Here is a 57,671-nt window from a genome sequence, read left to right as displayed (position 1 = left end):
AAATGATCTTCCGACACATTCAGCACCGTGGCAGCGATAGGCGCTAATGAAAACGTCGTTTCCAATTGAAAACTAGATAATTCCAACACCCAAAAATCAGGCCACTCACCACGCGCTTCCCATTCGATCAGAGCCGCCAACACCGGCACGCCGATATTGCCCGCCATCACCGTGGTTTTACCCGCCGCTTCGCACATTTGCGCGACCATCGTTGTGACGGTGGATTTGCCATTTGAGCCGGTAATCGCAATCACTTTGCTAGGCTTGCCGACTAAAACTTGCGCCAACAATTCCACATCGCCAATCACGTTGATGCCATGCGCAATCGCAGCGGCAATTTCTGGCGTAGCCAAAGGAACACCCGGACTCGTAATCAGCAAATCGGCATCAGCAAAAGTATCGACATTGAATGCGCCTAAACGCAGCGTGACTTGCGGTAACTCGGCCTGCAAACTTTCCAAATTCGGTGGTGTGCTGCGGCTATCGGCCACTGTCACGCACGCGCCCTTGCTCACCAACCAGCGTGCCGTCGCCAAGCCGGTTTCACCCAAGCCAACGACGATGCAATGTTTTGCTTTGAGTTCCATCTGCGCTTACCGTAATTTCAAGGTGGCTAAGCCCACCAAGACCAAAAGCATCGTAATAATCCAGAAGCGAACCACAACTTGTGTTTCTTTCCAGCCTTTCAATTCGTAATGATGGTGCAGCGGAGCCATCCGAAACACGCGCTTGCCGGTCATTTTAAAGCTGGCGACCTGAATCATCACCGACAGCGCCTCAACCACAAACACGCCGCCCATAATCAGCAAAACGATTTCTTGGCGCACAATCACAGCGACCATGCCCAAGCCAGCGCCCAGCGCCAACGCGCCCACGTCGCCCATAAACACTTCAGCGGGATAAGCGTTAAACCATAAAAAGCCTAAACCAGCGCCAACCATTGCGGCACAAAATACAATCAATTCGCCCGCACCCGGCACATGCGGCACACCCAAATACACCGCAAATTTCGCATTACCTGCAACGTAGGCAAAAATACAAAAAGCGCCCGCAACCAGAACCACCGGCATAATCGCCAAGCCATCCAAACCATCGGTGAGATTGACTGCATTGCTGGTGCCAACGATCACGAAATAGGTCAGGATACAAAAACCGATTGCGCCAAAGGGATAGAGAATTTCTTTGTAAAACGGAATAATAAAACCGGTCGTCGATGCATCACTGCCCACATTCACCAAAAACAAGCCAGCGCCAATCGCAATCGCTGATTGCCAAAACATTTTGGCTTTGGCTGATAAACCTTTTGGGTTTTTCAGCGCGACTTTTTTGTAATCATCAACAAAACCAATCACGCCCGTTGCCAGCGTCACCACCAACACCAGCCAGATATATTGATTACGTAAATCGCCCCAGAGCAAGGTGGTCAGGCCAATCGACAACAAAATCAACGTGCCACCCATCGTTGGCGTACCGGCTTTAATCAAATGTGTTTGCGGACCATCGTCACGCACCGATTGACCGACTTTTAGCTCGGCCAGCTTGCGAATCACCCACGGACCCAAAGTCCAAGAAATCGTCAATGCGGTAATCGTCGCTAACACGGCGCGCAAAGTTAAATAATTAAATACATTAAAGGCGCGAACTGATTCGCCGAGCCATTGCAACAACATCAGCAACATGGCTGCACTCCTTCTAAAGCATTAACAATTTCTTCCATCCGCATAAATCGCGAACCTTTCACCAACACATGCGATTGCGGCGTGAGCACGGCATTGAGCGCTGCCAATAAATCAGCTTTATTCGCAAAATGCTGGCCTTGTGCGCCAAATGCTGCGACGGCGTGTGCCATCTGCTCGCCCACCGTCAACAAAACCGTAATACCTTGTTGCTGCGCGTACGCGCCAATTTCTGCGTGACGCTCTGGCGCATCGTTACCCACTTCGCCCATATCACCCAGAACCAAAATTGTTGGCACTTTGCTGCTTTGACCTATTGCGGCCAATACATCAACCGCAGCGCGCATTGAATCGGGATTGGCGTTATAGGTGTCATCCAAGACGCTCGCACCATTGGCGGCGCGTTTGGCCTGCAAACGCCCTTTGACACCGCTCCAAGCCGATAAACCGGCGGCGATTTGCGCCAAAGGAATTTGCAAAGCAATCGCCGTCGCCGCAGCAGCCAGCGCATTGCGTACATTGTGTAGGCCGGGAACGGCCAGCGTTACAAGCGCTGAGCCCAAAGGCGTCGCTAATTTAAAGCGACTGCCATCCGCATTTAGCTCAATATCTTCTGCTGTGATTTCAGCGTCTTGCAGACCAAACGAGATCGTCGCTTGTTCACCCGCTAATTCACGCCACACGCCAGCAAATTCATCATCGGCGTTAATAATCGCCACGCCGTTGGCTACTAAACCAGCGAAAATCTCACCTTTGGCTTTTGCTACACCCGAGACGGAGCCTAGGGCTTCTAAGTGCGCTGCGCCCGCGTTATTCACCAGCGCCACATCAGGTCGCGCGATTTTGGTTAGATAATCAATCTCACCAAAATGGTTCATGCCCATTTCTGCGACCACAAAACGATGCTCGGCACGAATGCCCAACAAGGTCAGCGGCAAGCCGATATGGTTATTTAAATTACCTTTGGTCGCGTGTACAAAGTCTGGATTGCCCGCATGTACAGCCAAGATACTCGACAACATTTCTTTCACGCTGGTTTTGCCATTACTGCCAGTAATAGCCGCTAGCGGTTTTGCAGCATGCTTTGCACGCCAATACCCCGCCAACTGACCAAGCGCTTGCAATGTATCGCCAACAATAATCCGATTGCCTTCACCCGCTTGTTCAACCACGGCGGCCACAGCGCCTTGCGCGAATGCTTGCGCGACGAAATCATGCGCATCAAAACGCTCACCTTTGAGCGCAACAAACAAATCACCGGCACGAATATCGCGACTATCGGTGGTGACGCGCGTGAACACCAGCTCAGGATTTCCCTGTAGCGTGGCATTAAGCGCTTGCGCAGTTTCCTGCAAATTCAACATCATTACTTCCTTATTACTTTTTTTGCCAATGCAGTACTGGCGATCTCAACATCATCAAAATGCTGCCGAACGCCTTGAATTTCTTGGTAGGTTTCGTGCCCCTTACCGGCAATCAAAATCACATCCGTGCTCGCTGCCATATCAATGGTGTCGCTAATCGCATGCAAGCGATCTGATTCAATCGCGTAATTGGCATTGCCCGTACCGGGAACGCCTTCAACGCCAGCAATAATTTGCTCAATAATGTCGCGCGGTTTTTCACTACGCGGATTGTCGCTGGTGATGACGACCGAATCAGCGAGGCGACACGCAATTTCACCCATCAGCGGACGTTTTCCGGTATCGCGATCACCGCCGCAGCCAAACACACAGTACAAACGTGAATTCATCGGCATCGCTTCGCGCAAAGTAAGCAACGCTTTTTCCAGTGCATCAGGCGTGTGCGCGTAATCGACGATGACTAGCGGTTTGCCAAACCCGCCCAAACATTGCATCCGACCTGGCGCAGAACGAATCTGACCCAGCACACGGCAAGCGTCTTCCAGCGCTACACCATCAGCGAGTAAAACGCCCAAGCAGGCCAATAAATTGCTGACATTAAACCGCCCCAAGAGCGGCGAATTAATTGCGGCTTCACCCAGCGGCGTATCGACCACCAAGGAAATACCATCCAGCGATGATTCAAAATGCTTGACGCGCAAATTGCCTTGGCTAAAACCATAGGAATACACTTTTGGCGCAGTGGTGAATTCTAATAACTCACGACCAAACGCGTCATCGGCATTAATCACCGCCGTTTGCAGCCCTTCCCACTCAAACAACTTGGCTTTGGCTGCGGCATACGCCGCCATCGTGCCGTGATAATCCAAATGATCGCGCGTTAAATTAGTAAATACCGCCGTTTTAAATGGCACACCGTGCGCGCGCGCTTGCTCTAAACCATGCGATGACACTTCCATCACTGCATGCGTTGCGCCTTCGGCGCGAAATTTCGCCAGCCAAGTCTGTACGCCAATAGGGTCGAGCGTCGTATGGCTGGAGCTTTCTAGGCTACTCAAAAAGCCATTACCTAATGTACCCAAAACGCCAGTTTTATTGCCCAAGCTATCAAAAGCTTGTGCCAGCCAATTGGCAATCGAGGTTTTACCATTGGTTCCAGTAATACCCACTACGGGCATTAGCCCAGAATCGTTATTTAATAAAGCACAGGCAATAATACCCACCTGATAGCGCAGTGCGGGCACCGCCAACTGAGGCACTTGCCAAGCCCGATTCCACGTAAAATCGTCTTCTTCCCACAGCACTGCAACTGCGCCATTGGCAATTGCATCGACAATATACAAGCGGCCATCTGCATATTCGCCCTGAAAAGCAAAGAACACGTCACCTGCTTTTACCTTGCGGCTATCGATGACAAAAGGCCTGCCACCGACAAAATTAATCACCGCAGACAAATCAAGGGCAGGCAATTCCCAGCTCGCAGGCTTCATGTCTCTTCCTTCACTTCGAGTTCTTGGCTCGGTAAGAAAATATTGGTCGTTGGTGCATCAGGCGGCACGCCCAACATCCGCAAACTGCCCGCCACAACGCTGCTAAAAATCGGCGCAGCCACTAAGCCACCATAACGCAATGCAAATGCAGGCTCGTCGATCATGATTGCCACAATCAAACGCGGATTTGAAATCGGTGCCAAACCCACAAATGAAGCCACCCGCGCCGTATCGGAATACGCGCCATTGACTAATTTTTTCGCCGTACCCGTTTTACCGCCAACGCGATAACCCACCACTTGCGCACGTGTTGCCGTACCGCCAGGCAAAGTCACCATCTCCAGCATTTTGCGAACTTGCTCAGCCGTTTGCGCTGAAACCACTTGTTTACCTGGCGCAGGGGCGACCAGCTTGGTAAACGTCACCGGATGAATTTCGCCATTACCCGCAAACAATTGATACGAGCGCGCCATTTGCATCAAGCTCACTGACATGCCGTAACCAAAGCCCATGGTCGCCTGTTCAATCGGCCGCCAGTTCTTCCAAGGACGCAAGCGACCTGCAGCTTCACCTGGAAAACCCGTGTGTGGCACTTCGCCAAAACCCACGTCTTTATAAAACTGCCACATCGCTTCTCTATCCATCATCAGCGCCATTTTGGCTGCGCCCACATTCGATGATTTTTGAATAATGCGTTCTACCGTTGCTGCACCCACCGCGTGATCGTCTTTCACCATATTCGGGCCAATGGCCATCGTGCCACCACCGGTTTGAATCACCGTTTGCGGCGTCACTTTGCCCGCATTCAAGGCCATCGCGACCGTAACAGCCTTCATCGTCGAGCCTGGCTCATACAAATCAGTCAGTGCACGATTACGCTTGTGTGCCGGATCAATCTTTGCGCGGCTATTTGGGTTGTACGATGGTGCATTCGCCAAAGCCAGCACTTCGCCCGTTCGGGCATCCAACACCACAATCGCCCCGCCCACAGCACCAGCGGCGTCAACCGCATTTTTCAGCTCTCGATACGCCAAGTATTGAATTCGGCGATCAATCGATAACTGCAAGGTTTGTCCTTCTTGCGGCGGCACGATGGTTGAAACGTCTTCAACAATGTAACCACGCCGATCACGAATCACCGTTCGCGAACCAGGCTTACCCGCCAACATTTTTTCCCGCGTTAGCTCAAATCCTTCTTGGCCTTTACCATCGATATCGGTAAAACCCACGATATGCGCCATCACTTCGCCTGCGGGGTAATAGCGTCGATACTCCGTTTGCGAAAACACGCCAGGAATTTTCATCGCCATCAACGATTTAGCATCGGCAGGCGAAATATGCCGCTTCACCCACAGAAAATCGGACTTCACTTCTTTGCCTTGCGAGTTTTTTCGCGAAGCCTTTAATTTTGCCAATAACTCACCTGGCTTTAATTGCAGATGAGTTTCTAATTTTTTTACTTCTTCCAACGACAAAGGCACGGGCTCATCATCATTGGCTGGCTTCCAGTCTTCAGCACGTTTTTGCCCTGCAGGCAAAATCAACATACTGCGCGGGCTCATCCAAATCGATTGCACCGGTGTTGAAATCGCCAGCGGCTCGCCATTACGGTCGGTAATCATCCCGCGATTGGCTTCTAACTTTAAAGTCCGGCGATAGCGCGCATCGCCTTGATCTTGCAAAAAGCCTTCATTCCAAACTTGCAGATACAGGCCTCGGCCGAGCAGACCGACAAACAGCAGCATCAAACCACCGAGCACCGTCCATACACGCCAGCGCTCTAACTTTGGTTTCAGTGGATTGCTAAAACGAGCCCCACGACTGCCCACAGTTTTACTCGCCAAAGCCATTACAGATCTTTCACCTCAGGTTTTTGCACGCTCTCACCATGCTCTAAAATCACCTGAGTTCGATTAGCTGGGGCCACTTGCATACCTAAATTTTGCCCCGCCTCTTTCTCAATCCGCGAGTGCATTGCCCACGTACTTTGCTCTAGCTGCAACTGCCCCCACTCCACATCGAGTTTTTTGGTCAGCACATCTTCTTTTTGCAATTCAATAAATAGTTTTCGAGCTTTATGTCGACTGGTAATCACCGCCAAAGCGCAGATCACTAATACCGCCAGCAAAAACATATTCAAACGAGTCACAATGGCCCCGCTGTGCGCTCAGCAATCCGCAAAATCGCACTGCGTGCGCGCGGATTAAGCTTCAATTCGTCTTGGCCTGCACGAATCGGTTTGCCGATTACTTTTAACGGTGCATCGGCGATTTCACTAGCACGCACCGGCAAGCGAGACGGCAAATGATCGCCCTTCGCCGCATCTTGAATGAAGCGCTTTACAATTCGGTCTTCTAAGGAATGAAATGCAATCACCGACAAGCGTCCGCCAAATTTCAGCAAACCCAGCGCTTGTGGCAGAACTAACGAAAGCTCTTCAAGCTCGCGATTGATGAAAATCCGTACAGCCTGGAAGGTACGCGTCGCCGGGTTCTGGCCCGGCTCACGGGTGCGGACTGCCGTTGCCACGACCTCGGCAAGTTGGCCTGTTGTAGTAAAAGGTTCGCTTGCCCTACGCGTAACAATCGCTGCTGCAACATGCCGAGCAAACCGTTCTTCGCCATAATCTTTTACCACCTCTGCAATTTCTTTTTCTTCGGCAGAATTGAGCCACTCTGCCGCCGTCATTCCCCGCGTCGTATCCATACGCATATCCAGCGGAGCATCAAATCTAAAACTAAATCCACGCGAAGCATCATCCAATTGCGGTGACGAGACGCCCAAATCCATCAAAACACCATCGAGCTGAGTAATACCCAATTTGGCCAAAGAGTCCGCCAGTGTGACAAAACCTTCGTGAACAATCGTAAAACGTGGATCAGTAATCGTTGCCGCTTCGGCAATCGCATGCAGATCTTTATCAAACGCAATCAAACGGCCATTCGGGCCGAGTTTGGATAAAATCAAACGCGAGTGACCACCACGACCAAAAGTACAATCGACATAAATCCCATCAGGCTGGATTGCTAATGCATCCACCGCCTCATTCAGCAATACCGTGCAATGCACAAAGCTTGTTGTCACGACTTCACTCAAAGCACGATCCCTTGCATATTATTTTCCAGTTCATGGGGATCCATTGCCATCACAGCATCCGTTGTCGCATTCCACTTCGCGTCATCCCACAATTCAAATTTATTGCCCATACCCACCAAAGCAACGGCTTTATCGAGCTGAGCGCGTTGACGCAAGCTAGGCGGAACTAAAATCCGCCCTGACGCATCCATTTCAACTTCTTCTGCCTGACCGACGATAAAACGCCGAATCGGCATTTGTGCACCCGACAAAGTATTAAGTTTATCGCGTACCGGAATCCATTCGGGTTCAGGGTAAACCAGCAAGCAACCCGCAGGATCAGCAGTCACGATGAGTCGCCCCTGTGCACGGACGAGCAAAGCGTCGCGGTGCTTGGCTGGAATCGCCAAACGCCCTTTGCTATCCAGTAACAGAGATGAAACACCACCAAACATAGTTGTTTAGTTCCTTGGCTGATTCGCCATTAAGTAGTGCACTTGCGTCAAATTCGTTGGCGCTGCGATTTTAGCGAAAATCGCGCTATAAAAATACACTTTTACCCACTTTTCCCCACTGAAGCCCACTATAGAGCAAAAAAAAAACCGGCACAAGTTGCGCCGGAATTTTTGTGTTTTGATACAATGATTTAGCGGTGAAAATAAATATTAGATAAAAGTGTTAATAATAAACATTTAACTCATAACACTTAATGTAAAACCTTAAGTAATTTCGTAAAACTTACAAATTCATCGTTTAAAATACCGACAGCCGGACACTCACGCAGAACGCGCCCACTATGAGCAGCAAAATTTTCTATTTTTTCGTCTTTATGCTGTTCTGCTATTTCGGCTGGCGACTTATTCTGCCCGCTCAGCGTCAAGAACTGCATCGGATTAGCCAAATTAGCGCAGCCACTTTACTCAGTGCCAGCCTCATCGCTTTAATTTGGCATTTTTGGCGCTAGACTCGACAAGAAAATCCGCGCATTTGCAGTTCATCGGTTTCGCGGCGGCATTCGCGGCGACGTTCAAATCCAGCGCGCGTATCCAGCATCGCCGATTGCCGCTCATTGCGACGATCGTTTTCTCGACGGTCTGCGTCTAAACGGCGCTCTGTGCCATCCCACAATGGAAGATATTTTACAGAAGCGTCATCACCCTGAGCACGAAGATAGGGATTAGATCGTTGCGGAGCAGCATCTAGCTCGGGTACCGACTGAATTACGTAGTCAGCAAATTGCCGAGCCTGCTGTAAAAACTTAACTGATTTCATGAAATTATCTATACGTTTCAAGGGTTTACCCTATTATCGTCTAAAAATCCCATTTCTTGAATCAAAAAAAAGAGCGCCGAAGCGCCCTTGTATTGAATTGCTGTGTTTAAAGCCCTACTGGCAAACCCTTATAGTCAAACTTTAAACGGTTGCAGGCAGCAAGACCTGTTTCATTTTTTGCAAGGCTTTCGTTTCAATCTGGCGAATCCGCTCAGCCGAAACTTTAAATTCTGCCGCCAAATCATGCAAAGTCAGCGACTCGCCATCATCAGTCAACCAGCGCGCTTCGATAATACGGCGGCTACGCTCATCCAAGCCATCCAAAGCCGCTGAAATCCCAGTTGATTGCAAACGATCCGTCGCTGCGCGCGCAATGGCAGCAGTCGGTTCGTTGTGACTATCAGCCAGCCAATCAATCGGCGCATAACCGTCATCGTCACCATCATCAGCGACCAGCGCGATGTCTTGGCCGGTCATCCGCGTTTCCATTTCGAGCACTTCTTCGGGCTTCACACCCAAATCGTCGGCGATTTCTTTCGCTTGTGTGTGCGTCAAAGCCGCAAAGCTAGTTTTCATCGAACGTAGATTAAAGAACAATTTACGCTGTGCTTTAGTCGTTGCGATGCGCACCAAGCGCCAGTTGCGCAAGATGTATTCATGAATTTCAGCTTTAATCCAATGCACGGCAAACGAATACAAGCGCACGCCACGCGTTGCTTCGAAACGTTTTACCGCTTTCATCAAGCCAATATTGCCTTCTTGAATTAAATCGGCCTGCGGCAAGCCATAACCACTGTACCCACGCGCAATCGACACAACGACGCGCAAATGGGACATCACCAACTGACGCGCGGCCTCAACATCACCATTATCTTGGTGGCGCGTTGCCAAATCGTGTTCTTCTTGCGGCGAGAGCATAGGAACGGCGTTAACACGCTGAATATAGCGCTCAATACTATCGCCTACCGATAGTGTTGAAAGTGTCATCGCATTGCTCATTGCTTCAATCTCCTGTCATAAAACTTGGACCAAACCCTGCACCCAAAATATTAGCACTCAAACCATTCGAGTGCTAATTGTGTTTTAAGTTCCCTATTCAAACACATGCAAGTAGCATTGTGCACGGTAATTATTACTATCCAAGTCATAGAAGCATTCAATCTGCCGAGCGGCATTTCCCTACTTTCTAAGCCTCGACGTGCGGCGAACTCACTGGGCGACAGCTTATTCGATTCAAGCACACAGCAAATACGAATCAACTTTTCAATTTATTTAAGGGTATTGCCATCTAAGCCAAATAGAGCAATTCATAGATAGCAATACCTATATGCTCAACAAACTGTAATCGCGTTACTGTCGAATCAAATAATCAAACACCGATAACGAGGCCTTTGCGCCATCGCCCATCGCGATAATGATTTGCTTGAATGGCGTCGTCGTCACATCACCTGCAGCAAACACACCGGGCAACGAAGTTTGGCCGCGATCATCAACCACAATCTCGCCATGCCGACTCAACTCAACCGTGCCTTTCAGCCAATCGGTATTGGGCAACAAGCCAATTTGCACAAAAATCCCTGCCAGTTCGATCTGATTTTCACTGCCATCGGCGCGATTGATATAGCTTAAGCCCGTTACTTTCTCACCATCGCCCAGCACTTCCGTCGTTTGCGCCTGTGTGATGACCGTCACGTTTGGCAAACTGCGTAGCTTGGCTTGCAACACGGCATCCGCGCGCAGTTGTTCGCCAAATTCCAGCAAAGTCACATGACTGACAATCCCCGCCAAATCAATCGCTGCTTCAACGCCAGAATTGCCACCGCCCACCACGGCAACGCGTTTACCTTTAAATAAAGGCCCATCGCAATGCGGGCAATACGCGACGCCGCGACCACGATATTCCGCCTCGCCCGGCACATTCATTTCGCGCCAACGCGCGCCGGTCGCCAAAATCACGCTACGGCTTTGCAGCGTTGCGCCGTTTTCCAACTCGATTTCAAGCAAATCGCCCGTACGTAGCGCTTTAGCGCGCTGCAAATTGATAATATCCACCTCGTATTCACGCACATGGTTTTCCAGAGCCGCCGCCAATTTCGGACCTTCGGTCGCTTGCACCGAAATAAAATTCTCAATCCCCAAAGTATCAAGTACCTGACCACCAAAACGCTCAGAAACAACGCCAGTGCGAATCCCTTTACGCGCCGCATACACCGCCGCCGCCGCACCTGCTGGCCCACCGCCGACAATCAATACATCAAACGGCGCTTTGTCATTAATCTGCTGCGCTGCCTTCTCGCCACTATTTTGATCGAGCTTGGCGACGATTTCTTCGATGCTCATCCGGCCTTGGCCAAACGTTTGCCCGTTCAACAGCACCGTTGGCACCGCCATGATTTTTTGCTCGTTCACATAGTCCTGGAACAAAGCGCCATCGACCATCGTGTGGCGAATATTCGGATTCAATACCGCCAGCAAATTCAAGGCTTGCACCACGTCAGGGCAATTGTGGCAGGATAAAGAAATAAAGGTCACAAACTCCATAGGCGCAGACAGCGATTGAATCTGCGCAATCGTTGCGTCGTCAATGCGCGGTGGATGGCCGCCGACTTGCAAGAGCGCCAGCACCAGCGAGGTAAATTCATGGCCGAGCGGAATGCCGGCAAAATGCACACGCGGCGCGACGCCTTGCTCAGCAATCGCAAATGAAGGCCGCAAAGTGGCGTCGCCATTGTCACGCAAGCTGATTTTATTATTTAAGCTGGCAATCTCTTCCAGCAAAGTGCGCATTTCAGTCGCCGCAGCGCTGTCGTCCAAACTGGCAATCAGTTCAATCGGGCGCTGTAATTTTTCTAAATAAGCCTGTAATTGGGCGCGAATATTAGCGTCAAGCATAAGGAATCTCCGGTTGAGTTTTACTGATTAGCCAACGGGTATATGAATGTAGATATTTATTTAATTTATCTACATAGCTATACCTATGTAAATCATTGAGATTGGCTGATCACTAAAATCCATGCCAGCGACGTGGCACGGATGTGGGAACGGTTTTTTCCGCTCCCACAAGCACTTATTTCAGTTAGATTTTGCCAACCAAATCGAGCGACGGTTTCAGCGTCACATCGCCTGGCGTCCATTTCGCAGGGCAAACTTCACCTGGATGGCTGGCGATGTATTGCGCGGCTTGTACTTTGCGCAGTAATTCTTTTGCGTCGCGGCCAATGCCTAGATCGTGGATCTCGGCGACTTTGATTTCGCCTTCTGGGTTAATCACAAACGTGCCGCGTAATGCCAGACCTTCTTCCTCGATCATCACGTCAAAATTGCGTGTAATCGTGCCCGTTGGATCGCCGATCATTGGGTATTGAATCTTGGCGATAGTGTCTGATGCGTCGTGCCATGCTTTGTGCGTGAAGTGCGTGTCGGTCGATACCGAGTAGATTTCCACGCCAAGCTTTTGGAATTCTGGGTACAAATCAGCCAAATCACCCAGTTCAGTCGGGCAAACAAAAGTGAAGTCAGCTGGGTAGAAGAACACCACCGACCATTTGCCTTTCAGCGTTTCATCGCTAACTGGGACAAATTTACCTTCGTGGAAAGCGGTGGCTTTAAAAGGTTTAATCTTTGTATTGATGATTGCCATGATGTTGATTCCTTGTGTCGTTGAATAATGAGAACAGGGAGAATATTAAACATCATGGATCGATAGGTAAAATTGAATATTTACATTAAATCGTTAGTTAAAATATATTAAAATGGCTTGCCAGTGCTTTTTAACGACGCTCTTTTCCAGTTCAGCAGCGCAAAAAAAAATCGCCGCCCGACTTGCAATGAAGTCGAAGCAGCGATAATTTAATCAAAAACGATTACGGCCAAGTGGCAATAAACCCTAAGGTATCGCCTTGCAGCCCAATCAATCAGCGGTACTGATACAAATACCTAGCAATCGCAAAGCCCGCACCCAGCACACAAAGCAGCGCGCTGGCCGCGCACACCACCAAGGTAGTTAATAAATCAGGCGGCAATAGGCTAACCGTCTGCCCATAGGAATGCGCTAACTCCATCACCGCTGGATTCACATAGCTCACCAAAGCCCACACGATCAACACCGCCACGCCACCACCTAACACGCCTTGCACCACGGCGGCGTGCATAAATGGTCGGCGGATAAACGAATCCGTGGCGCCGATCAGCTTAGCAACTTCAATCTCATCGCGGCGCGTGAGGATCTGCATCCGAATCGCATTACCGGTAATCAGCAGCAAGCCCAGCGCCATCAAGCCTGCGACCACTTCAAATATCGCGCGCCCCAATGCAGTAATCCGCGCCAAACGCCGCGCCCAATCTGAATCGAGCTGCACTTCTTCAACAATAGTAATCGACGCCAATTCTTTTTTCAGACCGTCCAGCACGGCAGGATCATTGTCTTTTGCCAATAGCACAAACGCATCGGGCAGCGGATTTTCTGGCAAACCAGCAGTTAAATCGCTAGTGCCTAAATTCGCTTGCAGGTTTTTGAGCGCCTGATCTTTGGGTACAAATTCGACTTTCGCCCAGCGCGCATCGGCTTTCAGCGTCGCTTTCAAGGCATTCACTTCATCTACACTAGCGCTAGTGCGCATAAAAATCGATAACTGCGGATCAACAGAAACTTGCGCTGTGATATTCGACAAACTCGTAATCAACACCCACAAAGCCAGCGGCAATGCGGCGGTAATGCCGATCACCAATAAATTAAGCAGGCTGCCTATTGGGTGGCGAACCAAACTACCCAGAGTGCGCGTAAATGCTAAAAAGTGCAGACGAAACCAATGCTTCATTATTCTTTTCCCTTTTGCGCCAATGATTATTGCGCTTAAGCGGTAAATTGCCCATGCTTCAAACGCAAAATGCGCCGACCATAGTCAGCCATCAAAGATTCATCGTGCGCTGAAATCAAAATCGTAACGCCGACTTGATGGAATGATTTAAATAATTCCAAAATATCATGCGCGTAATCGCTATCCAGATTGGCCGTTGGCTCGTCGGCCAGCAAAATCGACGGTCGATGCACCACCGCGCGTGCGATGCATAGGCGCTGTTGCTCCCCACCCGACAAGGAAACTGGGTTCAACTTTTCTTTACCCGCCAAACCGACTTTATCCAGCGCCGCCAGTACGCGGCGGCGGCCTTCTGCATGATCGAAACCAATAATATCCAGCGGCAAACGCACGTTATCGAACACATTGCGATCGTACAAAATCTTATGATCTTGGAAAATCAGCCCAATATGTCGGCGCACAAACGGTAAAGAAGCACGGCTCATGCGCGCTAGATTTTGCCCATTGAGCAACACCGCACCGCTACTGGGCTTTTCGATGCCCGCCATCAACTTCAGTAAAGTCGATTTACCCGCGCCCGAATGCCCAGCCAGAAACACCAATTCGCCATCCGGCACTTCAAAGCTCAGATTGCGAATCGCGTCAAAACCACCGGGATAGCTTTTGCTCACTTGTTGAAACTGAATCATTCAAATCCTTCGCGCTCGTCGAGCGCTGCCTAAGCTGGGCGATAAAGATACTTCACTAATTCAACTTGGCCTTCATTGCGCCAATTTACTGTTTCACGCTCAGACTCGATAAATCCAAGCTTCGCCAATACGCGGCCACTCGCCAGATTGCTAAGTAAATGCGATGAGGTCATTTGCGTCATCGTCGGCAGCGACAAAATATACGGCACGAACACTTGCGCGGCCTCAGTCGCAAAGCCTTGCCCCCAATACGCTAGCCCAAACCAATAGCCCAGCTCAGCCGAATCAGCATCAAAACTCGCGCCCACACAACCCATCAGTGCGCCATCAGCTTGTCGGCAGACGGCAAAAATCACTTCACGCTCGCTGTGCTGTGCGCGAATAAAATCCAAGGCCATCTCTAATTCATAAGGATACGGAATTCGCCCCGTTTTACTCGCCACCTGCCATTCACCCGCCAATTGCACCACCATGCCCGCATCGTCCTCAGTCAAAGGACGCAAAACTAAGCGGAGCGTGTGTAATGGAGCGTGCATTTTATCTCTAGGGTATAGAATTGCAGAGCATATTAGACATTGCCTAGAAGTAAATACCCAGACTACTCAAACAAAGCATCAATATAATCTTTCGCCACAAACGGGCGTAGATCGTCAATGGTTTCACCGATGCCAATAAAGCGCAGCGGTACGGGGCGGTTTTTGGCAATCGCCGCAATAATGCCGCCTTTGGCCGTACCGTCGAGCTTGGTCAATACCAAACCCGTTAAACCCAGCGCGTCATCAAATGACTTCACCTGCGCCAAGGCGTTTTGCCCGGTGTTGGCGTCCAGCACCAGCAAAATTTCGTGCGGGCCTGTTGGATCGGCTTTTTGCACGACGCGTTTTACTTTTTTTATTTCTTCCATCAAATGCAATTGCGTTGGCAAACGCCCTGCCGTATCGACAATCACGACGTCGATGCCACGCGCTTTGGCAGCGTTCACCGCGTCAAACGCCACCGCCGCCGCATCACCCGACGCTTGCGCAATCACTTGCACACCGTTGCGCTCACCCCAAACCACCAACTGCTCACGTGCTGCGGCGCGGAAAGTGTCACCCGCAGCCAGCAGCACCGATAGGTTTTGCGATTGGAAATATTTAGCCAACTTGCCGATGCTGGTGGTTTTACCGGCACCGTTTACGCCTGCAACCATCAGAATAAATGGCTTGTGGCCCGATACATCGAGTGGAATTTCCAGCGGACGAATCAAATCGGTCAAACTGCTTTTCAGCGCATCTTTCAATTCACCCGAATCTTTCAAGCCTTTGAGCGACACGCGTTCGCGTACATCTTTCAACAAGTGCTGCGTCGCATCAACGCCCATATCGGCGGTGAGCAACACCGTTTCGAGTTCTTCGTACAGATCTTCATCAATCTGGCCGCCACCAAATACGCTCGCCAAGCTTTTACCGAGCTTATCGCGGGTTTTGGCCAAGCCCATTTTCAGGCGTTCAGTCCACGACAATTTGGGCCGCTCTTGCGGCTGCGCCAAATCGCTCGGTGGAATAAACGCATCAACGCGCACTTCGCTTGGCGGAGCAGTTGCAACTTGAGATTCAACGCGAACTGATTCAGGATCGGCGACAGATGCTGGCACTGCAATCGGCTCAACCACCACGGCAGGAGTCGCGGCAAGAACCTCATCGACAAACGGCGCAGACACTTCGGCTGGCGCGATGACTTGCGGCTCGACTTGAGGAGCCGCTTCCGGCGTGATGACCACTTCGGGGGCGATTTCGACTTCTGGCGGCTTCTTTTTCTTAAAAAAACTAAACATAGCGTTAACAAGTATCCTGCGGGAAAATAGCTGATTAATTAGATTTTAACGCGGAGCAGTGATGTCAGCACAGCATAAAAATCAGGTTCGTATTATTGGCGGGCAATACAGACGCCGTATTTTAAAATTTCCAGACTCTTTAGCGCTACGCCCAACCCCTGATCGCGTGCGTGAAACGCTGTTTAATTGGCTGGGTCAAGATTGCACCGGCATGAGCTGCTTGGATTTATTTGCCGGCAGCGGCGCGCTCGGTTTTGAAGCTGCTTCGCGCTCGGCCAAAAAAGTCGTGATGGTTGAAGCCGCTAAACCGGTTTTCAACGCCATTAAAAGTAATAAAGAACTGCTTGATGCCAGCAATATCGAACTTTATTGCGGCACAGCGGAGCGTTTTCTAAGCACCAGCGTTGAGCAATTTGATTTAGTGCTGCTCGATCCGCCGTTTGCCACTGAGCTACTCAGCCAAATCCTGCCGCAAATCGCTAGCCATTTAGCCACTGACGGCCATGTTTATATTGAGTGCGAGCAGTGGCCAGATCTCAATGATTGGCAAATCTTGCGCGAAGGCAAAGCAGGTACCGTCAAATATGCTTTATTGTGCCGTGCATCGGCTGATTAAGATACTTTTTCAAACCCTATTCAGAGTAAGGTTGTGACTTACGCTCGAAAGTGGGAAAATCCCCAACATATTGAATACTCGACTATTTTACTAAGGAATTGTCAACCATGGCACTGCTTATTACCGACGAATGCATTAACTGCGATGTTTGCGAACCAGAATGCCCAAATAGCGCAATTTCGCAAGGCGAAGAAATCTATGTGATCGACCCTAACCTGTGCACCGAGTGCGTGGGTCATTATGACGAGCCACAATGCCAGCAAGTTTGCCCAGTTGACTGTATTCCGCTTGACCCAGAGCACGAAGAAACTAAAGAAGAATTACAAGAAAAATACCTGATTATTTCCGGCCAAGCTTAAGTTCTATCAGTCAATTTCGACCAGCGGGCATTTGCCCGCTTTTTTGTTTGCTATACCATCAGTAATTGTTAATATAGTTAGTAGCATTCCCGCATGACTCGATACGTAATACAGCTTTGTATTCATGGGTTTAACGCCGCAGGAGAACATCATGGGTATTTACGACTTACGCGCCGAGATTGAGCAAAACCTCAAAATTGCCAACTCCTTTATTCATACCGATCCTGCTGAAGCCATGCGTTTGGCGCAATTTGTCATGCAGCGCGCAGAAACGATCGAAGATTCGCCATCGCAAGCCTTGGCAGCACTCGTGATCGCATTGGCGTTTCGCGCGACGCCCAGCGCTGAAAATAGCGAACGCGAATCAGCCGCCGCGAATGCCTGCCTTTTAGCGCAGCAAAACGGCCTTGATGACACGTGGATCGATGCGATTGATTGCTATGCCGATGTCAGCTACGACTCGGGCAATTACGCCGAAGCGATGGATTTATGGTTACAGCTTTTGGAAGTGGCGCTAGAACGCCACTGGCCGACCGCAATGGCGCGTGCCTATATTGGTATCGGTAAATTATTTTTCATTTATGAAGATCCGCACAGCAGCCTTGATACGCATTTAAAAGTCGCGCCACTTTTGAGCCAAATCGAGAATAAAAACATTCACGTTTGTCATTACTTAAATGTCGCTGCCGCGCAATTGCATTTACGCAATGATTTGGCCTCAAATCAGGCACTGGATTTAGCCGAAGACATTTTGCAAGATTTAGCCTTTTGCGAGTATGAACCCGAACTGTATTACTACCGTGCGCATTTATTACGCAATATTGGGCAACGTAGTGCCGCAAAAAAACAGCTCGAACGCGCCTTGGCGCTCAGCGCGCGCAGCAGTAATTACTGGGGCAAAGTCGTCAATATGATTGCGATTGGCGAATTGCATTTAGAGCAAAACGAAACGCATTCCAGTCAATATTTTATGCAACAAGCGATGGAAACAGCGGCAAGTATTCCAGCAAAATATCTATTGATGCTGGCGCATGCGGGCTTGGCGCAAACCTATGCTGCCAAAGGGCAAACCGACCTCGAATTTACGCATTGGCAGCAGCATTTTGAAATGGCAGATGAAATTAAGAGCAGTAGCACCAGCCAGCGCTTAGCCACTTTCAAACGTCATTCCTTGCTACAACGTGTTCACGAATTAGAGCAAAGTATTAACTAGGTATTGCCATGTAGGCTTTGCTAATTAATCTCTAGATAGCAATACCCATAAAAAAGCCCCGAACTCATCGGGGCTTTTTGCATTACGAGCAGATTAATAAGGCATCAATAACGGTAGTGCGCTGGCTTGTATGGGCCTTCTTTTGGCACATTGATGTAAGCCGCTTGCTCATCGGTCAACACGGTCAATTTCGCACCGATTTTTTTCAAATGCAGGCGAGCAACCATTTCGTCCAAATGTTTTGGCAACACGTAAACGCCAACTGGGTATTGATCCAATTTCGTGAACAATTCGATTTGCGCCAATACTTGGTTGGCAAACGAATTTGACATCACGAATGATGGATGACCCGTACCGCAACCCAAGTTCACCAAACGGCCTTCGGCCAACAAGATGATGCGCTTACCGTCAGGGAACACAATGTGATCGACTTGCGGCTTGATATTGTCCCACTCGTATTGGCGCAAGCTTGAAACTTGGATTTCAGAATCGAAGTGACCGATATTGCACACGATCGCATTGTTGCGCATACGCAGCAAATGTTCATGCGCGATCACGCTGACGTTACCGGTCGTCGTTACGAAGATGTCAACTTGGTCAGCCACATCATCCAAAGTCACGACGCGATAGCCTTCCATCGCCGCTTGCAGTGCGCAAATCGGGTCGATTTCAGTAATCATTACCGTCGCACCGAGGCCACGCAATGATTGTGCGCAGCCTTTACCCACGTCGCCGTAGCCCAAGACCAGCGCCACTTTACCAGCGATCATCACGTCGGTTGCGCGTTTGATTGAATCAACCAAAGACTCGCGGCAGCCGTACAAATTATCGAACTTCGATTTAGTTACCGAATCGTTGACGTTAATGGCAGGGAAAGCCAATTTGCCTTGCTCGAACATTTGGTACAGACGATGCACGCCAGTCGTAGTTTCTTCAGTCACGCCTTGGATCGCAGCCAAACGAGTTGAATACCATTTTGGATCTTTGGCGATTTGCGCTTTGATCGCCGCAAATAACACGGTTTCTTCTTCGTTCGTCGGATTGCCAACAACACTCAAATCGCTTTCAGCGCGCGTACCCAAATGCAACATCAACGTTGCATCGCCGCCGTCGTCCAAAATCATATTGGCTTGTTGGCCATCTTTCCATTCGAAAATTTGGTGCGTGAATTGCCAATATTCTTCGAGCGACTCGCCTTTAAACGCGAAAACTGGCGTGCCTTGACCGTTGTGGCCGTTCAACGCAATAGCTGCCGCAGCGTGATCTTGCGTCGAGAAAATATTGCATGAAGCCCAACGCACTTCAGCGCCGAGCGCTTGCAAAGCTTCAATCAACACACCGGTTTGAATCGTCATGTGCAACGAGCCTGCGATGCGCGCGCCTTTGAGCGGTTGCGCAGCTGCGTATTCGTCACGCACTGACATCAAGCCTGGCATTTCGGTTTCGGCAATGTTCAGCTCTTTACGGCCCCAAGCGGCCAATGAAGTATCTGCAACTTTGAAATCAGTAAACTGAGTCATGTGTTTCCCTTTAAAGAATAGAAATTACTTATGGGTATATTGATACAGCCATTACTATAAAATGACTAGACGGCAATACCCTAAGCATTCGTTAAATGGCGCAGTTAATCATTTAACCACCGAGCCTAGCTTGGGTGAGAACATATGTGTTCCACCAAGTTGCAGCGCCTCTCGGAAAATATCTAATACAATCCTTGCGCGATTTTAAACCGCGGCCTTGTGCAATATTTGTAGTGCCAAACCGGCGTTTTCGCGAGCAACTTTAAGTTCAAGCAAGAACTCGGGAACAGCGGCCATCGGATCATTAAAACCCGCTTCAGCCAATAGCGCCACGTCCACCGCCTGCGCAAAAGCCCAGCAGCCTTGATGCGCAATCCAGCGCGTCGCATCTTGCATCAACAGCGCTGGCGCAGCGGCATCATCCGCTTGCAAACCGTGCAAAATCAATTCGCCACGCTCATGGCTGAGGCGCGCTAAGCCAACATAAGTACCATCACTTTCTGCGACCACCAACAAATCAGCCAGAGTCGGCTCGCCCAAACGGGCGGTATCACAATAGGCTTTCACTGCTGCCAACTCGGCGGGACGAACTAAACGCGCTATGACTGTCATCACAAACTCCAAATAAAAAAAGAGGAATCGCACTGCCACGACCTCAGCCGCAGCAATGCGTATTCCTCTGTTTTATCACTTTAAGCCAGCAGCGGCTTTGAGCTGTTCGACCTTATCGGTGCGTTCCCACGTAAAATCGGGCTCTTCGCGGCCAAAATGGCCATACGCTGCAGTGCGGCTGTAAATCGGGCGTAGCAGGTCGAGCATTTTGATAATGCCTTTTGGGCGCAGATCGAAATGCTCTTTAATGATGTCAACGATTTGATCGTTCGGAATCACACCGGTGTCCCAAGTATCAACCATGATAGACACCGGTTGCGCCACGCCAATCGCGTATGACACTTGCACCAAGCATTGCTTCGCAATACCAGCAGCAACGATGTTTTTCGCCACATAACGCATTGCGTACGCTGCCGAGCGATCCACTTTACTTGGGTCTTTACCCGAGAAAGCGCCACCACCGTGCGGCGCAGCACCGCCGTAGGTATCCACAATAATTTTACGCCCGGTCAAACCGCAATCGCCCATTGGGCCGCCAATGACAAAACGACCAGTTGGATTCACGAGGAATTTAGTGTTTTCAGTAATCCACTCTGGCGGCAAAACGGGCTTGATGATTTGCTCGATCACGGCTTCAGACAATTGCACGTGCGATACATCAGGATGATGCTGAGTCGACAATACCACCGTATCAACTTCTTTCACTTTGCCAGTCGCGCCGTCGTAACGCAGCGTCACTTGGGATTTCGCATCGGGGCGCAGCCATGGCAAGCGGCCATCTTTACGCAACTCGGCTTGGCGTTGCATCAAACGATGCGAATAATAAATCGGTGCTGGCATCAGTTGCGGCGTTTCGTCGCACGCATAACCGAACATCAAACCTTGGTCGCCAGCGCCCATGTCCAAATCAATGCCTTCACCTTCGTTCACACCTTGGGCGATGTCGGGCGATTGCTTGTCGTACGCCACCAAAACGGCGCAGGTTTTGTAATCAAAACCAATGTCAGAATGATCGTAACCAATCCGTTTGATCGTATCGCGAGCGATCTGGATGTAATCGATATTGGCATTGGTGGTGATTTCACCGGCCAAAACGACCAAACCGGTATTCACCAAGGTTTCAGCCGCCACGCGAGCATATTTATCTTGGGTGAAAATTGCATCTAAAATTGCATCAGAAATTTGATCGGCAACTTTATCTGGATGGCCTTCGGAAACGGATTCAGAAGTAAATAGAAAATCTTTCATTGGGAGGATTACCTTCGGTTACATGACCACGGCGGGCCAATCGCAGCTACAATCTAGCTCTTATATTTACAGGTCAAAATATGCTGCTGACTTTCTGCAAATTATTCGCCAAATTGCCACTGCCCTTGTTGCAAGCACTGGGTTGGGTGATGGGCTGGCTCGTCTGGTGGGGCAGTGCCCACCATCGCAAAGTCCTGACTACCAATCTCAAACAAAGCGCGATTGCGAAAAATGAGCTCGATTATACCCGATTACTTCGCTCAAGTATTCCCGCTCACGGCGTTGCAGCATTAGAGTTATTGGCGCACTGGATGAGACCGATTCCTGATCTGATGGACTTGGTGCACGAGAAACGCGGCTGGGAACATGTCGAAGCGGCCATCGCCAGTGATCGAGCGATTATTTTTGTTTCACCGCATTTGGGCGCTTTAGAAATGGTTGGGGTATGCATTGCTGGGCTAATACCTAAAAAGCTTGCACCCTTATACCGTCCTCCAAAACAGGATTATCTTGAACCGTTGATGATTTATTCGCGCTCGCGTGGCGGCGCAGAGCCTGCGCCAGCGAATGCATCTGGCGTACGTGTTTTGCTCAAAACCCTCAAGCAAGGCGGCGTGGCTTATCTATTGCCAGATCAAGCGCCCGGCGGCGGCGAAGGCGTTTGGGTGCCATTTTTTGGCAAGCCCGCGTACACGATGACTTTGCTGTCCAAATTAGTGAAATCCAGCAATGCGATTGTGCTGCCCTGCTATGTAGAGCGTCTCGGCATCGGTAAAGGCTATCGCTTTCATGTGCAGCCCTTTGTCGGCGAACTCAATGGCGACGTTGAACATGATGCAACGATACTCAATCAAAATATCGAAAACCTGATTCAACAAATCCCAGAGCAGTATTTTTGGAGCTATAGCCGCTACAAACACCCTGCTGGCGCGCCATTGCCACCAGAAGAGCTACCGGAAGATAAAACGGCATGAAGCTCAAACTCGCCTCGGCGCTGATGTGGCTATTACATCTACTACCATTTCGCGTAATGCAATGGATCGCTATTCCGCTGGGATCGTTGCTGTTTTTCGTCGTCAAGAGCCGCCGCAAAGTCGGCCTGACTAATCTGCGCCTCTGCTTTCCTGAATGGACTGAAGCACAACGCCGCCGCGTCTTGTGCCAGCATTTTATCGACATGAGCAGCACGATACTGGGCTACAGTATCTTGCTGTATGGCAGCAAAAATCGGCTACGCAAGCTGATACGTATCGAAGGCTTTGAGCATTATCTAGCGAAGGAAGATCAACCCGTGATCATGTTAGTGCCGCATTTTCTAGGGTTGGATTTCGGCGGAATTGGCTTTAGTTTGGATCGGTGTGGCAGCACCATGTATGCCGAGCAGCGCGGAGTGTTTCACGAAATCAGCTTAAAAATCCGTTCGCGCTTTAATGAGCCCATTCTCATTAAACGCACCGATGGCATCCGCCCCATTGTGCGTGCGCTTAAATCCAAGCTGCCGTTTTACTATTTGCCAGACCAAGACATGGGGCCGCAGCAATCAATTTTTTCGCCGTTTTTTGGCATCCCCACAGCCACATTGCCAATGCTGGGCAAGCTCGCCGAAATGACCCACGCCGCCGTCGTGCCTGTCATCAGCACCATCGCCAAAGGGCATATTGTTTCCCGCTACTACCCCGCATGGGAAAACTTCCCCAGCGGCGATCTACTCGCCGATACCACTCGAATGAATCAATTCATCGAAGACATCGCCCGCGAACATCCTAGCCAATATTACTGGCTGCACCGACGATTTAAAACTCGGCCTGAGGGTGAAGCGAGCGTTTATTAAAATTGATCCGTTCAAAAACCTCTGAGTACCCTAACAAAAAACCCTACCAATTACAGCAGGGTTTTTTGTTAGGCTAAAAAGCGAGCAATTGCTTAAGACAATTAGAGCGGATTAATCATCGCGTCGATGTTTGTTGCCATGTCCATGCCCGTGACCTCGGCCTCTATCATGATCATTACGATAGTAGCGATCGCGGTAGGTATCGCGATACCAACTGTCTTTGACGAAATACACTGGGCGACCGCAGGCACCGTAGGCTGAGCAATGACGCTTCCAGCTCTTAGCGTGACCAGGAGGGACGCGCAAATACATAGGTGGATAGACGTAAGACGACTGCCGCACAATGATAGGGCGCTCATAAATCACTTGCGGCTGATAGCGCTGGCCCATCTCGATATGACCATAGAAATTCGGATCGCCAATATTAATCGATACGCCGACATCTGCAGCTGTCGCACTCAAAGCGGCGAAACCCAAAACCAGCGCGGCAATGCATTTACTGTAAATGGTTTTCATGATGTTCTCCTTGAATCACCAGTTAATAAGCACAGTATCAAGCAGTCGAGCTGAATCAATCATGAACCAGATTTACTATTGCAGCACCCAATAAAAAACCCCGCAGCAACGCGGGGTTTGTGTGAAGCCAGAGCGGCTTAAGCCAATTGGCCGTGGCAATGCTTGTATTTTTTACCTGAACCACAAGGGCAAGCATCATTACGCGCTACGCCTGTGAATTGGACTTTTACGCCGCTGTTTTCTTGCATGGCGGCCATCAAAGCTTCGCGGATTTTATCTTCATCACCGCTGGCTAAGATTTCTTCCAAATCATCATGCTTAAATTGCATCGCAGATTCTGGCACTTCGTGTTGCAGCACTTCTGGCACATCTTCAGGGCCGCGAATTTGCACGGTCATGATGATTTTCAACACATTGCGCTTGATGTTATCGAGCAAGCTTGAGAACAATTCAAACGCTTCACGCTTGTATTCTTGCTTCGGATTTTTCTGCGCATAGCCACGCAAATGAATCCCTTGACGCAAATGATCGAGTGCTGCCAAATGATCGCGCCAATGTTGATCGACATGCTGCAACAGCACTGAACGTTCAAAGTTACGGAAGTTCGGTTCGCCAGCTTGCTCCACTTTAGCATCGTAAGCGGCTTTCGCGGCTGCCAAGACGCGTGTTTTCATTTCTTCGATCGTCAATGTGGTTTCGTTTTTCACCCAATCAACGATATTCACACCGATATGCATTTCAGCCAATTCAGCTTCTAGGCCTTCTGCATTCCACAACTCATCCATCGAATTAGGTGGAATGTATTGGTCAAACAAATCGCCAATCGTGCCATCGCGCATTGCATTGATCGTGCCTGAAACTTCTTCGCTTTCCAAAATCTCATTGCGTTGACCATAAATGGCTTTGCGCTGCTCGTTGGATACATCATCGTATTCCAACAATTGTTTACGCATATCGAAGTTACGCCCTTCGACTTTGCGCTGCGCTGATTCAATCGCACGCGATACCATGCCCGCTTCGATTGGCTCGCCTTCTGGCATTTTGAGCTTGTCCATCACGTAGGCAACGCGATCACCGGCGAAAATACGCAGTAATGTATCTTCAAGCGACAAGTAGAAACGGCTAGAACCCGGATCACCCTGACGACCAGAACGACCACGCAATTGATTGTCGATACGACGTGAATCATGGCGCTCGGTACCGATAATATGCAAACCACCCGCAGCGAGAACGGCATCGTGCTTGATTTGCCACTCGGCTTTTAGCTCAGCGATTTGAGCTGCACGTGCAGCATCATCCAAGCTTTCATCATGTTCGATTTCTTTAATTTCGCGCTCGATACTACCGCCGAGCACAATATCCGTACCGCGACCGGCCATATTGGTCGCAATCGTCACTTGAGCCAGAGCGCCCGCTTGCGCGACGATTTGCGCTTCTTTAGCGTGGTGTTTCGCGTTCAATACATTGTGCGCAATGCCATCAGTCGTCAAAATACCGGATAGCAATTCAGACTGTTCAATCGACGTCGTACCGACCAAAGTCGGTTGACCGCGCTCTACGCAGCCTTTGATGTCGGTGATAATCGCTTTGTATTTTTCATTCGCGGTTTTGAACACTTGATCTTGACGGTCATCACGCAGCATTGGTTTATTGGTCGGGATAATCACCGTTTCTAAACCGTAAATTTGCTGGAATTCGTAAGCCTCGGTATCTGCAGTACCGGTCATGCCCGCTAGTTTTTCGTACATGCGGAAATAGTTTTGCAGCGTGATCGTCGCGAGCGTTTGATTTTCTTGCTGGATTTCAACGCCTTCTTTGGCTTCAACGGCTTGATGCAAGCCTTCTGACCAACGACGTCCCGACATCAAACGACCAGTATGCTCGTCAACGATAATAACCTCGTCATCCATCACCACATAATGCTGATCTTTATTAAACAACGAGTGCGCACGCAGTGCCGCGTTCAGATGATGGATCAAGCTAATGTGCGCTGCGCCGTAAAGATTCTCACCTTCTGGCAACAAGCCCATTTCAGTCAAAATCGCTTCCACTTTTTCGTGGCCCGATTCTGACAACATCACCGTATGGGCTTTTTCATCCACCCAATAGTCGCCCTCGCCTTCTTCTTCCGTTTGCGGCGTTAATTGTGCTGGAATACCGTTCATTGCCAAATACAAATCAGTATTGTCGTCAGCAGGGCCAGAAATAATCAGCGGTGTGCGCGCTTCGTCGATCAGGATCGAATCTACTTCATCGACAATCGAAAAGTTCATGCCACGCTGTACGCGCTCAGCCGGTGAAAACACCATATTGTCGCGCAAGTAGTCAAAACCAAATTCGTTATTCGTGCCGTAAGTAATATCGCATTCGTAAGCGGCTTTTTTGTCTTCATGCGCCATTTGGCCCAGATTCACACCGCAAGTCATGCCTAAGAATTCAAACAACACCGCCATCGTGTCGCGGTCACGCTTGGCCAAATAATCATTCACGGTAATGACGTGAACGCCTTTGCCTGACAAACCATTCAAATAAGCGGCCAAAGTGGCTACCAGCGTTTTACCTTCACCAGTACGCATTTCGGAAATCTTGCCTTGGTGTTGGACTAAACCACCAATCAGCTGAACATCAAAATGGCGTAGACCCAGGCTACGTTTTGCGCCTTCGCGGCACACAGCAAACGCTTCGGGCAAGATTTGATCTAGGGTTTCACCCTTGGCCAAGCGGGCTTTAAATTCTTCGGTTTTTGCACGGAGGGCGTCATCCGTCAACGCGGCCATTGCTGGCTCAAGCGCATTAATCTGTTTGACGATGGCGCCGTATTGTTTGAGCAAACGGTCGTTACGGCTTCCGAAAACTTTTTTAAGCAAAGTCGAGATCATCTTGTGCTACCAGCGTTTGGCCTTTTAGCAGGCTTTTATATTAATAAGTACATCGACGTTTATTAGAACTCTTACGCCTATGTTGTTCCACCCCAGAGGAATTTCAAGCTGACACGCTATTGTTTCTGCGCGACAGTCATATTGCTTGGATCAATAAATCGCAATGGATTTTGCGCTACGCCACGGTAACGAATTTCGAAATGCAAGTGCGGCCCCGTTGAACGCCCCGTACTGCCAAGCAGCGCCACCGTATCGCCGACTTTCACTGTGTCGCCCACTTTCACCAGCAAACGACTGGCGTGAGCATAGCGACTTGTGAGGTCATTACCATGATCCAGCTCAACCATATTACCATATTGAGGGTGGTAAGCCGCATAGACCACCTTACCTGTCGCCGCTGCGGTCACGTTGGTGCCCGTATCGCCTTGGTAATCGACACCCTCATGAAACACTTGCGCGCCGGTAAATGGATCAACTCGCCAGCCAAAACTAGACGATTGCGGCGCAATTACCATCGGTGAATGACGGGGTAAATGCTCTGAATTGGGCGCTAATAGCACGGCTTCAGCCAATGTCAGCTGATCGATCAGTGCACTCATTTTGCCATCGGTATTGCCGAGTAAGGCTTCGAGGCCGCTCAAAGAAAACGACTTTCCAGTTTGCGCTAAGCCGCCTTGTGGCGCGGCGTTGCTACTTAAAAACGGTTTGATGTCGATGCCGGTTTTGTCGCCAACTCGACTGGCCAAACCATCTAAGCGCGTTAGCTTGGCCTGCAATTGCCCCACTTGTACCGCTAAAGCATCAATCTCACTTTGCCTTGCGTGTTGCCCCGGCATCAAGCGCAGTAAGGGTTCTACCCGGTTTGGCGCAAACAGCATCCCCAAACCAAATGCCGCAGCACCGACTAATAGCGTTAAAATTAAGCCTAACGTCAGCAATTCACGTGGCCCTAATGAAATCGCTTTATCTAGGCGATTGGAAACCAAAATAATGTTCATTCGATTCTCTGTTTATGAAGTATAAAAATACTTCTATTGACCGCCTGCTTCACCGCGATGTTTCGCTCAAACGTCTGGTGCAGCAAGTCGATACACTCAATCAAATTCTGGACGTGGTGCGCAGCGCACTACCACCTGAAGTCGCTCAAATCTGCCTAGGCGTTGCGTGGGCGGGATCGGAGCTACTGATTGCCGTGCCATTTAGCGCGGCGGGAACCCGAATTCGTCAAGCTGCGCCTGATGTATTGCGCGCGCTCGATGCGGCAGGTTGGCACGCTACCGCAATCCGCCCCAAGGTGCAAGTTGCATTGCAACACGGAAATCCGATTCAAACCAAGAACTTACATATTCCCGACGCTGCCAAAACCGCAATTGACGAGCTAAGCCAACAAGTCGACGACCCTGCGCTCAAGCAAGCTTTGGCGAGCTTACTCAAACACCATACGAAAAAAACCTAAGCCATCTGCGACACCCACTCCAACCTATTCAAGACAGAAGGAATCGATATTCATGCTGACAAAATTAAACACGGGGCTCAAACGAGTCTTGCTGCTATTACTCGTTGTTGGGTTGACGATTCTCGGCGTACGCGCCTATGAATTACGCAGCTTTCCCGCGCTAGAGCTGTGGCATACCTATGTGCCACAGGAACTCAGCGTCGCAGAGTTGGAGCAAAGCGATTGGAATGGTTTTTTGCAATCCGAAACACAGATTTTCCAAGACGTTCGCCGCGAAGTGACCGACAAACTGCCCGCAGCAGCGCAAACACCATTCAATCGCTACTACGCCAAAGCAGGCATTTATCCGGCGAGCTTTAGCAGCGATTGGAATCGCTCTTATGTACTTGAACCGACTGGCAAGCCACAAGGCGCAGTCGTTCTTTTGCATGGCTTAACCGATTCACCATACAGCTTACGGCACATCGCAAGGCGCTATGTTGAAAATGGTTTTGTCGTCGTTGCGATTCGCTTACCCGGCCACGGCACTGTGCCAGCGGGTTTGACCAATGTCCGTTGGGAAGACTGGGTGGCCGCAACTCGCCTCGCTGTTCGCGAAGCCAAACGACGCGTTCCAACTGGCCCGCTACACCTCGTTGGCTTTTCTAACGGCGGTGCGCTGGCAGTCAAATACGCTGCCGATGCGCTCGAAAATCCACAACTCGCCCGCCCCGATCGCCTCGTGTTGCTATCACCGATGATAGGCGTCACCCGTTTTGCGCGCTTTGCTGGTATTGCGGGTTTGCCCGCTGTGTTGCCTTCATTTGCCAAAGCCGCGTGGCTCAGCGTGGTACCTGAATTTAACCCATTTAAATACAACTCTTTTCCTGTGAACGGTGCGCGTCAATCCTACCGACTCACCGATGCACTGCAAGAGCAAATTGCACGCCTCGCGCAGAACAATGGTCTGCAAAAAATAGCGCCGATCATGACTTTCCAGTCGGTACTCGATTTCACCGTCAGCACGCCAGCGATTCTTTCCGGCCTGTATGCGCACTTGCCCGAAAATGGCAGCGAACTCATGCTGTTTGATGTGAATCGTTCGCTGAACTTTAATCCGCTGCTACGCCCTAGCTCTGAAACGGCCTTAGCGCGGATGCTGCCAACCACGCCGCAACGCTATCAAATCAGCGTCATTGGCAATGACCCAGCCGTCAAAGGCAGCCTCAATACCGTGGCTCGAACCTTCGCCGCCGGCACAACGACTGCAACACAGCGTGCCTTGGATACGCCGTATCCAGCTGAAATCTTCTCGCTATCGCATGTGGCCGTACCGTTCCCGATGGACGACGCTTTATACGGGCTTAATCCAGTCAAAGATGAATATTTTGGCATTCATATTGGCACGCTCGCACCACGTGGCGAGCGCGGTGCGCTGATTGTCAGCATGGATTTTATCTCGCGGATTTCTGCCAATCCCTTCTATCCATTGATGATGGAACGCATTGAAGCAGGCATTAAGCAGCCAACTGGGGTACTAAAAAGCAGCAAAATCGCCGCACCAAGCACAACACCCGCATTGATCGAAGGCGATTTTCATGAAGAAAATACCGAGTCTCACGTCAATCCCTAAACCCACTTCATAAACGGTAAGCAAAAAAACGGGCACCTAGACGGTGCCCGATCAAATACAGGGAGAGAGATGAACAAAATGAATAAACATATCGCACATACACCCTTTCAGAGCTGGGGCTGCCTACTTGGTTCCACAAGAGCAGTGTGAAAATTCACACAAGCGCCCGAGAAAGCACCGCTATTTTTGCTGACAATCCACAAAATAGTCATCGACGCCGCTTATAATCCAACCCCATCGAAAACCCACTTAGAGCAATGCCAGCATGGATCCAATTTTATTATTTCATTCCCTGATTATGGGTTTGGTCGAAGGGATCACCGAATTCCTGCCGATCTCATCCACGGGCCATTTGATTCTGACCGGCGACTTGCTTAATTTCTTGCCAAAAGAAAAACGTGATGTGTACGAGATTTTCATCCAGCTGGGCGCCATGCTCGCCGTGGTATGGGAATATCGCACCAAATTGTGCACGACTTTTTCTGGCATTAAGCGCCCAGGTAATGAGCGAAATCTATTTCTCGGCATTTTGATCGCCTTTATTCCAGCTGCAATCATGGGCTTGCTGTTTAGCAAAACCATCAAAGCCCATTTATTCCAACCGATTCCAGTCGCTTCGATGTTTATCATTGGCGGTTTGATTATTTTGTGGGCAGAAAAACGCCAGCATAAAATCACCGTGGCAACGGTCGACGACATCAGCCTAAAAGATGCGATCAAAGTTGGTCTTTGCCAATGCTTGGCGCTGATCCCAGGCACCAGCCGTTCGGGCGCGACGATTATCGGCGGCATGTTTTTGGGCTTGTCGCGCAAAGCGGCGACTGAATTTTCATTCTTTTTGGGGATTCCAACGCTGGGCGCAGCATCGATTTACAGTCTGCTGAAACATCGTAATGAGCTGAGCATGGACGACTTTGGCGTCTTCGCCGTTGGCTTCGTTGCGTCGTTTATCTTCGCCTTTATTGCAATTCGCGCCTTGATCAAATTCATCTCGACGCACACCTTTATCGTCTTTGCGTGGTATCGCATCGCGTTTGGTTTGGTCGTACTGGCAACGTGGTACTTCGGCCTTGTGAGCTGGACGGCTTAATTAATGATGGGTATTTGATTATAGGCAATACCTAACAATGCCTACATAGCAATACCCATACCACTTTAACTCTTAAAAAATCCCTTCATATTTGAAGGGATTTTTTTATGCCACGCCCTAACCACTGCCGATGTTCCCAAGTAGCGAGCAAGGCCTGTTTTGCGGCACACTGCTAGATTCCTCTTTTTATCCTGCAAGCATAATGACAGTCCAACGCCGAAACGGTATTTTTTTGATTGTGCTCTCCGCCTTCGCGTTTGGCTGGATGCCGATTTTTGGTAGCTGGGCTTACGCCGATAGCAGCGTTGATACGCAAGGCTTGCTGCTGATTCGTTTTAGTTTGGCGGGGCTGGTCATGGCGGCGGTGATGCTGATTCGCCGCGCCGCATGGCCACGCGGGCGAACATTACTCGGCCTCATCGCGATGGGCGGCATTGGTTATGTGGGGCAGGCTTTTTGCTATTTCTCGGCACTACGCCACGGCTCGGCGGCTTTGGCGGCTTTATTGCTGTACGTCTATCCGGTCTTGGTGACCTTGGCTTGCGCTTTTTGGTGGAAAGAAAAGCTCTCGCCACGAACATGGGCGGCGCTGGGTTTGGCCTGCGTCAGCCTCATCCTCACCATCGGTCCTGCTGGTGGGCAATGGTTGGGAGTAGCGTTTGGTCTATCGGCGGCGGTGATTTATTCGGGCTACATCATTGCAGGCAGCCGCTTAACACCCTTGGTCGGCGCTTTGCCAGCGGCAACGGTGGTGATGCTATCGGCGGCAGGCAGTTTATGGCTGAGTACGCTGTGGAGCACGCCAAGCTGGCCGACGACAACCGCCAGTTGGTCGGCAGCGACAGCGATTGCGCTGCTTTCAACCGTCGTCGCAATTTTTTCTTTTTTGGCAGGCCTGGATTACCTGTCCGCCAGCGAAGCCTCGACGCTATCGACCTTGGAGCCGGTCATTAGCGTCTTGCTCGCCGCGCTGATTTTGGGCGAGAAACTTTCTGCATTGCAGTGGCTCGGTGGCATGGGTATCTTGATCGCTGCCTTATTGATTGCGCTTGCACCAGTGATACCCTCCCCTGAATAGTTATATTCAAATCTGCTTGATGCTGTGCCGTGATGATTGTTCTGGGGCTTAAAACCCCTTGTGTCAAGCCGAGCGAGGAACAAGCGGGTCGGGGTTTTTGCGATCAATGTTTGAGCGAGGCCGATGCTTTTGTCTTTGAGGCCGAACGAGTTTTGAGCGCAACCGACCCGATTGTCCGCAGTGAGGTGTGGCGAAGCTTGGCAACTTGTTGCCTTAGCGCAGCCCATGGCCTTAGGCCAGTATCCGGCGAAGCCGGACGCAGATACTAGGGTCGCCTTTCTTTTGCCTACTTTTCTTTGGCGAAGCAAAGAAAAGTAGGTGCCGCGCGGCATTAGCGCGACCATGGTGAGTAGAAAATAAACGCTTTCAAGTTTAAAAGCGCTATCAACACCAAATCTGGATACGCCCCGAATCAAGCCAAGTTATTGCACTGGCATCGTGTGCATCAGTTGATCGGCTTCAATGCTGGCAACCGCTGGATCAAGTGCAATTTGTTGCAGGATGGGCTGTAATGTCGCGGCACTTTGCGCTGGCTTTAATTGCGCAACGTAAAAACCAGCGCCCAATTCACGCTCAAACGTCATCGGCAGCTTATATTGCTGCGCCAATTGTGCAATCGCCTGTGCGGGCGCTGCGGGCGTGGTTTTAAATTGCACAATCACGCGTTCAATCAAAGGGCTGCTAGCTGGCGCTGTCGCCGCCGTTGCGCAGGCCGTTAACGAGATAGCGCAGGCGATCATCAGCGCAGCAAGTCGCGAGCGCTGAAAGAATGAAATTCCGTAATGCAACATGGCGTTTTCTCGCTGAGTTTAAAAATCAATGGTTTCATATTACGAAGGCAAAGCGTCGGCTTAAAACCCGAGCTGCAATTTTCCTGCACAAAGCAGTAGCAAAAAAACTCAATCCATCACCACAAGGCAATGGATTGAGTATCGTCCAAACTCAGAGCGCGCTGCAACGCGCGCCCTTCATCTTACTTGCGTTTCACTGCGGCACTGGCTTGCTGAACCCACGGCCCCCATTGCGCTGCGCCTGGCTGTTCGCCACGCGTCCACCATTTAGCGGCGAAAGTTTGGCCGTTAAACGACACGCATTGACCTGCCGTGTACACCGTGGCCGCCGCCCAAGCTGGGCAGTTTGGTGCTGGCGTCACCACGGGTGGCGTCGTGGGTGACGTACTCGGCATTGCGGTCGGCGTTGGCGTCGGAGCAATCGTTGGTTTTGGCGTTACCACAGGCGTTGGTGTTGCTGTACCTGTGCATGCACCCACGTCTTGCCACAAAGTCAAACTGGCTTTTGGATTCCAGTTTGCGCCTACATACGCCACATGCGTCGTACGTGCTTGGTAGTTGCGACCGTCGTAGGTGACAAAATCACCAGTATTAAAAGTTTTGCCTTCGCTCCAAGCTGCATAGCAGCCCGCTACTGGCGGTACGCTAGGTTTTGGCGTTGCTGGAGGCGTTGTTGGCTTTGGCGTAATCACTGGCGCGGTTGGCGTCGGTGTTGGCGTGACCACTGGTGTAGGCGTTGGCTCGGTATTGTCACCTGCCGATTGTTTCGCCAAACGTACCGCGCCTGCCGCATTCAAAATCCCTGCGCCGCAGTTGCTGGTGGTGCACGTGCTACCGCCTGGGAAAGCCGTTGCAGATTGTTTCAATAAACTCACAATGTCATTGAATTTAAGCTTTGGATTGGCGCTCAGCATCAAAGCCACCGCCGCTGCGACGTGTGGTGTGGCCATTGAAGTACCATTCATGCCGACATAGCCTGCGCCATTGGCCGATAAATCAACGCGATCTAAACTCTTATTCACGGTCGATGTAATCCGTGTTGAACCATTCCCGCCCGGCGCAGCAAGCGTTACTTTGCTACCAAAATTGGAATAGCTGGCGCGTTCGCCCGCTTTACCTGTTGCAGCAACGGTAATCACATTCGCGCAATTGGCAGGTGTCGATTGCTGCGCATCACGGTTTTCATTACCCGCAGCAACCACAATAATCACACCCGCGGCCACCGCATCATTAATCGCCGACTGGTAAAAACTTGGGCACGTTGCAGAGCTACCCCCCAAACTCATATTGATGACTTTGGCTGGATTCGGATTAGGAATCGTTGGGTGAATACCCGCAGCCCAGCGGATGCCATCAGTAATATCAATCGAAGAACCGCCGCCTTTACCCAACACGCGCACTGGCAAAATCCGTGCATTATATGCGCCACCAATCACGCCCGCGCCGTTATAACCCAAGGCTGCAATCGTTCCGGCCACGTGCGAACCGTGGAAAGAGCTGCTACCCGTGCGTTGGCAAATTTGATTAGTCACGTCAGCGCTGGTGCACCAATCGCCTTGATCCAAACCACTGGCAATTGGCTTGATGGTACGAGATCCCGCCGTCCAATCGCACGAACCCGCGCGGTAGCAATCGCTAATAAACGAGTAGCCTGCCGAAGCAAAGTTGCCGCTCACTGGGCTAAGTTGGCCTAGATCTGGATGCGGAGCCGCCCCTGTATCCACCACGCCGACCACGACGCCTTGGCCATTCACGTATTCCCAAGCACCAATAAAATCAGCACCATAATTGCTGCCCGGCACAACCGCCTGCAAACCCCACAATGATGTCCACAAACTATCCGTCGGCTGAACGACGCCCATTGGATACATCCAAACATCGGCTTCCACCGATTCAAATTGGCCGCTGGCTTCCAGTTTTTTCAAATAAGCCTGCAAAGCAGCGCCCGATAAACCTTTTGGCAATTGCAATACATGCGATTGTCCATCGCCCATCGTAAACGCATGGTTGGCCTTGCCATCGCTGGCGGCCTGAATTGTTTGGCTAATATCATCCGCGCTCGCTGCGCGCATCATCAACGAAGGTTTGAGCTTCACGACGATACGATCAACCACTTCGGCCTGCGCCTGTGCGCCCAAAGCGGCGATCATCGCCCCGAGTAATACGCTGTGTTTCAATTGCATTTTGTCTCTCCATCCTATTATTTAAAAGTTGCCCTAAGGCATTCGCCGAACCGATGTCAAATCGGTGTCAGCAAAACCTTGGTCTACGATCAATGCCGTATTTTTAAACCGAAGGGCGAACAGAGCTTATTGCAAATGTCATAAATACTGGTGCTAGGGCTTTCCCTAAGCTAATACCAATTGGCACAGAAAAAGCAATATTTAATAGGGTATATACCTAAATGCATTAATAGATAAAGCCTGCAATCAAATACCTATCAACATAGAAATGCGAAGTACATCACAAATGCCATCATTTATCAGACACAATCTGAATTTCCTGGCTTTTATCGCTAGCGCGCATAAAAAAGCGGCGCACCTCAGTGCGCCGCTTAAATTGAAAATACCAGCGTTATCAAACAGAATAAACTTTCATCGCGTACATTAATTACAACAACTCAGAACCCAATATCGCTACGCTAAAAACTGTGATTCGGGCAGTGAAGAAGCCGCTGCTTCTGCCGCGCCTTGCTGCGTTAAGCTCGATAAAGCGACGCGCTGCTGGCCATCGGCGGTGAAATTCTCCTCTGCCAACCAGCTTGCAAACACCGCTGACAACGCAGGCCACTCACCATCCAGCACCGAAAACCACGCAGTATCTCGATTACGGCCTTTGCTCAGCGTTGCTTGGCGGAAAATGCCTTCAAATTGAAAACCCAAACGCAGCGCCGCACGGCACGATGGCGCGTTTAGCGCATTACATTTCCATTCATAACGCCGATAACCCAGCGCAAACGCGTTTTGCATCATCAACACCATCGCTGCCGTCGCTAAGCGCGTACCTTGCAGTGCGGGTGAAAAATGTAGCCAACCGACTTCAATCGACGCCGCCTTCGGTTCAATCCGCAAATACGCAGCTAAACCGAGTGCTCGTCCCGTGGCGGCGTCGACAATCGCGTAATACTGCGGATCGCGCTGCGCGGCAGCGTGCGCCAGCCAGACACCAAACGCCGCCTGATCGGCAAATGGCCCACTGGTCAGGTAAGTCCACAGCGCACCGCTATCCTCAGCAAACGCTTGCCAGAGCGATTCGCCATGCGCGGCAGGATTTAAAGGCTCAACTCGGCAATCCCAAGCCGCCAACAACACATGCGGCGGAAATGGCGGCGCTTGCCAGTTTTCGACGATTTCACCCAAAGGCTGGCCAAACTCATTGATATACACACCCATCGTATTTTCCTTAACAAGAACATTCAATTGGTATAGAAAGCAATACCCCTGCCTCATCGCCCGTCGCCACCGCATAGCCATCTTGCTGCCAGTAGCGAATTCCACCGATCAGTTCTTTCACTTGAAAGCCTAATTTGGCCAATTTATACGCGCCCCACGTTGAGCCATTGCAGCCGATGCCGTCGCAATACATCACATAAACTTTGCTACGATCCCAAGCCGCGGTCGATTCTGCCGACATCGTTCGATGCGGAAACGACAGCGCCCCCGGAATATGCCCAGCCTGATAATCGACTACAGATCGCGTATCAATGACAATAATCTGCGACTCACCCGCAATTAAATCCGCCGCCAAATCAGCGGCATCAGTCCGAAATTGCAATTGCGCCGCGAAAAATTGCGCTGACTCGCTAGCACTGGCTAAACCACTCGATAAAACGGCACTCATCATCAAACCCCTTAGCAAAAACCACGAAATCCTAGAGACGATTGGTTTTCAATTAAGAAAACGCCAACACCGCACACAACACGACCAACACGCTGGCGGCGAAGCTGATTTTGCCCAACAGCGGCAATTGCGCTAAAGCGCTAGGCTGGCTCGCCACCCGCCGCATACAGAGCACGCCGCGAATCGCGCACCCAACAATCACCGCAACGCCAGCGAACTTCAGCCATAGCATCTGCGGAATATTGGCCGCATACGGAGTCAATAAAGCACCGCCTGACAGGATTAAAAGCAGCAAGCCGCCGTACGAGGCATAGCGCAGTGGAAAAAGCCGAATCATCATGTCGCGCCGCTCTGCCGCTGGCCAACGCGGTGCCAGCAAGCTAATAAAAAACAAAGCAAAGCCCGAACCCGCCCCGATAATCAAACCTAAAAAATGCAGCACTAATAAAAATTCACGCATCGAAAACCCTTTTAAAATTAATATTCGATCAAGCTCACCTAAGTTGAATCTATGAAAAACACCCCAATTCCCCACTAAGTTAGCACTTGTTCATGTTTTTCGTGATTTAGCACTAAATTATCTCGTCCATCTTCCCATGCCATCCGAATCACCGGAACAACAGAACCATCGGGCGCATGCCAAATATCGCTATCTTGCGCAACTGCTCCGCAAGCTAGATAAAAATTAATCGCATAGGTATTGATCTCTATCGTCCATAAATAAAGGCCTAGCGTTAGATACTCTTTATCATGCCATTGTGCGACAGCGGCCAATAAACGCCTGCCGACACCACTACGCCGCGAGCCAGTGGCGACGTGTAGATTGTCGATATACGTTCCCCAACGCGCATCTTGCCCACCGTAAGCACAGACAAATCCGCACAACTCGCCATCGATTTCCGCCAGCCAAATGCGCTGATTTACCGCTGGCTGCTGCAAACGTGTTTGCCACAAAGCCAAGCGCTCCTGCGGAACTTGGTCGCGCAAATACGCAGCGCTGAGCGATTCGTGATACGCCTGCTGCCAGTTTTTCGCATGCAGTGCCGCAATGGCGGCGGCATCTTGTGGCGCTGCCTGCCGAATTTTCATTGATCTATTCCCGCGCTTTTCATAAGCCTTACTGTAAGCGCATAATGGCCTTGTGTTGCAAACCAATTTCCCAGCAGAGACCAGACCAATGTCGGCATTACCCACTATATTTGCAGCCGAATCACAGCCAGATTTACCGCTGCACGAGCAATTAGTGCGCACTTTGCGCCGAGCGATTTTGGCTGGGCATTTGCCATTCAATAGCCGCTTGCCAGCAAGCCGCGTGCTGGCGCTGGATTTGGGTGTGTCGCGCTCGACGGTGGAGTTGGCATTTTCGCGATTGGAAGCCGAAGGCTATGTGCGCCGCCAAGTCGGTGTCGGCAGCTTTGTCGCGATTGCCGCGCGCGCCAATAAACCAGTGGTGCGCAAAACGGCGGCGGGTTTGTCGCAACGTGGGCAAATGATGGTGGAAGCCGGTGCTTGCCGTGACACCAAGCTGCCCTCATTCGCGTTTACTGCGGGCCAGCCCGATACCACGGCATTTCCGCGCGAACTCTGGGGCAAATTGACGCAACAGCGTTGGAAAAAAGACGGGCAAACTCTAATGCGTTACGGCGATCCGCAAGGCTTGCCCGAGTTGCGCGAAGCGATTGCAGCGTACTTGGCGCAATCACGCGGTGTGGCTTGTGACGCGGCGCAAATTTTGGTGCTGACCAGCTCGCAGCAAGCCTTGCAATTGATTGCGCAATTGCTGATTGATCCCGATGATACGGTGTGGCTGGAAGAACCCGGCTATTTGGGCGCGCGCAATGCGATGCTGTCGGCTGGCGCAAAAATCATTCCCGTTCCGGTCGATCACGATGGTTTGAATACCGATATATCTAGCACCCTATCGCCCCCCAAGCTCATCTACAGCACGCCTTCACATCAATACCCCCTCGGCATCACAATGAGTTTGCCGCGCCGAATCACCTTGCTAGCGCAAGCGGCGCAGCATAATGCGTGGATTATTGAGGATGATTACGACAGCGAATTTTCCTACGATCAGCGCCCGCTGCCCGCGCTACAAGGTTTGGATCAAGCGGGTCGCGTGATTTATGTGGGGACGTTTAGCAAAGTGCTGTTTCCAGGACTACGCATCGCTTATATGGTGCTGCCGCCCGATTTAATGCCCGCGTTTACCAATGCACGTAGCGCGTTTGATGGGCATACGCCGCAATTATCTCAGGTGGTAACGGCTGATTTTATGGCGCAAGGGCATTTTGCTGCGCATATCCGGCAAATGCGGCTGCTGTATCGCAGTCGAAGGGATTTATTAGTGAGCTGTTTACAGCCACTCGCCAGCCAAATTCAGCCGATTAATATCAATGGGGGTTTGCAGTTTGCGGTGGAAGTGACCGCGGGCAAAGAAAGCGCATGGACTGCCGCCGGAATCGCTCAAGGTTTGGCGCTACGTCCGTTATCGCAGTTTTATTTAGGCGCGGCCAAAAAGGAAGGTTGGTTACTAGGGTATGCATCGCTAAACAATATTCAAATTAGCTCAGCAGTGAATACCCTAACTGATTTAATTCTTAAAGAATAATTTAAAAATAATTGATTAAGCGATTGCACGCCTAAATTGAAATTTGAATTACAAGTGCCGATGTTGCTCGACTTCAGGCAAGCGTGGAACATCGTCTTCTGGCTCTGGTTCTTTCATCAGAAAATCCATAATGGCCACATCGCCGACAATTTCAGATTCGACCGCAGGCTTAGCATCGGGCTCAAAATCAGGCAACACGGGTACGCCGGTGAAATCGGGCTCTAGCTCAATCACCACGGGTGCCGCTGCGGCCATGCCAGCGTCGAAATTCTCATGTGGTGCAACGCTTGCACGATCAATATTGCGAATAAACAGTTGATTTTCCGGGTCGAGCTTATTGCCAATACTGCGAATCAGCTCCCAATCTGCTTCGTCCTTATGCATCGCTTTAAAGCGATGCGCTAAAGCGCCGTATTCGGTTTTCATCATTTGCTGACGGAATACGCGGAACAGCATCAACCAGCGTTCGGTATCTTCGGGCACATCATCAATCGCCGCATAGAGTAGATCAATGGCTTTGAGCGTTTCGCCTTGCGCTAGATAGTATTGCGCCTGATCCAGATGATCATCCAGCTCTTCTTTCAGCTCAAAACCGGCCTGATTTTTGGTATTTCCGCCAAATAATGACATCACCGTATTTGGTGATTTTGCCATTGTGTGCCCGACTTTGGCCTGAATGATACTCATAATGCTTTGGTTTAAATCGACCGAGCCATTAATTTGAGTACTGTCCCAGCGATCGGCGACAACTTGACGCCGCCACCAGAATAATCCGCCCACAACCCCCAAGCCCAGCCCCATCCAGCCCCAAGGCCAGCTCGATTCGGGCGCGGATTTCACGCGCACCGGAGCGGCGACAGCCTGCACCGGGTTCGCGGTCGTTTTAACTGGTGCAACCGCCACTGGGCTTGCCACCACAATGCTGGCATTAACGGCGCTATCGCTTTTAGCCAGCTGCATTTGTGCCATTTTCAAATCTAAATCGGCCAGTTCAAGCTGCAAACGTTTTTTTAATTCGGTGAGAGTCACAATTTTTTCTTCCAGCGCTTTGGCATACGCTTCAGAATTTGGCTGTGAATTCACTGCGGCCAGCGGCGGCTTAATCGCATCGGCGTCTTCAAGACGTAGCTGGCCGATTTCTTGGCGTGAGGCATCGCTGGCAATCGCGCTACTCGGCGCTTTAACGGGGGCCGCTTTAGGCCGTGGCGGCATAAAAAGTGGGCTGCCTGCATAAATCACCGTGTCGGTCGTTGCCACATTCGGATTCGCGCGTTTTAGCCGATTGAGATATTTCTCGTACAACACCGAATCGGCAGGATAATAACGCGCGGCCACATCGGCTAAAGTGGTGTCTTTTTTGGCGGTTGGCACTCGGGTTTCTGGGCGCAACTGAAACTTCGCCGGACTAGGCATCGCGAGGTGGGTCTCACTCAAACTCGTCGGTGCAACGATTTCAGGAGCAGGATCTAAAAACACAGTAAATTCACGGCTTAATTGCTGATTTCCACATTCAATATTCAATTTCAGCGCCACCACCGGCTCGCTAATGCTTTGATTTGAGTTAATCAAAATCGTACCGATATTCCCATCCCCTTTCGGGCGAATCTGTACATCGCTGCTGCCAATATACGGCGTATCCGCCATTGAGGAGATACTGACGCAGCCCTCAAGACTGGTTTCACTCGGCGACAACTGGTAACTCACACTGCCTTTAAACCGCTGCCCAAGATAAGAATGCGTCTGTAAATCCCCCAAATTGATCGCACCAGCCGGCGTAGCAAGGCTGATTAATAGCATGATGAGCGATTGCTTAATGGGGAGTCTTGGATGCATGATCAAACCTTTCCTGCTCATGTAAGCAGATTGACATGTTTGTTATGATTACTTTGTAGACTTAATTCATCACAATCCAAGTCAAAAATAAGCACTTCCCCCGCCACAGCCATATTTTGCAGCGCAGCACGAAGAATAAATATTTTTATTCAATGACTTATCGGTATTTCGACGTGAAATTTTATGGGTGGCTGAAAGGCGGTCAATGCGGCGAAACACCACCGACATAGCCTATGTTTCAACGATGAGCATCGTTGAAAGATTGAGTTTTTGATCCAAAAATGAATTTTTGCTGTGAGATTGGCGCGGACACGGTGAAACACTCAAGGAGCGCTTTCAATAGGACGATGTATTGCCAGCTAAGCTTTATTGATAAAGGGCTGCAGTCAAATACATCAATATTTCGGATGTGAACATTCCGCAAGGGATTTGCGCAGCAAATACGATGAAATGGCCATCGAGACAATCAACAGCCAGAATCCGCGTGCGAAAATACAGCTTTGCGCACCCTACATGGCTGCAATTAGCCCATAGGAATTTGCCATGATGGATTAACGCCGATGTGACTATCTGTGAACTCATCTAATCCATCAAAATGTTCAATAAAAACTTCTAAACAAGCATATGCATTGATAAATGCATCTTTATCTAATGGCTTTAGTTCGAAATCACTCATTCCACGGCTATAGGCAAAAATTGCATTTATCAAACATTGAAGTTCTGCCAGCCTAAAGAAGTACGAATTAATATTACGTTTTGTAATCAGAAGATGGTTTCTTCCGTATATAGATTCTGATACGCCTTCAAGTCTAGTTTGATTGATTTGTAATCTAATTAAAATTTGTGAAAGATATACTGAGAATTGAGGTTGTGCCAATGCAATGCACTTCTCAAATGTCTGGATATACTTCTCAGGCGATTTCAAATCCAGTAAGAATTCTGGCTTTTGTTCTCTATTATTGTCAATAAATTGACTTGCTTTTGACAAAAGTGAAGCACATTCCTTCAGATACTGAGTTAATTCACTTAATGCATGAGGGAGAAACGAGCGAGCAGCAATAAACTCTCTTCTTTGCTGCTGTAAGGCGTGATATCTTGAAATATAAAATAATATCAATGTAGAAAAGTAGGCCAAAATTCCCGCATTAAATGTTTGCCAGTCATACCAAGCTGCATGTGCAGTTTTCCAACCACCCACAAAAAATGGATAAATTAGCATACAAAAAACATATGCTAGAGCAGCAATCAGACTAATTGCAGAAATATAGAAAATTGGCTTTTCATCTCTATAGATTTGCTTGCATATCGCAACAATTCTCATCAATGCGCCTCTTCCCAATTCATCCCCACGCCCACTTCAGCCAATAGCGGCACATTCAATTGAGCAACTCCCGCCATAATCTCCGGCAATTTGGCTTTTACTAATTCCAATTCACTTTCCGGCACTTCCAAAATCAACTCATCGTGGACTTGCAGCAATAATTTGCTTTGCAGCTTTTCTGCGACCAGCCAATCAGCCACCGCCACCATCGCGAGCTTAATCAAATCGGCTGCGGTACCTTGCATCGGGCCATTAATTGCGGCGCGCTCGGCGCCGGCGCGGCGGGCGGCGTTACTTGATTTGATTTCGGGCAGCCACAGGCGGCGGCCAAATACTGTTTCAACGTAGCCGTGTTCGCGCACGAATTGGCGCGTCATTTCCATGTATTCGGCAACGTGCGAGAAGCGATTGAAATAGCGCTCAATAAAGGTTTTCGCCGCTTCGCGGGTGATTTCCAATTGCGCCGCCAAACCAAACACGCCCATGCCATAGATCAAGCCGAAATTAATCGATTTGGCATAGCGGCGCTGCTCGCTCGACACTTCATCCAGCGCGACGCCAAACACTTCGGCGGCGGTGGCGCGGTGAATATCCAAACCTTGCTCAAACGCAGCAAGCATCGCCGTGTCATTGGATAAATGCGCCATGATGCGCAGCTCGATTTGCGAATAATCGGCCGAAATTAGCTTGCAGCCTGGCGCGGCGATAAAGGCTTCGCGGATTTTGCGCCCTTCCGCAGTACGAACTGGGATGTTTTGCAGATTAGGGTCAGATGAACTCAAACGCCCTGTGACGGCGACGGTTTGGTTAAAACTGGTGTGCACGCGGCCCGTTTTTGGATTCACCATCAATGGCAATTTGTCGGTATACGTCGATTTGAGTTTGGAGAGGCTGCGATGCTCCAGCAGCACTTTCGGCAGTGGATAATCTTTCGCCAACTCGGACAGCACTTCTTCATCAGTCGACGGCGCGCCTTTTGGCGTTTTTTTAATCACTGGTAGCTTGAGTTTTTCAAAGAAAATCTCACCCAGTTGCTTGGGCGAAGCCAAATTAAACGGCTGCCCAGCCAGCTCATACGCGTGGTTTTCCAGCTCAATCAAGCGCAGGCCAATATCGTGGCTTTGCCGCTGTAAGAGAGCGCCGTCGAGCAAAATACCGTTGCGCTCCATCGTATACAGCACCGCGCGCGATGGCATTTCAATGTCGCGGTAGACTTCAAGCAAACGCCCCGTTAAACGCGGCTTAAGGGTATGCGCCAGACGCAAAGTAATATCGGCGTCTTCCGCCGCATACCTCGTTGCAATTTCGACATCGACCTCGGCAAAGCCAATTTGTTTGGCGCCTTTGCCGCAAATTTCTTCGTATTTGATCGTCGTTTCGCCCAGCTCACGCGCGGCTTGATCGTCCATATTGTGTCGTTCGTGGCTTGCCAAAACGTAGGACATCAGCAGCGTATCGTCACTAATTCCGGCAAGCGCGATGCCATAATTGGCTAAAACATGCTGATCGTATTTTAAATTTTGGCCAACTTTATGGTGTGTCGCCGATTCTAACCATGGTTTAAGCAGCGCCAAGGTCGCATCCAAAGGCAATTGCTCAGGCTGATCGGGGCCGTTGTGCGCCAGCGGCAAGTAGGCCGCTTCGCCCTCCACCACTGAAAACGACATGCCGACTAAGTGCGCTTGCATCGCGTCCAAACTTGTCGTTTCGGTATCAAAAGCAGTCAGTTCAGCGGCATTAATTTTGGCCAACCAATGGCTTAATTTCGCTGCGGTATTAATCGTTTCATAATGCCGTTCTAAAATCATAGGCCTAGGTATATCGATCAAAGCCTCTACAGATGATTCTTGTGTGGCAATACCTACATCAACAACAGGTTCGGCAAATAAATCATCACTGACAGGCTTTGCGGAAACAGGCGTTGGTGCTGCCGCGACGCGGCTTTCCATTTCCCGAATCCACGTGCGAAAGCCAAAGCGTTTGAACAGCGTCAATAAAGTGGCGCTGTCCTCATTCGTCGGCTGCAAATCGCTAATGCCATTGGGCAACTCAGCGCTTAAATCCACATCGCATTTAATCGTCACCAAGGCTTTGGCCATTGGCAGCCATGCCAAACTATCACGCAGATTTTGCCCCACCACGCCTTTGATTTCATCGGCGTGCGCGATGACATTATCCAGCGTTTGGTATTCGGCCAACCATTTGGCAGCAGTTTTCGGGCCGCATTTGGGCACGCCTGGCACGTTGTCGACGGTATCGCCAATCAGCGCCAAATAATCGACGATTTGCTCTGGCCACACATTGAATTTGGCAAAGACTTCATCGCGGCGCAGCACTTCTTCGGTCATGCTGTTTTCAATTCGCGTAAATTCATCCACCAACTGCGCCATATCTTTGTCGCCAGTCGACATAATCGTCGTAATCCCTTGCCGACTCGCTTCGCGTGCCAAAGTGCCGATCACATCATCGGCTTCAACACCATCTATCATCAAAATCGGAATCCCAAACGCGGCGACGGCGGCGTGAATCGGCGCAATTTGTACGCGCAAATCATCCGGCATCGGTGGGCGCTGCGCTTTATATTGGGCATAAAGATCATCGCGGAAAGTCTTGCCTTTGGCATCGAACACGCACGCGATATAATCCGCAGACGTTTGCTGCCGCAGTTTTTTCAGCATGTTTACAAAGCCAAATACTGCATTGCTCGGGGTTCCATCGGGCGCGGACAATTCGCGAATCGCATGAAAGGCGCGATATAAATACGATGATCCATCAATTAAAAGCAGCGTCGGCATGCGAGATTTCTCTATACTGTTGTAAGAATGATTAGTGCAGCGTGCATTATACGCCCTGACGGGCCCCGACTTATTTTCCGCATACCCTCAAGGAGTGAAAAATGCGTAGCCTGATTTTCAGTTTGAGTTTATTCATCGCCCTGCCCGCCGTGTCCGCCGAAGTTGCCGATGCGCCGCCACCAATGCCAGCAGAAGCCGCGCCAACAACTGACGCCCCCGCTCCCGATATTCGCGTCATTGAAAGAGGCAACGCGACATTGACCGAATACCGTATTCACGGTCATTTGTATCAAATCAAAGTTGTACCCGTTGTCGGCCAACCGTATTTCTTAGTTGATCCTGCGGGCCAAGGCAATTTTGTTCGCCAAAGCGGTCCAACTGAAAATATCGCCGTGCCACGTTGGGTATTATTCCGCTGGTAATTAGTCTGCAATACCCAATAGTCAGCCCGCCTTCACCATCAAATGGGTAAGCGGGTGTTTTGCCCCAAAGCGAATGATGATTCATACTGCGCGCCTACTGGAACCCGAGAGCACTCATGTCTGTTTTTACTACCGTCGAGACTTCCGACCTCATCCCGTTTCTACAGCGCTATTCACTAGGCCAGTTGCTAGAACTCAAAGGTATTTCGGCGGGCGTGACCAATACGAATTACTTTGTCACGACCACGCATGGCAAATACGTTCTCACTCTATTTGAAACGCTGCGCGCTGATGAATTGCCGTTTTATGTGAATTTGATGGTGCATCTCGCGCAGCACGGTATTGCAGTAGCAGCGCCGATTGCCAATTTGCAGCATCAATACATTGATGAACTCAATGGCAAACCGACATTGCTCGTGCCTTGCCTGCCCGGCGCAGTGATTGAGCATCCGAACGCCGAACAATGCGCTCAAGTCGGTGAAATGTTGGCGCAAATGCATTTAGCCGCCGCCAGCTACACCGCCCACATGCCCAATCCACGCGGACCGGCTTGGTGGTCTGAAATTGCGACGACGATGTACCCGCATATGTCTGAAGCCGATGCGGCGCAATTGCACTTTGAGGTGCAATTGCAATCAGAACATCAGCACGACAGCTTGCCTAAAGGCGTGATCCACGCGGATTTATTCCGCGACAATGCGCTAATGAATGGCGAACACGTCGGCGGCTTTATTGATTTCTATTACGCTTGCAACGATGTGCTGCTCTACGACTTGGCCATTACGCTCAATGATTGGTGCGTGCTAGAGAATGGCGATATTGACGCCGAGCGCGCCCGCGCCATGCTCAGCGCGTATCAAAGCGTACGCACGCTGAGTTCTGACGAAATTGCGGCCTGGCCAATTCTATTACGCGCCGCAGCGCTGCGTTTTTGGGTGTCGCGCCTGCTCGATTTTTATCAGCCTGCCGCTGGTGAAATGACTTTTGCCAAAGATCCAAGCCACTTCCAGCGCGTGATTTCACTGCACGCACAACGCCAAGATTTCTGGCTATAACATGGCATTCACGGCGAGCGAATTGCAAACGCATCACTCAGCGCTATTGCGATTTGCGCTGTTTCAATTGAGCGATCAACAGCTCGCCGAAGACGCAGTGCAAGATACGCTACTCGCGGCGCTAGAGAAGCCAGACTCGTTTGCAGGGCAATCCAGCCTAAAAACGTGGCTAATGGCGATTTTGAAATACAAAATCCTCGATGTGCAGCGCCGCCGCTACCGTGATCCGCAATTCATTTCACCGCAGTTGGATGCAGAAAACGATCGCAGTGATTTTGATTCGCTGTTTGATTCTAGCGGCCATTGGGGCTCAGAAGCACCACGCAACTGGGGCAAGCCCGAAGCCAATTTAGAAGACCGGCATTTTTGGCAAACGTATGAACTCTGCGCCACCAAAATGCCTAGGCGCACCGCGATGGTATTTGCAATGCGCGAAGTGATGGAACTTGAAATTAGCGATATTTGTAATCAATTAGACATTACCGCGACTAATTGCTCAGTGCTGCTTTATCGCGCGCGCATGAGCTTGCGCCTGTGTTTAGAGCAAACTTGGTTTGAATCCAGCTCAGTCGATCAATAATTTACTTGCTGTATACCTTGTTCGCACTTGATCTACTGCCTGCCGCGCCTTGCCATAAAATTCTTGCACGAGTATTTTAAAAACACATGATCAAATGCCGTGACGTTTCTTATTTGCTATCCGAATCCCAAGATCGCTCTTTAAGTTTGGGCGAGGCAGTAAGCTTGCGTCTGCACTTAATCATCTGCAAAAAATGCGCCAACTTCTCGCGCCAACTCAAAGTAATCCGACTCGCTAGCCAACGCAAAGCCCGCGACAAAGATCCACATTAAGCCCCAAATAATGCATAGCGAATTTCTGCAGCAACTTCAGTCTTTGACTGAATCTCACGCCATTTTATTTGGCGACGACACCGCAAAGTATTGCCTCGATCAACGACGCCGCTATTGTGGCAGCACTCTCGCCGTTGCTCGACCCAATTCAGTACAGCAACTTAGCGAAATCGCCCAACTGTGCTCACGCTACCGCATCGCGATGGTGCCGCAAGGCGGCAATACCAGCTTGTGCGGCGCGGCGACGCCCGACGAGAGTGGGCAAAGTATCGTCATTTCGTTTGAGCGGATGAATCGAGTAATTGAAGTCGATGCCGACAACAACACGATTACCGTCGAAGCTGGCGTGACTTTGCAACAAGTACAGCAAGCGGCCTTGGCCGCCCAGCGGCTATTTCCCGCCAATTGGGCGGCTGCGGGCAGTTGCCAAATCGGCGGCGCATTGGCGACGAATGCGGGCGGCGTCAATGTGCTGCGTTACGGCAATATGCGCGAATTGACCTTGGGCTTAGAAGTGGTGCTAGCGAACGGCACGATTTGGGATGGGCTGCGTGGTTTACGCAAGGACAATACCGGCTACGACTTGAAGCAATTATTTATCGGCGCTGAAGGCACGCTAGGCTTGATTAGCAGCGCCGTGTTGCGCCTCTATCCACTACCCACTGCGCATGCGACGGCACTGATTGATGTAGGTTCGCCTACGGCGGCCGTTGCCTTGCTGCGTCAGTTGCAAGCTCAAGTCAGCGATCGAATTACATCATTTGAGCTGATCTCACGCCCTTGCTTGGCATTGCTGCAAAAGCATTTTTCGAATCTGGCTCAGCCCTTTGCCAGCTTGCCTGAATGGTGTGTATTGCTTGAGTTATCGGATGGCGGCGATAGTGAAGCACTAATTGAACAACTCGCTAAAATTCTGAATGACACTGGATTTGAAAATGCTTACGTCGCGCAAAATCAGCGTCAGTCCGCTGATTTTTGGCGTTTACGCGAACATATTCCCGAAGCGCAGCGCCTTGAAGGCGTCAGCATCAAGCATGACATCAGTATTCCGGTTGGGGATATTCCGCGATTTTTGATTGAATGTCAGACACAATTAACGGAACAATTTAGCGATGCAAAAATCGTCGCTTTTGGTCATTTGGGCGATGGTAATTTGCATTACAACTTATTTCTGACTGAGACTAGTTCCCTAATTTATCAACATGAAGCAGCAATTAATGCCATTGTTTATCAACTAGTTGCCCAATACAATGGCAGCATCAGTGCTGAGCACGGCATTGGCCAACTCAAGAAAGTTTCGCTCACACACTATCGCAGCCCTTGCGAGTTGGCGCTAATGGCCAGTATTAAAAATGCGCTCGATCCACTCGGCCTAATGAACCCCGGCAAAGTGCTAAATTGACACAAATTGACAATTACACGGCAGCCCATCCCTAGCTATATCTAGTTGTCATCAAACGGCTAGTGTATGCTCAGCGTCGGGCTTACTGCTCTAAGTAACGGTACAAAAGTTTTCACGCAAGATGCATGTTACGCAGGTACAAATGCGTAAGACAGAACGCAGCAGCGCGAGGTTTTTTGTCTTTCTACTTACAACACAATATTTTTAATGGGTCGCTATGGATAGTTCTACCAACACATCAGCCAAGCATGCGTTTGATTGGCATGTTAGCGAAAACCAAGCGCATTTCGACCCGCTACTCGACTGCCTCGTCGAACTAACTCGGCTGCATGGCACGCCTTGGACGCACGAAGCACTCGCTGCTGGCCTGCCGCTGGTAGATAACAGACTCACGCCTTCTTTGCTGCCACGTGCAGCACACCGCGCCGGATTATCGGCACGTGTATTGCGTCGCAATCTGAATGAAATCCCAGAACGCCTACTCCCCGCTATTCTTTTACTGAACGATAAACGCGCCTGCCTTTTGCTAGAGCGCCTGCCTGATGGGCAATGCAAAGTCCGCTTTCCCGAAGGCGGCGAATCGGTAGAAACGCTGAGTGAAGCCGAACTCATTGAAGCCTATACCGGCGTCATGCTGATTGTTCGTCCGCGCTTTCGCTTTGATTTGCGCACACCCGAAATGGGCAAAATTCGTGAGCGGCATTGGTTTTGGGGCGTTGTCTTTGATAATTGGCGGATTTACCGCGACGCATTAATCGCCGCATTGCTAATCAATATTTTCGCGTTGGCGATGCCACTGTATTCGATGAATGTGTACGACCGCGTCGTGCCGAATCATGCAATGGAAACGCTGTGGGTGCTCGCGCTCGGCGCAACGCTGGTACTGGGCTTTGATTTCGTACTGCGCACAGCGCGTGGCTATATTTTGGATGTGGCATCCAAGCGCATCGACGTGACTTTATCGGCGCTGATTATGGAACGCGTGCTCGGCATCCGCATGAGCGCCCGCCCCGCTTCAGTCGGCTCATTCACCGCCAATTTGCGTGCGTTTGAATCGGTACGTGATTTTATTGCATCGGCTTCGATTACCACCTTGGTGGATCTGCCTTTTGTACTGATTTTCTTCTTGGTGCTAGTTTGGATTTCCCCTTGGCTGGTTTTACCACCGTTGGTGGGTGCGATTTTGATTATTATTTTTGCATGGTTGGCGCAGGCCAAAATGAATCAGTTGGTCGAACTCAGCCAGCGCGCTTCGGCGCAGAGAAATGCCACGCTGGTTGAAAGTATGGTCGGCCTTGAAACGATCAAAATTATGGGCGCTGAAAGTGAAATGCAGCGCCGCTGGGAACGCGCAACTCAATTCTTGGCGCAAATTGGTGGCCGCCTGAAACTAATGTCGACGACAACGGTGAATTTCGCCCAAGCCATTACGCAATTAGTGTCGATTGTGATTGTGATTGTCGGCGTGTATTTGTTAATCGAAGGCCAGCTCACGATGGGGGGCATTATTGCGGCATCAATGCTCGCCAGTCGAGCGATGGCACCGCTGGGGCAAGTCGCGGGACTGCTCATGCAATACCAAAATGCCAAGACGTCACTCGGTGCGGTTGAATCGCATATGCAAATGCCGATTGAACGCCCGGCCGATAGCAATTTCTTGCACCGAGAATCTTTCCGTGGCGATATTGAGTTTCGCAATGTGACGTTCAAATACGAAGGCCGCGATGATATTGCGCTCGATAACGTCAGCTTTACAATGAAAGCGGGTGAAAAACTCGCCATTATTGGTCGAATTGGTTCGGGTAAATCCACCATCGAAAAACTAATTTTAGGTCTGTATCAGCCTACAGAGGGTGCTGTACTTGTTGATGGGATCGATACCCGTCAAATCGACCCTGCCGAGCTGCGCCGTGCCGTCGGCTATGTACCACAAGATCCGCTGCTATTTTTTGGCACTTTGCGCCAAAACATCGCGATGGGCGCACCGTATGCCGAGGATAGCCATATTATTGCCGCCGCCGATTTAGCAGGGATTTCTGAGTTTGTGAACGCGCATCCGCGTGGCTTTGAAATGCCGATTAGCGAGCGCGGTGAATCACTGTCAGGCGGGCAACGCCAAGCGATTTCAATCGCGCGCGCCGCACTCAATGACCCGCCGATTTTTATGCTTGATGAGCCCAGCAGCGCAATGGATCATCAAAGCGAAGAACGTCTGAAGTCTCGTTTACGCACTTATTTAGCCGGAAAAACGATGATTCTGGTTACACATCGCACGTCTTTACTTGAACTCGTTGATCGACTGATTGTTATCGATCAAGGCCAATTAATGGCCGATGGACCAAAAGCTCAAGTCGTTGAGGCTCTGCAACAAGGACGAATCGGTAAAGCTGGAGGCGCAACATGAAAACCAGCTTATTAGAAATACAAGTCCTTGACGTATTACCGCCTAAACGCATTGGCAAGGCAGGCGGTCGCGTATGAGCAAATATTTAAAAAAAGCTTGGAATGGCCTGCAAAGCCTGAGCAATGAGTGGTTTGATCGCTATCTGTTTGCTACCGAAAAACGTGATTTAGTCGATGACCGCGATTTTATAGCCGATGCCGATAACGTCATCATGGAGCAAAGCCCACGCGGCGCGCGCCTGTTGATTCGCACCTCTGCATTGGCGGTGCTAGTTTTGCTACTGTGGGCGGGCTTTGCCAAAATTGATGAAGTCACCAAAGGTGAAGGCCGCGTGATTCCATCGAGTGAATTGCAAATTATTCAAAGCTTGGACGGCGGTAGCGTCAAAGAAATCTTGGTACACGAAGGACAAGCGGTTAAAAAAGGCGATTTACTGATTAAGATCGACTCAACACGCTTTGTGTCCACGCTCAATGAAGGCCGTGCGCAATATTTATCGCTTAAGGCCAAAGCAGCGCGCTTGGACGCGATTGCCAATGGCAAACCATTTGCCATGCCCGAAGAAGTTGAAAAAGAAGCGCCCGATATCGCGATGCAGGAAAAACTCTTGTATCAATCCAAAATGGCTGAATTAGATGCCAGCATGGGTATAGCGCGCCAACAGCTCAATCAACGCACGCAAGAGCTAAATGAAGTACGCGCGCGTCGTGAACAAGCGGTGCAAGGTTACGAGCTCACCAAAAGAGAACTCGATGCAACGCGCCCGCTGCTCAAAAGTGGTGCGGTATCGGATGTTGAAATTTTACGGCTAGAACGTGATGTATCACGCTACAAGGGCGAGATGGACAGCGCTTCTGCGCAGATACCCCGCATTCAATCCTCAATTGCCGAAGCGGGTCGCAAAGCCCAGGAAGTCGAGCTCATGTTCCGCAACCAAGCCCGCACCGAGCTGGCTGAAACTTCCGGCAAACTAGGTAGCATCACCCAAGGCAATTTAGGTCTTGCTGATCGCGTGAAGCAATCAGAAATTCGCTCACCGATGGATGGCACGATCAAACAGCTCTTCGCCAATACCGTTGGCGGCGTCGTGCAACCGGGTAAAGACATTATTGAAATCGTTCCTGCGGGTGAAAGCTTATTGCTAGAAGCTAAAGTACTACCCAAAGACATTGCGTTTTTACGTGCTGGGCAACAAGCTTTGGTGAAATTTTCAGCCTATGATTTTTCGGTTTATGGCGGCCTGGAAGCTGAAGTGGTCAATATCAGTGCCGATACGGTGAAAGATGAAAAAGGCAATGCGTTTTACTTGGTACGCGTCAAAACCAAAAACAGCTTCTTGGAAAAAGACGGCAAACGCCTGCCGATTATTCCCGGCATGATGGCCGAGGTCGACATTTTAACGGGTAAGAAAACGATTCTTTCTTATTTAATCAAGCCGGTACTCCGCGCTAAATCTTCTGCATTGACTGAACGATGACCCCTGCGATCTATTTTTATACCACGGACTCCGGCCTGCTGCGCCACTGGCAAGCTACGTTTGACCATGTCGAGCCAGTCGCGCAAGAATGGTCACACAGCAGCGACAGTATTGCTGTTGTTGATAGCCAATACCCCGATTTACCGGCTTGGGATAATCCAATTTGGGCGCGCCGCATGGCGCATCAGCGCACCATCATCGTCAATACCAATCCCAACGATGAAGAAGGCTACGCCGCGCTACTTGCTGGTGCCGCAGCCTATTGTCATGCCGCAGCGCCCAAAGAGCTGCTGCAACAAGTACTCAGCGCAGTCAATTCTGGTGAAATTTGGGCAGGCCGCAGCTTGGTGATGCGTTTGCTCAAGGCCGTCAATCATTTACCTAGCAAAATCGACCCTTTGCTAACCTTATCTGAACGCGAGCGCGAAGTGGCTTACCTTGCCGCACGCGGGCAAAGCAATAAAGAAATCGCCCGCACGCTCAATATCACCGAGCGCACCATCAAAGCCCATCTGAGCGCCTGCTTTGAAAAGCTCAACATCAGCGACCGCGTGCAGCTCACACTGAAAGTCAACGGCATTAGCTAATCCCCTCTTCACAACGCCCCCAGCGCAGCATTCGCCCTTCAACGGACGTGCTGCGCTTTTTCATCTGAAAAAATCTGCAAATCAACCGTCAGCAGAGCATAAGTACAAACCCTAGTGTCCTTCAGTACAATCGCATTTGTCATAACGCTTCGGTAGACTCCAAATTAGAAAATCCTACTTTGGAGTATGACCATGGCTGAGCAAACAATCACTAGCGCAAACGCATCCACTAAACAACAAATCGTTGTCCTCGAAGGTGAAGCATTTGTTAAAGATGCACGCGGTCAATTGCAGCCCATCAAAGCGGGCGACACGCTACTTGAAGGGCAAGTGATTGCAACCAGCGCCACCGGTCATCTCACCATCCTACTGCCGAATGGCCAAATTATTGAACTGGGCGCTGATCGCTCACTGTTGATCGATAGCGACTTACTGGGCACCAATCCAACAGATAGCACTGAAGCGGCCATCGCCAAAACCACCGACAGTGCCGACCAAATCATCAATGCGCTCAATCAAGGCAAAGACCTCTCCGAAGAACTAGACGCCACCGCAGCAGGCCTCAATGCCGGCGCAAGCACCGATGAAGGCAGTGGTTTTGTTCGCCTAATGCGAATCGCCGAAAATCTAGACCCAATCAGCTTTGACTTTAGTACCCAGCTGCCTGGTTTCGAGCCATTGCCAGAACTAAGCAACAACATCAATCCAGCTTCTACGCCAATTACTGCAATCGAACCACCAGCACCCAGCGCAGGTTCACCATCAGTTTCTATTCCAGATACCGATGGCAGCGGAACAGGCACTGGTACAGGTACTAACACCAGCGACAGCACAGTTTCTGAAAGAGACGGCCCAGTCGCAGGCAGCTTTAATGTTTCCGCACCGGACGGCATTAAAGAAATCAACGTCGGCGGCACCGTCATTACTGCGGTGCAACTTGCGACCTTGAGCGCAACACCAATCACGATCAACACCGGTGAAGGCAGTTTGCAACTGACGGGTTTCGATGCCGCAACCGGCAAAGTGACCTACAGCTACGATCCAAGCGTGCAAGCGAATGTCGGTGGTAAAGACGTCATCGACAACATCGCGATCACCGTCACCGACAAGAACAATGTCGTGGGCACGGATAGCCTCGATATCGCCATCCAAGACACCGTGCCAACGGCCAATGCCGATACGAACAGCATCGTTGAGAACACCGCGACAACGAGCGGCAATGTGATCTTGGGCGACGCCAAAGGCGGCGTAGCCGATCTGAACAGCAGCGACACGGGCTTGACGTTGACGACGGCAGGTACGTTTGTTGGTAAGTATGGCACGCTGGTCATTGCGGCTAATGGTACGTACACGTATACCCTTGATAACGCCAATCCAACCGTCAATGCCTTGAACCCAGGCCAATCGTTAACGGATGAAGTGTTTAACTACACCGTTCGCGATGCCGATGGCTCGACCAGCTCGGCGAGTTTGAACATCACCGTCAACGGCGCGAGCGATGGCGGCCCGACTGTATCGATTCCAGATACCGACGGCAACGCCGGTGCGAATGCGTCTGACAAGACCGTTGTAGAAAGCGACGGCCCAATCGCTGGTGACTTTAGCGTTACCGCACCAGACGGCATCAAAGAAATCAACGTCGGCGGCACGATCATTACTGCGGCGCAACTCGCGACCCTGGGTACGACACCAATCACCATTAATACTGGCGAAGGTAGTTTGCAACTCACCGGTTTCGATGCCGCAACCGGCAAAGTGACGTACAGCTACGATCCAAGCGTACAAGCGAATGTCGGCGGTAAAGACGTCATCGACAATATCGCCATCACTGTGACGGATAAGAACAATGTTGTTGGTACCGATAGCCTGGATATCGCAATTCAAGACACGGTGCCGACTGCCAATGCCGACAGCAACAGTATCCTTGAGAACACCGCGACGACGAGTGGCAATGTGATCTTGGGCGACGCCAAAGGCGGCGTGGCCGATACCAATAGCAGCGACACAGGCTTGACGTTGACGACTGCTGGTACCTTTGTTGGTAAGTATGGCACGCTGGTCATTGCTGCTAATGGCACCTACACCTATACCCTTGATAACGCCAATCCAACGGTTAATGCCTTGAACCCAGGCCAATCGTTAACGGATGAAGTGTTTAACTACACCGTTCGCGATGCCGATGGCTCGACCAGCACTGCTGCCTTGAACATCACCGTTAACGGCGCAAGCGATGGCGGCCCAACCGTATTGATTCCGGATACTGACGGCAACCCACCGACAGGCAATGTATCCGACAAAACCGTTGTTGAAAGCGACGGTCCGATTGCCGGTTTCTTCACCGTCAATGCGCCAGATAGCCTTAAAGAAATCAACGTCGGCGGCACCGTCATTACTGCGGCGCAGTTGGCGACCTTGGGTACGACACCAATCACCATTAATACTGGCGAAGGTAGTTTGCAACTCACCGGTTTCGATGCAGCAACCGGCAAGGGCACTTACACCTACGACCCAAATGTGCAAACGCATATCGGCGGCAAAGATGTTATTGACACGATTGCGATTACGGTAACGGATAAGAACAATGTCATGGCTAGCGATAATTTCGACATTGCCATCCAGGACACTACACCAACCGCGAATAACGACAGCAACAGCATCCTTGAGAACACCGCGACAACGAGCGGCAATGTGATCTTGGGCGACGCTAAAGGCGGCGTAGCCGATACCAACAGCAGCGACACAGGTCTGACGTTAACGACTGCGGGTACATTTATCGGCAAGTATGGCACGCTGATCATTGCTGCTAATGGCACGTACACGTATACCCTCGATAACGCGAACCCAACCGTCAATGCCTTGAACCCAGGCCAATCGTTAACGGATGAAGTGTTTAACTACACCGTTCGCGATGCCGATGGCTCGACCAGCACTGCTGCCTTGAATATCACCGTTAACGGCGCAAGCGATGGTGGTCCGACCGTATCGATTCCAGATACCGACGGCAACGCGGGTGCGAATGCGTCTGACAAAACCGTTGTAGAAAGCGACGGCCCGATTGTGGGTGACTTTAGCGTTACGGCACCGGACGGCATCAAAGAAATCAACGTCGGCGGCACCGTCATTACAGCGGCGCAGCTGGCGACTTTGGGCACAACGCCAATCACGATCAATACCGGCGAAGGTTCATTGCAACTGACTGGCTTCAATGCTGCAACCGGCAAAGTCACCTACAGCTACGATCCAAGCGTGCAAACGAATGTCGGCGGTAAAGATGTGATCGACACGATTGCGATCACCGTCACCGACAAGAACAATGTTGTAGGTACGGATAGCCTCGATATCGCAATTCAAGACACCGTGCCAACGGCCAATGCCGACAGCAATAGCATTCTTGAGAATACAGCGACAACGAGCGGCAATGTGATCTTGGGCGACGCCAAAGGCGGCGTAGCCGATACCAATAGCAGCGACACGGGTCTAACGCTCACGACGGCAGGCACCTTTGTTGGTAAGTATGGCACGCTGGTCATTGCTGCTAATGGCACGTACACCTATACCCTCGATAACGCAAACCCAACCGTCAATGCCTTGAACCCAGGCCAATCGTTGACGGATGAAGTGTTTAACTACACCGTTCGTGATGCCGATGGCTCGACCAGCAGTGCTGCCTTGAATATCACTGTTAATGGTGCGAGCGATGGCGGCCCGACTGTATCGATTCCAGATACCGACGGCAACGCCGGTGCGAATGCGTCTGACAAGACGGTTGTTGAAAGCGACGGCCCAGTGACTGGTGACTTTAGCGTTACCGCACCAGACGGCATCAAAGAAATCAACGTTGGCGGCACTGTCATTACTGCGGCGCAACTCGCGACCTTGGGTACGACACCAATCACGATCAATACCGGCGAAGGTAGTTTGCAACTGACCGGTTTCGATGCCGCGACCGGCAAAGTCACCTACAGCTACGATCCAAGCGTGCAAGCGAATGTCGGCGGTAAAGATGTCATCGACAACATCGCCATCACTGTGACGGATAAGAACAATGTCGT

At 50.5% G+C, this 57,671-nt stretch carries 51 protein-coding genes, 1 pseudogene and 1 riboswitch (1 of these 53 running past the window's edge); of the genes and pseudogenes, 20 read left to right on the top strand and 32 right to left on the bottom strand.

Annotated features, from left to right (window positions below; translation table 11 throughout):
- From murD to Q320_RS21535, 9 genes are all read right to left on the bottom strand, one after another.
- Nucleotides 1-587, bottom strand: partial view of a UDP-N-acetylmuramoyl-L-alanine--D-glutamate ligase gene (gene murD, locus Q320_RS0108415; RefSeq protein ID WP_027468630.1) — the 5' portion only. 829 nt of this gene lie to the left of the window's left edge; 587 of the gene's 1,416 nt are visible here — the first part of the coding sequence; it begins with the start codon at nucleotides 585-587; its stop codon lies off the left edge, out of view.
- Nucleotides 588-593: 6 nt separating this feature from the next.
- The gene (gene mraY, locus Q320_RS0108410) at nucleotides 594-1,676 is read right to left on the bottom strand and encodes a phospho-N-acetylmuramoyl-pentapeptide-transferase (protein WP_444542286.1); all 1,083 of its coding nucleotides are present in this window, start codon (nucleotides 1,674-1,676) and stop codon (nucleotides 594-596) included.
- Complete coding sequence (locus Q320_RS0108405; RefSeq protein ID WP_211251200.1) at nucleotides 1,670-3,043, bottom strand: UDP-N-acetylmuramoyl-tripeptide--D-alanyl-D-alanine ligase; 1,374 nt, start codon at nucleotides 3,041-3,043, stop codon at nucleotides 1,670-1,672. Before Q320_RS0108405 ends, mraY begins: the two co-directional genes overlap by 7 nt.
- Nucleotides 3,043-4,530 (bottom strand): UDP-N-acetylmuramoyl-L-alanyl-D-glutamate--2,6-diaminopimelate ligase, encoded by a 1,488-nt coding sequence (locus Q320_RS0108400; protein WP_027468627.1) that lies wholly within the window; start codon nucleotides 4,528-4,530, stop codon nucleotides 3,043-3,045. Before Q320_RS0108400 ends, Q320_RS0108405 begins: the two co-directional genes overlap by 1 nt.
- On the bottom strand, nucleotides 4,527-6,380 hold the full coding sequence (locus Q320_RS0108395; RefSeq protein WP_035853190.1) for a peptidoglycan D,D-transpeptidase FtsI family protein: 1,854 nt from the start codon (nucleotides 6,378-6,380) through the stop codon (nucleotides 4,527-4,529). Before Q320_RS0108395 ends, Q320_RS0108400 begins: the two co-directional genes overlap by 4 nt.
- Nucleotides 6,380-6,679 carry a cell division protein FtsL gene (gene ftsL, locus Q320_RS0108390; protein WP_027468625.1) on the bottom strand — a complete coding sequence of 100 codons (300 nt, stop codon included), beginning with the start codon at nucleotides 6,677-6,679 and terminating at the stop codon, nucleotides 6,380-6,382. The genes Q320_RS0108395 and ftsL overlap by 1 nt, the downstream gene beginning before the upstream one ends.
- Nucleotides 6,676-7,626, bottom strand: coding sequence for a 16S rRNA (cytosine(1402)-N(4))-methyltransferase RsmH (gene rsmH / locus Q320_RS0108385; protein ID WP_245590987.1), 951 nt, complete (start codon nucleotides 7,624-7,626; stop codon nucleotides 6,676-6,678). The genes ftsL and rsmH overlap by 4 nt, the downstream gene beginning before the upstream one ends.
- A complete protein-coding gene (gene mraZ, locus Q320_RS0108380; protein WP_027468623.1) occupies nucleotides 7,623-8,060 on the bottom strand; it encodes a division/cell wall cluster transcriptional repressor MraZ in 438 nt (145 codons plus the stop codon). Before mraZ ends, rsmH begins: the two co-directional genes overlap by 4 nt.
- A 251-nt stretch (nucleotides 8,061-8,311) precedes the next feature.
- The gene (locus tag Q320_RS21535) at nucleotides 8,312-8,494 is read right to left on the bottom strand and encodes a hypothetical protein (protein WP_156939027.1); all 183 of its coding nucleotides are present in this window, start codon (nucleotides 8,492-8,494) and stop codon (nucleotides 8,312-8,314) included.
- Here Q320_RS21535 and Q320_RS22305 point away from each other — a divergent pair.
- Entirely contained in the window at nucleotides 8,435-8,569 is a 135-nt protein-coding gene (locus tag Q320_RS22305; RefSeq protein ID WP_444542285.1) for a protein MIGRI, read from the top strand. The two genes, Q320_RS21535 and Q320_RS22305, sit on opposite strands and share 60 nt — an antisense overlap.
- Here the strand turns inward: Q320_RS22305 and Q320_RS0108370 are convergent.
- The 8 genes from Q320_RS0108370 to ftsY form a co-directional block, all read right to left on the bottom strand.
- The gene (locus Q320_RS0108370) at nucleotides 8,566-8,877 is read right to left on the bottom strand and encodes a hypothetical protein (RefSeq protein WP_027468622.1); all 312 of its coding nucleotides are present in this window, start codon (nucleotides 8,875-8,877) and stop codon (nucleotides 8,566-8,568) included. The two genes, Q320_RS22305 and Q320_RS0108370, sit on opposite strands and share 4 nt — an antisense overlap.
- 141 nt (nucleotides 8,878-9,018) lie before the next feature.
- Nucleotides 9,019-9,876 carry an RNA polymerase sigma factor RpoH gene (rpoH, locus tag Q320_RS0108365; RefSeq protein WP_027468621.1) on the bottom strand — a complete coding sequence of 286 codons (858 nt, stop codon included), beginning with the start codon at nucleotides 9,874-9,876 and terminating at the stop codon, nucleotides 9,019-9,021.
- Between the two features lie 351 nt (nucleotides 9,877-10,227).
- Nucleotides 10,228-11,769, bottom strand: a complete 1,542-nt coding sequence (ahpF, locus tag Q320_RS0108360; RefSeq protein WP_027468620.1) for an alkyl hydroperoxide reductase subunit F — start codon at nucleotides 11,767-11,769, stop codon at nucleotides 10,228-10,230.
- Between the two features lie 184 nt (nucleotides 11,770-11,953).
- On the bottom strand, nucleotides 11,954-12,517 hold the full coding sequence (gene ahpC, locus Q320_RS0108355) for an alkyl hydroperoxide reductase subunit C (protein WP_027468619.1): 564 nt from the start codon (nucleotides 12,515-12,517) through the stop codon (nucleotides 11,954-11,956).
- A 274-nt stretch (nucleotides 12,518-12,791) separates the two neighbouring features.
- Entirely contained in the window at nucleotides 12,792-13,694 is a 903-nt protein-coding gene (ftsX, locus tag Q320_RS0108350; protein WP_027468618.1) for a permease-like cell division protein FtsX, read from the bottom strand.
- Nucleotides 13,695-13,729: 35 nt separating this feature from the next.
- On the bottom strand, nucleotides 13,730-14,383 hold the full coding sequence (gene ftsE, locus Q320_RS0108345; RefSeq protein WP_027468617.1) for a cell division ATP-binding protein FtsE: 654 nt from the start codon (nucleotides 14,381-14,383) through the stop codon (nucleotides 13,730-13,732).
- Nucleotides 14,384-14,412: 29 nt separating this feature from the next.
- On the bottom strand, nucleotides 14,413-14,919 hold the full coding sequence (locus Q320_RS19120; RefSeq protein ID WP_051534598.1) for a GNAT family N-acetyltransferase: 507 nt from the start codon (nucleotides 14,917-14,919) through the stop codon (nucleotides 14,413-14,415).
- 62 nt (nucleotides 14,920-14,981) lie between these two features.
- Complete coding sequence (ftsY, locus tag Q320_RS0108335; protein ID WP_027468616.1) at nucleotides 14,982-16,199, bottom strand: signal recognition particle-docking protein FtsY; 1,218 nt, start codon at nucleotides 16,197-16,199, stop codon at nucleotides 14,982-14,984.
- Nucleotides 16,200-16,260: 61 nt separating this feature from the next.
- Between ftsY and rsmD the strand changes: the two genes are divergently transcribed.
- From rsmD to Q320_RS0108320, 3 genes are all read left to right on the top strand, one after another.
- Nucleotides 16,261-16,815 carry a 16S rRNA (guanine(966)-N(2))-methyltransferase RsmD gene (gene rsmD / locus Q320_RS0108330; RefSeq protein WP_035853186.1) on the top strand — a complete coding sequence of 185 codons (555 nt, stop codon included), beginning with the start codon at nucleotides 16,261-16,263 and terminating at the stop codon, nucleotides 16,813-16,815.
- Nucleotides 16,816-16,922: 107 nt separating this feature from the next.
- Entirely contained in the window at nucleotides 16,923-17,174 is a 252-nt protein-coding gene (locus Q320_RS0108325; protein ID WP_027468614.1) for a YfhL family 4Fe-4S dicluster ferredoxin, read from the top strand.
- A gap of 151 nt (nucleotides 17,175-17,325) precedes the next feature.
- Entirely contained in the window at nucleotides 17,326-18,387 is a 1,062-nt protein-coding gene (locus Q320_RS0108320; RefSeq protein ID WP_027468613.1) for a tetratricopeptide repeat protein, read from the top strand.
- Nucleotides 18,388-18,491: 104 nt separating this feature from the next.
- On the opposite strand, the gene ahcY is transcribed toward Q320_RS0108320, so the two are convergent.
- The 3 genes from ahcY to metK form a co-directional block, all read right to left on the bottom strand.
- Nucleotides 18,492-19,907 (bottom strand): adenosylhomocysteinase, encoded by a 1,416-nt coding sequence (ahcY, locus tag Q320_RS0108315; RefSeq protein ID WP_027468612.1) that lies wholly within the window; start codon nucleotides 19,905-19,907, stop codon nucleotides 18,492-18,494.
- Between the two features lie 89 nt (nucleotides 19,908-19,996).
- Nucleotides 19,997-20,086: riboswitch (S-adenosyl-L-homocysteine riboswitch) on the bottom strand.
- Between the two features lie 25 nt (nucleotides 20,087-20,111).
- Nucleotides 20,112-20,519 (bottom strand): hypothetical protein, encoded by a 408-nt coding sequence (locus tag Q320_RS0108310; protein WP_027468611.1) that lies wholly within the window; start codon nucleotides 20,517-20,519, stop codon nucleotides 20,112-20,114.
- A 75-nt stretch (nucleotides 20,520-20,594) separates the two neighbouring features.
- A complete protein-coding gene (gene metK / locus Q320_RS0108305) occupies nucleotides 20,595-21,767 on the bottom strand; it encodes a methionine adenosyltransferase (RefSeq protein WP_027468610.1) in 1,173 nt (390 codons plus the stop codon).
- Between the two features lie 80 nt (nucleotides 21,768-21,847).
- On the opposite strand from metK, the gene Q320_RS0108300 reads away from it, so the two are divergent.
- Nucleotides 21,848-22,741, top strand: a complete 894-nt coding sequence (locus tag Q320_RS0108300; protein WP_027468609.1) for a lysophospholipid acyltransferase family protein — start codon at nucleotides 21,848-21,850, stop codon at nucleotides 22,739-22,741.
- Entirely contained in the window at nucleotides 22,738-23,598 is an 861-nt protein-coding gene (locus Q320_RS0108295; protein WP_035853184.1) for an LpxL/LpxP family acyltransferase, read from the top strand. Before Q320_RS0108300 ends, Q320_RS0108295 begins: the two co-directional genes overlap by 4 nt.
- A 111-nt stretch (nucleotides 23,599-23,709) precedes the next feature.
- Here Q320_RS0108295 and Q320_RS19115 read toward each other — a convergent pair whose 3' ends face one another.
- From Q320_RS19115 to Q320_RS0108280, 3 genes are all read right to left on the bottom strand, one after another.
- On the bottom strand, nucleotides 23,710-24,114 hold the full coding sequence (locus tag Q320_RS19115; protein WP_027468607.1) for a hypothetical protein: 405 nt from the start codon (nucleotides 24,112-24,114) through the stop codon (nucleotides 23,710-23,712).
- Between the two features lie 137 nt (nucleotides 24,115-24,251).
- Nucleotides 24,252-26,993 (bottom strand): preprotein translocase subunit SecA, encoded by a 2,742-nt coding sequence (gene secA / locus Q320_RS0108285; protein ID WP_027468606.1) that lies wholly within the window; start codon nucleotides 26,991-26,993, stop codon nucleotides 24,252-24,254.
- Between the two features lie 116 nt (nucleotides 26,994-27,109).
- Complete coding sequence (locus Q320_RS0108280; protein ID WP_027468605.1) at nucleotides 27,110-27,991, bottom strand: M23 family metallopeptidase; 882 nt, start codon at nucleotides 27,989-27,991, stop codon at nucleotides 27,110-27,112.
- Between the two features lie 14 nt (nucleotides 27,992-28,005).
- On the opposite strand from Q320_RS0108280, the gene Q320_RS0108275 reads away from it, so the two are divergent.
- The 4 genes from Q320_RS0108275 to Q320_RS0108260 all read left to right on the top strand — a co-directional run bounded on the left by Q320_RS0108275 (nucleotide 28,006) and on the right by Q320_RS0108260 (nucleotide 32,229).
- Nucleotides 28,006-28,449 carry a DciA family protein gene (locus Q320_RS0108275; RefSeq protein ID WP_027468604.1) on the top strand — a complete coding sequence of 148 codons (444 nt, stop codon included), beginning with the start codon at nucleotides 28,006-28,008 and terminating at the stop codon, nucleotides 28,447-28,449.
- A 52-nt stretch (nucleotides 28,450-28,501) separates the two neighbouring features.
- Entirely contained in the window at nucleotides 28,502-30,061 is a 1,560-nt protein-coding gene (locus tag Q320_RS0108270; RefSeq protein ID WP_027468603.1) for an alpha/beta hydrolase, read from the top strand.
- A 265-nt stretch (nucleotides 30,062-30,326) separates the two neighbouring features.
- A complete protein-coding gene (locus tag Q320_RS0108265) occupies nucleotides 30,327-31,151 on the top strand; it encodes an undecaprenyl-diphosphate phosphatase (protein WP_027468602.1) in 825 nt (274 codons plus the stop codon).
- Nucleotides 31,152-31,353: 202 nt separating this feature from the next.
- The gene (locus Q320_RS0108260; RefSeq protein WP_027468601.1) at nucleotides 31,354-32,229 is read left to right on the top strand and encodes a DMT family transporter; all 876 of its coding nucleotides are present in this window, start codon (nucleotides 31,354-31,356) and stop codon (nucleotides 32,227-32,229) included.
- A gap of 422 nt (nucleotides 32,230-32,651) precedes the next feature.
- Here the strand turns inward: Q320_RS0108260 and Q320_RS0108255 are convergent, their stop codons facing one another.
- The 6 genes from Q320_RS0108255 to Q320_RS19100 form a co-directional block, all read right to left on the bottom strand.
- Nucleotides 32,652-33,020, bottom strand: coding sequence for a hypothetical protein (locus Q320_RS0108255; RefSeq protein ID WP_027468600.1), 369 nt, complete (start codon nucleotides 33,018-33,020; stop codon nucleotides 32,652-32,654).
- A 182-nt stretch (nucleotides 33,021-33,202) separates the two neighbouring features.
- Complete coding sequence (locus Q320_RS21990; protein WP_051534597.1) at nucleotides 33,203-35,203, bottom strand: S8 family serine peptidase; 2,001 nt, start codon at nucleotides 35,201-35,203, stop codon at nucleotides 33,203-33,205.
- A 453-nt stretch (nucleotides 35,204-35,656) separates the two neighbouring features.
- Nucleotides 35,657-36,412 carry a GNAT family N-acetyltransferase gene (locus Q320_RS19105; protein WP_051534596.1) on the bottom strand — a complete coding sequence of 252 codons (756 nt, stop codon included), beginning with the start codon at nucleotides 36,410-36,412 and terminating at the stop codon, nucleotides 35,657-35,659.
- A 10-nt stretch (nucleotides 36,413-36,422) separates the two neighbouring features.
- Nucleotides 36,423-36,863 carry a rhodanese-like domain-containing protein gene (locus tag Q320_RS0108235; RefSeq protein ID WP_245590986.1) on the bottom strand — a complete coding sequence of 147 codons (441 nt, stop codon included), beginning with the start codon at nucleotides 36,861-36,863 and terminating at the stop codon, nucleotides 36,423-36,425.
- Nucleotides 36,864-36,912: 49 nt separating this feature from the next.
- Nucleotides 36,913-37,320, bottom strand: coding sequence for a hypothetical protein (locus Q320_RS0108230; RefSeq protein ID WP_027468598.1), 408 nt, complete (start codon nucleotides 37,318-37,320; stop codon nucleotides 36,913-36,915).
- A 74-nt stretch (nucleotides 37,321-37,394) separates the two neighbouring features.
- Nucleotides 37,395-37,949 carry a GNAT family N-acetyltransferase gene (locus Q320_RS19100; protein WP_035853181.1) on the bottom strand — a complete coding sequence of 185 codons (555 nt, stop codon included), beginning with the start codon at nucleotides 37,947-37,949 and terminating at the stop codon, nucleotides 37,395-37,397.
- Nucleotides 37,950-38,037: 88 nt separating this feature from the next.
- Here Q320_RS19100 and pdxR point away from each other — a divergent pair, with 88 nt between their 5' ends.
- Nucleotides 38,038-39,471, top strand: a complete 1,434-nt coding sequence (gene pdxR / locus Q320_RS19095) for a MocR-like pyridoxine biosynthesis transcription factor PdxR (protein ID WP_051534595.1) — start codon at nucleotides 38,038-38,040, stop codon at nucleotides 39,469-39,471.
- 48 nt (nucleotides 39,472-39,519) lie between these two features.
- Here pdxR and Q320_RS0108215 read toward each other — a convergent pair whose 3' ends face one another.
- The 3 genes from Q320_RS0108215 to polA all read right to left on the bottom strand — a co-directional run bounded on the left by Q320_RS0108215 (nucleotide 39,520) and on the right by polA (nucleotide 45,420).
- Nucleotides 39,520-41,304, bottom strand: coding sequence for a type IV pilus assembly protein FimV (locus Q320_RS0108215; protein WP_027468597.1), 1,785 nt, complete (start codon nucleotides 41,302-41,304; stop codon nucleotides 39,520-39,522).
- Between the two features lie 523 nt (nucleotides 41,305-41,827).
- Complete coding sequence (locus Q320_RS0108210; protein ID WP_027468596.1) at nucleotides 41,828-42,625, bottom strand: hypothetical protein; 798 nt, start codon at nucleotides 42,623-42,625, stop codon at nucleotides 41,828-41,830.
- The gene (gene polA, locus Q320_RS0108205; protein ID WP_027468595.1) at nucleotides 42,625-45,420 is read right to left on the bottom strand and encodes a DNA polymerase I; all 2,796 of its coding nucleotides are present in this window, start codon (nucleotides 45,418-45,420) and stop codon (nucleotides 42,625-42,627) included. Before polA ends, Q320_RS0108210 begins: the two co-directional genes overlap by 1 nt.
- Before the next feature lie 101 nt (nucleotides 45,421-45,521).
- Between polA and Q320_RS0108200 the strand changes: the two genes are divergently transcribed.
- From Q320_RS0108200 to Q320_RS19085, 9 genes and pseudogenes are all read left to right on the top strand, one after another.
- Nucleotides 45,522-45,842 (top strand): DUF2782 domain-containing protein, encoded by a 321-nt coding sequence (locus tag Q320_RS0108200; RefSeq protein ID WP_027468594.1) that lies wholly within the window; start codon nucleotides 45,522-45,524, stop codon nucleotides 45,840-45,842.
- A 116-nt stretch (nucleotides 45,843-45,958) separates the two neighbouring features.
- A complete protein-coding gene (locus Q320_RS0108195; protein WP_027468593.1) occupies nucleotides 45,959-46,897 on the top strand; it encodes a homoserine kinase in 939 nt (312 codons plus the stop codon).
- A 1-nt stretch (nucleotide 46,898) separates the two neighbouring features.
- On the top strand, nucleotides 46,899-47,477 hold the full coding sequence (locus tag Q320_RS0108190) for a sigma-70 family RNA polymerase sigma factor (protein WP_051534594.1): 579 nt from the start codon (nucleotides 46,899-46,901) through the stop codon (nucleotides 47,475-47,477).
- Between the two features lie 86 nt (nucleotides 47,478-47,563).
- Nucleotides 47,564-47,647 (top strand): annotated as a pseudogene (locus tag Q320_RS22235) (zf-HC2 domain-containing protein); the annotation flags it as partial.
- A gap of 112 nt (nucleotides 47,648-47,759) precedes the next feature.
- Nucleotides 47,760-49,151 carry an FAD-binding oxidoreductase gene (locus Q320_RS0108180; protein ID WP_035853178.1) on the top strand — a complete coding sequence of 464 codons (1,392 nt, stop codon included), beginning with the start codon at nucleotides 47,760-47,762 and terminating at the stop codon, nucleotides 49,149-49,151.
- A 217-nt stretch (nucleotides 49,152-49,368) separates the two neighbouring features.
- Nucleotides 49,369-51,555 carry a type I secretion system permease/ATPase gene (locus Q320_RS0108175; RefSeq protein WP_027468590.1) on the top strand — a complete coding sequence of 729 codons (2,187 nt, stop codon included), beginning with the start codon at nucleotides 49,369-49,371 and terminating at the stop codon, nucleotides 51,553-51,555.
- A 73-nt stretch (nucleotides 51,556-51,628) separates the two neighbouring features.
- A complete protein-coding gene (locus tag Q320_RS0108165; protein ID WP_027468589.1) occupies nucleotides 51,629-53,032 on the top strand; it encodes an HlyD family type I secretion periplasmic adaptor subunit in 1,404 nt (467 codons plus the stop codon).
- Nucleotides 53,029-53,619, top strand: coding sequence for a response regulator transcription factor (locus tag Q320_RS19090; RefSeq protein ID WP_051534593.1), 591 nt, complete (start codon nucleotides 53,029-53,031; stop codon nucleotides 53,617-53,619). The genes Q320_RS0108165 and Q320_RS19090 overlap by 4 nt, the downstream gene beginning before the upstream one ends.
- Nucleotides 53,620-53,811: 192 nt before the next feature.
- Nucleotides 53,812-57,671 (top strand): beta strand repeat-containing protein (locus tag Q320_RS19085; RefSeq protein ID WP_051534592.1); only part of this gene is annotated, 3,860 nt, incomplete at its 3' end.

It is taken from the genome of Deefgea rivuli DSM 18356 (genome assembly GCF_000620145.1).
Classification (GTDB): Bacteria; Pseudomonadota; Gammaproteobacteria; order Burkholderiales; family Chitinibacteraceae; genus Deefgea; species Deefgea rivuli.
Note: the sequence above shows the minus strand (reverse complement) of the source record. Positions and strands in the feature narration are given on the sequence as shown.

What these genes read in the sequence shown, in the direction of transcription:
- Q320_RS0108405 (WP_211251200.1), bottom strand. Translation starts at nt 3,043, where the DNA reads ATGATGTTGAATTTGCAGGAAACTGCGCAAGCGCTTAATGCCACGCTA.
- Q320_RS0108400 (WP_027468627.1), bottom strand. Translation starts at nt 4,530, where the DNA reads ATGAAGCCTGCGAGCTGGGAATTGCCTGCCCTTGATTTGTCTGCGGTG.
- Q320_RS0108395 (WP_035853190.1), bottom strand. Translation starts at nt 6,380, where the DNA reads ATGGCTTTGGCGAGTAAAACTGTGGGCAGTCGTGGGGCTCGTTTTAGC.
- mraZ (WP_027468623.1), bottom strand. Translation starts at nt 8,060, where the DNA reads ATGTTTGGTGGTGTTTCATCTCTGTTACTGGATAGCAAAGGGCGTTTG.
- Q320_RS22305 (WP_444542285.1), top strand. Translation starts at nt 8,435, where the DNA reads ATGCTGTTCTGCTATTTCGGCTGGCGACTTATTCTGCCCGCTCAGCGT.
- Q320_RS21535 (WP_156939027.1), bottom strand. Translation starts at nt 8,494, where the DNA reads ATGCAGTTCTTGACGCTGAGCGGGCAGAATAAGTCGCCAGCCGAAATA.
- Q320_RS0108370 (WP_027468622.1), bottom strand. Translation starts at nt 8,877, where the DNA reads ATGAAATCAGTTAAGTTTTTACAGCAGGCTCGGCAATTTGCTGACTAC.
- rpoH (WP_027468621.1), bottom strand. Translation starts at nt 9,876, where the DNA reads ATGAGCAATGCGATGACACTTTCAACACTATCGGTAGGCGATAGTATT.
- ahpF (WP_027468620.1), bottom strand. Translation starts at nt 11,769, where the DNA reads ATGCTTGACGCTAATATTCGCGCCCAATTACAGGCTTATTTAGAAAAA.
- ahpC (WP_027468619.1), bottom strand. Translation starts at nt 12,517, where the DNA reads ATGGCAATCATCAATACAAAGATTAAACCTTTTAAAGCCACCGCTTTC.
- ftsX (WP_027468618.1), bottom strand. Translation starts at nt 13,694, where the DNA reads ATGAAGCATTGGTTTCGTCTGCACTTTTTAGCATTTACGCGCACTCTG.
- ftsE (WP_027468617.1), bottom strand. Translation starts at nt 14,383, where the DNA reads ATGATTCAGTTTCAACAAGTGAGCAAAAGCTATCCCGGTGGTTTTGAC.
- Q320_RS19120 (WP_051534598.1), bottom strand. Translation starts at nt 14,919, where the DNA reads ATGCACGCTCCATTACACACGCTCCGCTTAGTTTTGCGTCCTTTGACT.
- ftsY (WP_027468616.1), bottom strand. Translation starts at nt 16,199, where the DNA reads ATGTTTAGTTTTTTTAAGAAAAAGAAGCCGCCAGAAGTCGAAATCGCC.
- rsmD (WP_035853186.1), top strand. Translation starts at nt 16,261, where the DNA reads ATGTCAGCACAGCATAAAAATCAGGTTCGTATTATTGGCGGGCAATAC.
- Q320_RS0108325 (WP_027468614.1), top strand. Translation starts at nt 16,923, where the DNA reads ATGGCACTGCTTATTACCGACGAATGCATTAACTGCGATGTTTGCGAA.
- Q320_RS0108320 (WP_027468613.1), top strand. Translation starts at nt 17,326, where the DNA reads ATGGGTATTTACGACTTACGCGCCGAGATTGAGCAAAACCTCAAAATT.
- ahcY (WP_027468612.1), bottom strand. Translation starts at nt 19,907, where the DNA reads ATGACTCAGTTTACTGATTTCAAAGTTGCAGATACTTCATTGGCCGCT.
- Q320_RS0108310 (WP_027468611.1), bottom strand. Translation starts at nt 20,519, where the DNA reads ATGACAGTCATAGCGCGTTTAGTTCGTCCCGCCGAGTTGGCAGCAGTG.
- metK (WP_027468610.1), bottom strand. Translation starts at nt 21,767, where the DNA reads ATGAAAGATTTTCTATTTACTTCTGAATCCGTTTCCGAAGGCCATCCA.
- Q320_RS0108300 (WP_027468609.1), top strand. Translation starts at nt 21,848, where the DNA reads ATGCTGCTGACTTTCTGCAAATTATTCGCCAAATTGCCACTGCCCTTG.
- Q320_RS0108295 (WP_035853184.1), top strand. Translation starts at nt 22,738, where the DNA reads ATGAAGCTCAAACTCGCCTCGGCGCTGATGTGGCTATTACATCTACTA.
- Q320_RS19115 (WP_027468607.1), bottom strand. Translation starts at nt 24,114, where the DNA reads ATGAAAACCATTTACAGTAAATGCATTGCCGCGCTGGTTTTGGGTTTC.
- secA (WP_027468606.1), bottom strand. Translation starts at nt 26,993, where the DNA reads ATGATCTCGACTTTGCTTAAAAAAGTTTTCGGAAGCCGTAACGACCGT.
- Q320_RS0108280 (WP_027468605.1), bottom strand. Translation starts at nt 27,991, where the DNA reads ATGAACATTATTTTGGTTTCCAATCGCCTAGATAAAGCGATTTCATTA.
- Q320_RS0108275 (WP_027468604.1), top strand. Translation starts at nt 28,006, where the DNA reads ATGAAGTATAAAAATACTTCTATTGACCGCCTGCTTCACCGCGATGTT.
- Q320_RS0108270 (WP_027468603.1), top strand. Translation starts at nt 28,502, where the DNA reads ATGCTGACAAAATTAAACACGGGGCTCAAACGAGTCTTGCTGCTATTA.
- Q320_RS0108265 (WP_027468602.1), top strand. Translation starts at nt 30,327, where the DNA reads ATGGATCCAATTTTATTATTTCATTCCCTGATTATGGGTTTGGTCGAA.
- Q320_RS0108260 (WP_027468601.1), top strand. Translation starts at nt 31,354, where the DNA reads ATGACAGTCCAACGCCGAAACGGTATTTTTTTGATTGTGCTCTCCGCC.
- Q320_RS0108255 (WP_027468600.1), bottom strand. Translation starts at nt 33,020, where the DNA reads ATGTTGCATTACGGAATTTCATTCTTTCAGCGCTCGCGACTTGCTGCG.
- Q320_RS21990 (WP_051534597.1), bottom strand. Translation starts at nt 35,203, where the DNA reads ATGCAATTGAAACACAGCGTATTACTCGGGGCGATGATCGCCGCTTTG.
- Q320_RS19105 (WP_051534596.1), bottom strand. Translation starts at nt 36,412, where the DNA reads ATGGGTGTGTATATCAATGAGTTTGGCCAGCCTTTGGGTGAAATCGTC.
- Q320_RS0108235 (WP_245590986.1), bottom strand. Translation starts at nt 36,863, where the DNA reads ATGATGAGTGCCGTTTTATCGAGTGGTTTAGCCAGTGCTAGCGAGTCA.
- Q320_RS0108230 (WP_027468598.1), bottom strand. Translation starts at nt 37,320, where the DNA reads ATGCGTGAATTTTTATTAGTGCTGCATTTTTTAGGTTTGATTATCGGG.
- Q320_RS19100 (WP_035853181.1), bottom strand. Translation starts at nt 37,949, where the DNA reads ATGAAAATTCGGCAGGCAGCGCCACAAGATGCCGCCGCCATTGCGGCA.
- pdxR (WP_051534595.1), top strand. Translation starts at nt 38,038, where the DNA reads ATGTCGGCATTACCCACTATATTTGCAGCCGAATCACAGCCAGATTTA.
- Q320_RS0108215 (WP_027468597.1), bottom strand. Translation starts at nt 41,304, where the DNA reads ATGCATCCAAGACTCCCCATTAAGCAATCGCTCATCATGCTATTAATC.
- Q320_RS0108210 (WP_027468596.1), bottom strand. Translation starts at nt 42,625, where the DNA reads ATGAGAATTGTTGCGATATGCAAGCAAATCTATAGAGATGAAAAGCCA.
- polA (WP_027468595.1), bottom strand. Translation starts at nt 45,420, where the DNA reads ATGCCGACGCTGCTTTTAATTGATGGATCATCGTATTTATATCGCGCC.
- Q320_RS0108200 (WP_027468594.1), top strand. Translation starts at nt 45,522, where the DNA reads ATGCGTAGCCTGATTTTCAGTTTGAGTTTATTCATCGCCCTGCCCGCC.
- Q320_RS0108195 (WP_027468593.1), top strand. Translation starts at nt 45,959, where the DNA reads ATGTCTGTTTTTACTACCGTCGAGACTTCCGACCTCATCCCGTTTCTA.
- Q320_RS0108190 (WP_051534594.1), top strand. Translation starts at nt 46,899, where the DNA reads ATGGCATTCACGGCGAGCGAATTGCAAACGCATCACTCAGCGCTATTG.
- Q320_RS0108180 (WP_035853178.1), top strand. Translation starts at nt 47,760, where the DNA reads ATGCATAGCGAATTTCTGCAGCAACTTCAGTCTTTGACTGAATCTCAC.
- Q320_RS0108175 (WP_027468590.1), top strand. Translation starts at nt 49,369, where the DNA reads ATGGATAGTTCTACCAACACATCAGCCAAGCATGCGTTTGATTGGCAT.
- Q320_RS0108165 (WP_027468589.1), top strand. Translation starts at nt 51,629, where the DNA reads ATGAGCAAATATTTAAAAAAAGCTTGGAATGGCCTGCAAAGCCTGAGC.
- Q320_RS19090 (WP_051534593.1), top strand. Translation starts at nt 53,029, where the DNA reads ATGACCCCTGCGATCTATTTTTATACCACGGACTCCGGCCTGCTGCGC.